Annotated in this window: 38 protein-coding genes and 1 other RNA gene; 8 read left to right on the forward strand and 31 right to left on the reverse strand. The window is 62.0% G+C overall.

Going from position 1 to position 41,358, the window contains the following annotated elements; translation table 11 throughout:
• From VGL22_RS17740 to VGL22_RS17790, 11 genes are all read right to left on the reverse strand, one after another.
• Positions 1 to 642, reverse strand: a 642-nt coding sequence (locus VGL22_RS17740) for a fimbrial assembly protein (RefSeq protein WP_465268283.1), incomplete at its 3' end; no start/stop codon positions are given.
• A gap of 4 nt (positions 643 to 646) precedes the next feature.
• The gene (gene pilM / locus VGL22_RS17745) at positions 647 to 1,546 is read right to left on the reverse strand and encodes a type IV pilus biogenesis protein PilM (protein ID WP_465268284.1); all 900 of its coding nucleotides are present in this window, start codon (positions 1,544 to 1,546) and stop codon (positions 647 to 649) included.
• Positions 1,547 to 1,720: 174 nt separating this feature from the next.
• Complete coding sequence (locus tag VGL22_RS17750) at positions 1,721 to 3,358, reverse strand: GspE/PulE family protein (protein ID WP_465268285.1); 1,638 nt, start codon at positions 3,356 to 3,358, stop codon at positions 1,721 to 1,723.
• Between the two features lie 36 nt (positions 3,359 to 3,394).
• Positions 3,395 to 4,600, reverse strand: a complete 1,206-nt coding sequence (locus tag VGL22_RS17755) for a type II secretion system F family protein (RefSeq protein WP_465268286.1) — start codon at positions 4,598 to 4,600, stop codon at positions 3,395 to 3,397.
• 125 nt (positions 4,601 to 4,725) lie between these two features.
• Positions 4,726 to 5,145: a type II toxin-antitoxin system VapC family toxin gene (locus VGL22_RS17760; protein ID WP_465268287.1), complete on the reverse strand. Its 420-nt coding sequence runs from the start codon at positions 5,143 to 5,145 to the stop codon at positions 4,726 to 4,728.
• A gap of 4 nt (positions 5,146 to 5,149) precedes the next feature.
• Positions 5,150 to 5,419 carry a type II toxin-antitoxin system Phd/YefM family antitoxin gene (locus VGL22_RS17765; protein ID WP_465268288.1) on the reverse strand — a complete coding sequence of 90 codons (270 nt, stop codon included), beginning with the start codon at positions 5,417 to 5,419 and terminating at the stop codon, positions 5,150 to 5,152.
• 49 nt (positions 5,420 to 5,468) lie between these two features.
• Complete coding sequence (locus tag VGL22_RS17770; protein ID WP_465268289.1) at positions 5,469 to 6,149, reverse strand: riboflavin synthase; 681 nt, start codon at positions 6,147 to 6,149, stop codon at positions 5,469 to 5,471.
• A 99-nt stretch (positions 6,150 to 6,248) separates the two neighbouring features.
• Positions 6,249 to 6,599, reverse strand: a complete 351-nt coding sequence (locus tag VGL22_RS17775; RefSeq protein WP_465268290.1) for an STAS domain-containing protein — start codon at positions 6,597 to 6,599, stop codon at positions 6,249 to 6,251.
• 94 nt (positions 6,600 to 6,693) lie between these two features.
• Positions 6,694 to 7,872, reverse strand: a complete 1,179-nt coding sequence (locus VGL22_RS17780) for a hypothetical protein (protein ID WP_465268291.1) — start codon at positions 7,870 to 7,872, stop codon at positions 6,694 to 6,696.
• A 124-nt stretch (positions 7,873 to 7,996) separates the two neighbouring features.
• Entirely contained in the window at positions 7,997 to 9,013 is a 1,017-nt protein-coding gene (locus tag VGL22_RS17785) for a site-2 protease family protein (protein ID WP_465268292.1), read from the reverse strand.
• Positions 9,014 to 9,093: 80 nt separating this feature from the next.
• A complete protein-coding gene (locus VGL22_RS17790; RefSeq protein WP_465268293.1) occupies positions 9,094 to 9,399 on the reverse strand; it encodes an HU family DNA-binding protein in 306 nt (101 codons plus the stop codon).
• 459 nt (positions 9,400 to 9,858) lie between these two features.
• Here VGL22_RS17790 and VGL22_RS17795 point away from each other — a divergent pair, with 459 nt between their 5' ends.
• The 4 genes from VGL22_RS17795 to VGL22_RS17810 all read left to right on the forward strand — a co-directional run bounded on the left by VGL22_RS17795 (position 9,859) and on the right by VGL22_RS17810 (position 12,627).
• Positions 9,859 to 10,548 carry a response regulator transcription factor gene (locus tag VGL22_RS17795; RefSeq protein ID WP_465268294.1) on the forward strand — a complete coding sequence of 230 codons (690 nt, stop codon included), beginning with the start codon at positions 9,859 to 9,861 and terminating at the stop codon, positions 10,546 to 10,548.
• Positions 10,549 to 10,985: 437 nt separating this feature from the next.
• Complete coding sequence (locus VGL22_RS17800) at positions 10,986 to 11,678, forward strand: lipid-binding SYLF domain-containing protein (RefSeq protein WP_465268295.1); 693 nt, start codon at positions 10,986 to 10,988, stop codon at positions 11,676 to 11,678.
• A gap of 77 nt (positions 11,679 to 11,755) precedes the next feature.
• Positions 11,756 to 11,905, forward strand: a complete 150-nt coding sequence (locus tag VGL22_RS17805) for a DUF2442 domain-containing protein (RefSeq protein WP_465268320.1) — start codon at positions 11,756 to 11,758, stop codon at positions 11,903 to 11,905.
• Entirely contained in the window at positions 11,869 to 12,627 is a 759-nt protein-coding gene (locus VGL22_RS17810) for a response regulator (RefSeq protein ID WP_465268296.1), read from the forward strand. Before VGL22_RS17805 ends, VGL22_RS17810 begins: the two co-directional genes overlap by 37 nt.
• A 164-nt stretch (positions 12,628 to 12,791) precedes the next feature.
• Here the strand turns inward: VGL22_RS17810 and uvrB are convergent, their stop codons facing one another.
• Positions 12,792 to 14,783, reverse strand: coding sequence for an excinuclease ABC subunit UvrB (gene uvrB, locus VGL22_RS17815; protein WP_465268297.1), 1,992 nt, complete (start codon positions 14,781 to 14,783; stop codon positions 12,792 to 12,794).
• Positions 14,784 to 15,267: 484 nt separating this feature from the next.
• Between uvrB and VGL22_RS17820 the strand changes: the two genes are divergently transcribed.
• Positions 15,268 to 16,398 carry a VWA domain-containing protein gene (locus tag VGL22_RS17820; protein ID WP_465268298.1) on the forward strand — a complete coding sequence of 377 codons (1,131 nt, stop codon included), beginning with the start codon at positions 15,268 to 15,270 and terminating at the stop codon, positions 16,396 to 16,398.
• 452 nt (positions 16,399 to 16,850) lie between these two features.
• Here VGL22_RS17820 and VGL22_RS17825 read toward each other — a convergent pair whose 3' ends face one another.
• The 12 genes from VGL22_RS17825 to VGL22_RS17880 form a co-directional block, all read right to left on the reverse strand.
• Positions 16,851 to 17,438: a hypothetical protein gene (locus VGL22_RS17825; protein ID WP_465268299.1), complete on the reverse strand. Its 588-nt coding sequence runs from the start codon at positions 17,436 to 17,438 to the stop codon at positions 16,851 to 16,853.
• 392 nt (positions 17,439 to 17,830) lie between these two features.
• Positions 17,831 to 20,578: a pyruvate, phosphate dikinase gene (ppdK, locus tag VGL22_RS17830; protein ID WP_465268300.1), complete on the reverse strand. Its 2,748-nt coding sequence runs from the start codon at positions 20,576 to 20,578 to the stop codon at positions 17,831 to 17,833.
• A 501-nt stretch (positions 20,579 to 21,079) separates the two neighbouring features.
• Positions 21,080 to 22,171 carry a hypothetical protein gene (locus VGL22_RS17835; RefSeq protein ID WP_465268301.1) on the reverse strand — a complete coding sequence of 364 codons (1,092 nt, stop codon included), beginning with the start codon at positions 22,169 to 22,171 and terminating at the stop codon, positions 21,080 to 21,082.
• Positions 22,172 to 22,318: 147 nt separating this feature from the next.
• Positions 22,319 to 24,163 (reverse strand): TIGR03435 family protein, encoded by a 1,845-nt coding sequence (locus tag VGL22_RS17840; RefSeq protein WP_465268302.1) that lies wholly within the window; start codon positions 24,161 to 24,163, stop codon positions 22,319 to 22,321.
• Positions 24,163 to 24,546, reverse strand: a complete 384-nt coding sequence (locus tag VGL22_RS17845; protein ID WP_465268303.1) for a BlaI/MecI/CopY family transcriptional regulator — start codon at positions 24,544 to 24,546, stop codon at positions 24,163 to 24,165. Before VGL22_RS17845 ends, VGL22_RS17840 begins: the two co-directional genes overlap by 1 nt.
• 129 nt (positions 24,547 to 24,675) lie before the next feature.
• A complete protein-coding gene (locus VGL22_RS17850; RefSeq protein ID WP_465268304.1) occupies positions 24,676 to 25,080 on the reverse strand; it encodes a DUF3224 domain-containing protein in 405 nt (134 codons plus the stop codon).
• 29 nt (positions 25,081 to 25,109) lie between these two features.
• Positions 25,110 to 26,435 (reverse strand): metal-dependent hydrolase family protein, encoded by a 1,326-nt coding sequence (locus VGL22_RS17855; protein ID WP_465268305.1) that lies wholly within the window; start codon positions 26,433 to 26,435, stop codon positions 25,110 to 25,112.
• A gap of 138 nt (positions 26,436 to 26,573) precedes the next feature.
• Positions 26,574 to 27,560, reverse strand: a complete 987-nt coding sequence (locus tag VGL22_RS17860) for a metallophosphoesterase (RefSeq protein ID WP_465268306.1) — start codon at positions 27,558 to 27,560, stop codon at positions 26,574 to 26,576.
• A gap of 737 nt (positions 27,561 to 28,297) precedes the next feature.
• Positions 28,298 to 29,935 (reverse strand): glycoside hydrolase family 9 protein, encoded by a 1,638-nt coding sequence (locus tag VGL22_RS17865; RefSeq protein WP_465268307.1) that lies wholly within the window; start codon positions 29,933 to 29,935, stop codon positions 28,298 to 28,300.
• Positions 29,936 to 30,165: 230 nt separating this feature from the next.
• Entirely contained in the window at positions 30,166 to 31,188 is a 1,023-nt protein-coding gene (locus VGL22_RS17870; protein WP_465268308.1) for an NAD(P)H-dependent glycerol-3-phosphate dehydrogenase, read from the reverse strand.
• Positions 31,185 to 31,817 carry a glycerol-3-phosphate 1-O-acyltransferase PlsY gene (plsY, locus tag VGL22_RS17875; RefSeq protein WP_465268309.1) on the reverse strand — a complete coding sequence of 211 codons (633 nt, stop codon included), beginning with the start codon at positions 31,815 to 31,817 and terminating at the stop codon, positions 31,185 to 31,187. Before plsY ends, VGL22_RS17870 begins: the two co-directional genes overlap by 4 nt.
• A 107-nt stretch (positions 31,818 to 31,924) precedes the next feature.
• Positions 31,925 to 32,605: a hypothetical protein gene (locus VGL22_RS17880; RefSeq protein ID WP_465268310.1), complete on the reverse strand. Its 681-nt coding sequence runs from the start codon at positions 32,603 to 32,605 to the stop codon at positions 31,925 to 31,927.
• 138 nt (positions 32,606 to 32,743) lie between these two features.
• Here VGL22_RS17880 and VGL22_RS17885 point away from each other — a divergent pair, with 138 nt between their 5' ends.
• A complete protein-coding gene (locus tag VGL22_RS17885) occupies positions 32,744 to 34,012 on the forward strand; it encodes an arsenic transporter (RefSeq protein ID WP_465268311.1) in 1,269 nt (422 codons plus the stop codon).
• A gap of 30 nt (positions 34,013 to 34,042) precedes the next feature.
• Here VGL22_RS17885 and VGL22_RS17890 read toward each other — a convergent pair whose 3' ends face one another.
• The 6 genes from VGL22_RS17890 to VGL22_RS17915 form a co-directional block, all read right to left on the reverse strand.
• Positions 34,043 to 35,287 carry a competence/damage-inducible protein A gene (locus VGL22_RS17890; RefSeq protein ID WP_465268312.1) on the reverse strand — a complete coding sequence of 415 codons (1,245 nt, stop codon included), beginning with the start codon at positions 35,285 to 35,287 and terminating at the stop codon, positions 34,043 to 34,045.
• Positions 35,288 to 35,403: 116 nt separating this feature from the next.
• A complete protein-coding gene (locus VGL22_RS17895; protein ID WP_465268313.1) occupies positions 35,404 to 36,450 on the reverse strand; it encodes an IPT/TIG domain-containing protein in 1,047 nt (348 codons plus the stop codon).
• A 14-nt stretch (positions 36,451 to 36,464) separates the two neighbouring features.
• On the reverse strand, positions 36,465 to 36,968 hold the full coding sequence (locus VGL22_RS17900) for a phosphatidylglycerophosphatase A family protein (protein WP_465268314.1): 504 nt from the start codon (positions 36,966 to 36,968) through the stop codon (positions 36,465 to 36,467).
• Positions 36,961 to 37,188, reverse strand: a complete 228-nt coding sequence (locus tag VGL22_RS17905; protein ID WP_465268315.1) for a DNA gyrase inhibitor YacG — start codon at positions 37,186 to 37,188, stop codon at positions 36,961 to 36,963. Before VGL22_RS17905 ends, VGL22_RS17900 begins: the two co-directional genes overlap by 8 nt.
• A 19-nt stretch (positions 37,189 to 37,207) precedes the next feature.
• Positions 37,208 to 38,737, reverse strand: a complete 1,530-nt coding sequence (gene rimO / locus VGL22_RS17910) for a 30S ribosomal protein S12 methylthiotransferase RimO (RefSeq protein WP_465268316.1) — start codon at positions 38,735 to 38,737, stop codon at positions 37,208 to 37,210.
• Positions 38,738 to 38,773: 36 nt separating this feature from the next.
• Positions 38,774 to 38,932: a hypothetical protein gene (locus VGL22_RS17915; protein WP_465268317.1), complete on the reverse strand. Its 159-nt coding sequence runs from the start codon at positions 38,930 to 38,932 to the stop codon at positions 38,774 to 38,776.
• 45 nt (positions 38,933 to 38,977) lie between these two features.
• Here VGL22_RS17915 and VGL22_RS17920 point away from each other — a divergent pair, with 45 nt between their 5' ends.
• A complete protein-coding gene (locus tag VGL22_RS17920; protein WP_465268318.1) occupies positions 38,978 to 39,292 on the forward strand; it encodes an antibiotic biosynthesis monooxygenase family protein in 315 nt (104 codons plus the stop codon).
• Positions 39,293 to 39,312: 20 nt separating this feature from the next.
• On the opposite strand, the gene VGL22_RS17925 is transcribed toward VGL22_RS17920, so the two are convergent.
• Positions 39,313 to 40,533 carry an MBL fold metallo-hydrolase gene (locus VGL22_RS17925; RefSeq protein ID WP_465268319.1) on the reverse strand — a complete coding sequence of 407 codons (1,221 nt, stop codon included), beginning with the start codon at positions 40,531 to 40,533 and terminating at the stop codon, positions 39,313 to 39,315.
• Positions 40,534 to 40,747: 214 nt separating this feature from the next.
• Between VGL22_RS17925 and ffs the strand changes: the two genes are divergently transcribed.
• Positions 40,748 to 40,845: signal recognition particle sRNA small type (gene ffs, locus VGL22_RS17930), an RNA gene on the forward strand.
• Positions 40,846 to 41,358: the final 513 nt, after the last annotated feature.

Below are 41,358 nucleotides of genomic sequence, written 5' to 3' on the forward strand. Positions count from 1 at the left end.
TTTCTTGGAATCTTCAGGCTTGGTGGTGGTGCGTTCCTCACCGAGGGTGGCGGGATTGTACTCGGCGGTCAGGTCGAAGTTGACCTTGTTGGAAGCGCTGACGGGCTCGAGGGGCTGGCCGGGGCCGCCGCTGTTTTCGGAGCTTTCGCCCACGATGGCGGGGCGGAGGAAGTGGCGCGAGTGCTCGAGGTTGCCGACCAGCAGGAGGTCCTTGTCATGGGGGCCGACGACGCGAAGCTTGAGGGTGATGCGACCGGTTTTTTCCTCGCGATTGGGCTCCAGGGCGGTGACCTGGACGCCCCCGGGGAGGACGGTCTCGAGGTCTTCCATGGCCAGGGTCCATGAGAATGTCTTCTGATCGAAGAGGGCGTTGAGGTTGTTGGCCTCGTCGAGGACCTGGGCGTTGTCGGGCTGGCGCATCATGGCGTGGTAGCCCTGGCGCTCCTGGTTAATGGTGGCGATCTGGCCGTCGAGGGTGCGTTCGCGGGCGCGGGCGAGTTCGGCTTTGGAGTGGAGCAGGTGAATGCCGACGCCGAGGCCGATGGAGACCACTGCAAACACGGCCATGGCGATCCGCAGGTGCTTGAGGGTGGGGCCGAGATCGGCGAAGGGGCGAGTGGCGAGATTGATTCTGACTTTCATGGTGTCACGCTCCCGCCAGGGCGCCGGTGATGCCGGCGGTGCTCAGGGGCCCGAGGGCGGTGGTGGCGCCCAGGCCCGAGGTTGGGACCATGTCGACAACGGCCAGATCGGGGTCGGCGACGAGGCGGGCGAAGTCGTCGGTTTTCTGAATGCCGGCATAGTGGAGCTGACGGGGCCGGGCCACGAGCTTGTCTTCGTAATAGGCGGCGGCGACGGCGATGCTGCGCTGGATTTCGGCGGTGCGGGCGTCCTGCTCCTGGGGCAAGTCGACGGTGCGGAACAGGTACAGGTCCTGTCCGCTGGTGATGGAGGTGGTGAGGGCCTGACTGCTGAGATTGGCGGCGAGGATGGGCTCGAGGGAATCGAGGGCGGCGAGCGAAGCCAGGCTGGAGGGCAGAACCACGCCGGGCTCGTAGCCGGCGGCGCGAACCGCGGATTCGTATTCAGCCAGGACCGGACCGGGCATGATGGTGGCGAGCACCTTGACGGTATCGTCGGTCTGCACCAGGATCTGGTAGCTGAGGGCGGCGTGTTCGACGTCGAAGGGAACCATTTTGCGGAGGCGGAAGCGGAGAACGGGAATGGCCTCGGCCGGCTTGGCGGGGAGCGTGTCGAAGTCGAGGACGAAGACGCGGACCGAGGTGTCGGGCAGGACAAGGGTGACGGCGCGGCTCTTGGGCGAGAGCTCGCCGAGCGCGGTGCGAATGGCGGCGACCACGGCGTCGTTATCGCGGAAGTTGGGCTCGGCGACACCGGGGACGAGGGCATCGGCGGCGAGAGGCGCGAAGGCGTAAGAGGGCGAGTCGGCTCCCTGAGGAATGGTCGCGGCCAATGCGCCTTCGGGGGCCAACTCGACCGCGGTGAGCGGACGGCCGGTGGTCGTTTTGGGTTTATCTTTGGCCACGTGGAAAACTCCGTTCAGAGGGTTGGTGGTTCAATGCATCCCTCAGGGGCTAAAGCCCTCAGCTTTTTTGGATCATTTGGCACGACTAAAGTCGTGCCCTTTCAAAACATCGCAATGAGCATTCGGCACGACTAAAGTCGTGCCCTTTCAAAACCTGCGTTTCCAGACAAAGGCCTATCGCGAGGCCTCGATGAAGGTGACCTTGTTGATTTCTTTCAAGGTTGTGAGGCCGCGGCGGACGCGGTCGATGGCGGATTCGCGGAGGAAGCTCATGCCTTCTTTCTGCGCCAGCTTGCGGATTTCCGAAGTGGGCTTCTTCTCGAGGATCAGTTCGCGAATGGGGTCGGTGAGGTCAAGCAACTCGTGAATGGCGGTACGGCCGCGAAAGCCGGTGCCGCCGCACTCGATGCAGCCGGCGCCTTCGCGGAAGCCGAAGGTGCGCCACTCCTCGGGATCGAGGCCCGCCTGATGAAGGGTCTCGTCGTCGTAGTTGACGGTGCGGATGCAGTACTCGCAGATGGTGCGGACCAGGCGCTGGGCGAGGATGCAGTTGAGCGCGGAGACGAAGTTGTAGGCTTCGACACCCATGTTGAGGAAGCGGCCCAGGACGTCGACCACGTTGTTGGCGTGGACGGTGGTGAAGACCAGGTGGCCGGTGAGCGCGGAGTTGATGGCGATCTGCGCGGTTTCCTGGTCGCGGATTTCGCCGACAAGAATCTTGTCGGGGTCGTGGCGCAGGATGGAACGCAGGCCGCGCGCGAAGGTGAGGCCTTTCTTCTCGTTCACCGGAATCTGCGTGATGCCGCGGATCTGGTATTCGACCGGGTCTTCAATGGTGATGATTTTGTCTTCGTCGCTCTTGATCTCGTTGAGTGCGGCATAGAGCGTGGTGGTTTTGCCGGAGCCGGTGGGGCCGGTAACCAGCACCATGCCGTAGGGCTCGCGGATGTAGCGGCGAAAGCGCTTCAGGTCGGATTCCGCAAAGCCGACGACCTCGAGTGTGAGGTTGCGGAATTTCTCACTCATCGACTCCTTATCGAGCACGCGGAGCACGGCGTTTTCGCCGTGCACGGTGGGCATGATGGAGACGCGGAAGTCAATGAGGCGGCCCTTGTAGCGTACGCGGAAACGGCCGTCCTGGGGCACGCGGCGCTCGGCGATGTCGAGCTCCGACATGATCTTGATGCGCGAAAGGATGGTGGTGTGGTGCTCGCGTGCAATCGGCGCCATGGCCATCTGCAGCACGCCGTCAATGCGGTACTTCACGATGACCGAATCATCGAGCGTCTCGATGTGAATGTCGGAGGCGCGCCGCTCCAGGGCCGTGAAGATGGTGGTGTCCACAAGCCGGATGATGGGGCTCATGTCTTCTTCGCGAGTGAGCTTCTCGATCGAGATGTTTTCGTCGGCGTTGTCATCGCCGGTGAGCACATCGAAAGTGAGGCCTTCGCTGGCTTCTTCAAGGACGCGCTGCGACTGCTCGGTTTTCTTCAGGACCTCGGTGATCTGCGAGAGCGTGGCGACCCGGGCGATGATGCGATGACCCAACAGGCCGGCAATCTCGTCGAGCACCATCAACTGCGACGGGTCAGAGACGGCGATCACGAGGACCTCGCCCTGCTGCTGCTCAATGGGCACGAAGTTGTAGCGGAACATCAGTTCCACCGGCACCGTGCGCAGCAGGTCGTGCTGGATTTTGAAGTTCTTAAGGTCGACGAACTCGGCACGATAGCGCTTGGCCAGTGCCTCGGCATGGGCGCGGTCGTCAAGGCCGGGGCTAAGAGGAACTGCCAGAACTGTGGAATCAGCCATATGGATTTACACCTGTTGCGTTAGAGCCTGATGCATTTACGCCCCGCCGCCCTGCGGAGCCTGTCCCATCGAGAAGATGGGTAGATAGAGCGAGATGAGAATGAAGACCACGATGATGCCCATGAGGATGAGGATGGCGGGCTCGATGAGCGCAAGAGCGGCAGTGAGCGCGGTGGCCACGTCCTCTTCAAAGAATTCGGCGACCGAGTTGAGCATCTGCGGAAGAGCGCCGGTCTGCTCGCCCACCTGAATCATTTCTGTAGCCAGGCCCGGGAAAACTGCGGTGCGTTGCAGCGACTCCGCCAATGACTTGCCTTCGCGCACCGTGGTGATGGAGTTCATCACCGCCTTCGAGACGCGGCGCGAGGAGATGGACTTGGCGGCGGTTTCAAGCGACGGCACCAGCGGCAGGCCGCCGGTGAGCAGTGTCGACAGCGTGCGGGCGAAGAGCGCCACCTGGTACTTGAGCCAGATCTTGCCCAGGACAGGGGTCTTGATGCGTATCACGTCTACAACATCGTGGCCGCGCTCCGTAAGCGCAAACCGCCAGGCGCCGATGGCCAGGGCGATCACGACCACAATGATGTAAACAATGCTGTGCTGCATCCACTTGCCGAAGGCCAGCAGGTCCGTGGTGATGGCCGGCAGCTTGCTCCCCATCTGGTCATACAAGGTGGCGAACTGCGGAATCACGACCGTGAACATGAAGGTCATCAGTCCGGTCACCAGCGTGAGCAGCACCACCGGATAAATGAGGGACGAAATGAGCTTCTTGCGGAACGTAAGGGTGACGCGTTGGAAGTTGACGTAGCGGTCAAGCACCTCCTGCAGGTTGCCGGAACGCTCGCCGGCCAGCAGGGTGGTGGTGTACATGACGGGGAAGCCACTCTGGGCCTCAAAGGCGCCAGAGAGAGATTCGCCCGTCTTGACCCGTTGGGAGACATCTTCCAACTGACCGGAGAAGTGGGCATTCTTCTGGATCTTGCCCAGCATCTGCAGCGATCCGAGGATGGGCAGGCCGGCGCGGATAAGAGTGAGGAACTGCTGATTGAAGATGAGGAAGGGCTCGAGCTTGACCTTGCGGCGCGACAGGAGCCCGCGGCCGCCCCGCGATTTGACCGAAAAGACGTGGTAGCCGGCATGGGAAAAGCGCTGGCGCAGTTCCTCCGCCGACGCAGCGGTCTGCACCTGTTCCGAGACTCGGCCGCGCTCATCGGCCAGCTTGATGACGAACTCTGCCATGCGGGTCCTGGGGGCCGGAAGCGGATGAAACCGCCCGGGCCCAATCTTTCTACAACTTCCTCAGTTTCAAGGGTAGCAGTGCTCTCAGACCTATAGACGTGTTTAGAGCAAAGAGCGTTCGGGGCTCAACTTCGGAGTCGGGGATCATCGAGAAGGAGAACGCCGAGCGATGCAGCAGCCTGCTGCAGACGCTTGTCAAGGGTAGCCAGTGGAGCATGTTCCCGCATGGCAAGTTCCAGATAAGAGCAGTCATACACCGTCAGGCCTGTCGAGCGCGCCAAAGTCAGAACGTGCGTGCTGTCGGGCTGATTGTCTCCGTCGATCTGAAAATCATGCAGGCGTTCCAAAAAGCGAGCCGAGTCGGCAATCGAGATCCGCTGCCGCCGCTCGTTCACGACCAATATGTTCCGAACCTCGTACCACCAGATGCCTGGAACAAGCGCGCTGCCCTCATCCAATTCGCTCCACGCCAGGTCCGCGACAGGATGGGATACGTGCTGCATCGCCCAGGTGATCGTGATGGAAGCATCCAGAACATAGCGCATGGGCTTAGCGGCGACCCTCGTCGCGAGCGGCGAGAATCTCTTCCACCGAGGCCGGCTTCGTCCGCTTGCGGATTTCGAGTATGGCTTCCTTTGCGTTTTGGATCCTGGCGCGCCTGTCCCGATCGGGCTCGGCCACGGGGACGATTTGCGCCACCGTTTTCCCATGGCGGGTGACCAGCACGCTCTCGCCCCGCTCTACATCGTCGAGGAGGCGAAGGAAGTGCGTCTTGGCTTCAGAGGCTTGCAGGGTGCGGATTGGCGCGGATTTTGCCATTGACTAGTCGGATTGACCAGTCATAGAGTAGCGCGTCCGGATGTTGGATTCAATACCCGTTAGCGACCAGCCACGATTCGGTCAGGTCGAATGAGGGTTTCTGCTGCTCCTGCGACTGCTGCCAAGCTAACTTGACCAGAACGTCGGCCTCAACGTTGGCCGGGGCGCCAATCGGAAGGCTGTGCAGATTGGTGCGCGAGTACGTGAGTGGCAGGATGGCGATGGAGATTTCGGCGCCGTCGTCGTCGACCTCGGCAATGGTAAGGCTGATGCCTTCAATCGCAACTGATCCTTTTGGAATCATCCATTTACGAGCAATTTCTGGAACTGAAACTTTAAGTGTCCAGTCGGTCGTTCGCTCGTCGAAGGCAGGATCGTCGCGCGCAATCACGGGATCAAGAGCGGAGATAGTGCCAGCGCCGTCCACGTGCCCCTGCACTACATGGCCGCCCAACGGGCTGCCGGCCGCAGTCGGCAGTTCCAGGTTTACCTTGGAGCCAGGCGCGAGCGCGCCGAGGGAGGTTTTGGCGAGGGTCTCGTGGGCCAGGTCGGCGTGGAAGTAGACAGGATCGACGTCCAACGCCGTCAGGCAGACGCCCGACACGGCCAGCGAGTCGCCTTCGCGCATGCGGTTGGCGATGCCGGGAGCTTCCACGGTGATGCGGCGGACGCCGCCGCGCGTCTCAAGGCTGACCAGTGTGCCTGTCTGCTCCACAATGCCGGTGAACATGGATTGATTCTAAGGGAACAGGCAACAGGGAACAGGGAACCGAAGCACAGGGACCAGAGAGTGAGACTTTGAACCCTGAAATCCCCCCCGAAATCCGTTTCAGAAGTGCGTGAAGCCCTTCTCGCCCATCTCGGCGAAGACGCCGAGGAGGTTGGTGAGCCCGAGCAGTTCCTTGACCCTGGGGCCAAGGTTTACAAGCTGCAGTTTCACGCCCGCCGATTTGCAGCCGACGTAGAGGCGAACCAGCGTGCCCAGGCCCATGCTGTCCACACACTCCACGTGTGTGAGGTCCAGCACGATGAGTTTGGTGTCGGGAATCAGGGCGTGGATCTTGTTGTAGAGGAAGCTGCAGACGCCGGAAACCACACGGCCGCGCAGGTGGACGAGTATGCAGTCGGGCTTACGTTCAATCTCGACCGTGAGCGAGATGGGAGGCGCTTGCGTGGCCATAATTTCCTCGATGGGGAATCCCAGATGCGGGGGTGGGTTCATTGTGCCGGAAATACCGGGACGAGGAAAGAGAAATTCGGGGCGCGAGGGTATGCTACTGTGCGGGCGCCGGGGTCACCGGTTCGGGCACGATCCTCAACTCTCCCCGGAAGACCTGGTAATGCTCGAACCGCATGTCGTTCACCGCCGTGACCGGGTACTTGTCGATCTGCTTGAGGACCTCATAGTCAGCCTGAACCCAGTTCGCCACATGGGTTGCGGTGCCCACGGTGGTGGAGATCGCCTTCAAGGGAAGAAAATAGCTCTTGCCGCCGATCAACGCCGGGCCGTATTCCACCACGATGCCGGCCCGCGTGAGGGGCGCGTCTTTATCGAGTTCGGCCATCACGCTGAGGCGCACAACCTTGCCCGACTCGGCCTCAATCGCGATCTCCCCGTAGTACGGGGGGACCGATTCGAACTCGCTCATGCCGCCGCCGGGCCGCTGGAAGCAGCACCACTTCACGTAGTAGGTGGAGTCGTTCTCGTCGATGGAGAAGCGCAGCACCGCGAGTTTGCCCGCCGCGCCTAGTTCCCAGCGGCTCCAGCCCACTTTCGATTCGACGATATCGTGCATCACGGCAAGGAGAAGAGGGCCGAAGATGCCACGCGTAGTCAGGCCCATGCGCGACGGCCTGAATGTTGCTTCGGATTCCGGATCTTCCGTCACCCAGTGCGGAGGACCGTGCGATCCTCCCCAGCGCTGTTCCTCCTCGGCCTCCACCCAGCCGATGTAGCGCACCTGCGCGGCGTTGCGGTCGAGGAAGTGGAAGACTCCTGGCGTGAAGTACTGAGGAATGTTCGCGTAGGGAACGTTCTTGGTGTCCTGGAAGCGAGTGGTCCTGCGGCTAGCGAGGAAGTTCGGCAGTCTCTCAGTCTCTTCGCCCACAAACTGGACAGCGCGCGTGAGGATCTCGCCTTGTATTTTGGGCTCGGGGGGCGGATCGGAGGCAATGTCTGCGGCGGGCGGTGCAAGGAAGGCGGATGCGTCGGCGATGGCCAGCAACGCCATGCGCGACTTGTCGCCGGGTAGGGTAGCGCTTATGCGGTCCAGGCTGGGGGTGCTCAGGCGCTCTGTAAGCGCAACGTCGGAAAGGAGAGCTGCGATTTGCTTATCGGAGCGCTTGTGTGCCGAGTCCAGGCGCGCCTGCAACTGCTGGAGGGTGACCTTCTCCAAAGCGATGGCGGGATAGGCCATCAGCAGAACGCCCAGCAGCACCAGAGCCCTTCGCACCGCCCACCTCCCCGCGAAACATCGTAATGCGCGCATGATAAACCGGACTGTCTGCATGGATTGTGACCAAGGATACACAACGGCATCGGAATGTGCTCCCAGTGCTTTCACGGAGCCCACCGGCTTAATCGGTCACGCGGAAGGGATCGAAGTGGAGCAAGTGCATGAGCGAGGCATCGTAAAAGGGCACGGGCGTAAATGTCAGCAGCAGGATTACCAGCCCTACCAGACCCAGCAGCATCCGCCCTCCGCTCAGCGGTTCGTCCATTGGAACTTTAGGGTGGCGCATGGCGGGCAGCATCATAAAGAAACCCCACAGCAGCCATCCTACCCAGAACAGCGTGCCCGCCAGGAAGAGCGCGAAGGGCAGCAGGCTGGTAGCCCAGCGGTTCAGGCGCGGAGAAATCGCGTAGAGGATATGCCCGCCGTCCAACTGGCCGCCGGGGATCAGGTTCAGCGATGTGATGAAGAGGCCGATCCACCCCGCCACCAGCACGGGATGGGGAGCAATGTTGTCAAAGGACGGGATGTTGGGGTCCCACTGCACCAGCACATCGTGCAGAATCCGGATTGCGAGCGGCTCGCCGCCGAAGCGGATCAACGCGTGCGTGGCGTTGCTGGGTGTGCTGTAACTCAACACAAAGCCCACCGCCACCGCCAATGCAGATGCTATGAACCCGGCCAAAGGGCCGTAGATGCCGACGTCCATCACCGCATTCCGCGAAGGCATGCGCGAGAAGATCCGAATCACCGCGCCCATGGTTCCGCTCAGCGTGGGAGCGGGCAGAACCCAGGGCAGGGAAGCACGAATTTTGTGCGCCTTGCAGGCGAAGTAGTGGCCGAATTCATGAATGAGCAGGATGCCCAGCAGGGCGCCGGAGAAGGCAAACCCGGCAGCAAAGCGGGCAGGATTCTCGATGAGCCACGGCCAGGGCCAGAGGTCGCCTTCCCTGACAACGGGCGGCATCCCTTCGAGGAAATTCTCCATGAACCGCGCGCCGTTAGCGGTGGTGGTGATGACGCTAACCACCAGCAGAAGCAGCGGGAGGCCATAACGGCGGAACCCCCTGCGCCACCCGGGCGGGGAAGCCTTCCGCTCCGGCGCAGCCTGCGACTGTACCGATTGCCTTGAAGCAGTCACTCGCGGTTCCAGCAATCCAGTCCCTCGCGCGTCCCGTCCTGCGGGGAGCGCCTCGGGAGCCGGCTGCAACCGCGCCTGGCTCACTCGCTGGTTGCTCCTTTCTCCGCTGCGCCGTTGTCCTCCAGCGCATGGAGTTCCTTTCCGGGCTTGAAGCGGACTGCCTTGCCCGGCGTAATGCTCACTTCAGTGCCCGTGCGCGGATTGCGCCCGATGCCCGTTTTACGCGCGCGCACGCTGAACACGCCGAATCCTCGCAACTCGATTCGCTCGCCCGCCGCCAGCGCCTGTTTCAGGCCCTCGAACACCGTATCCACGGCCGCCTCCGCCTTGGTCCGCGGCAGGCCAGTACGCTCAATCACGTGATGAACAATGTCCTGCTTAATCAAAGGGGAACCTCGCTAGTGCCGATTTGTACCGCAGACTCCAGCTGTCGCCTCGGGTGCTTCCGGCTTCCTTGCCAGGCACCGTCGATGCACAAATCCCGCCTGCCCGTTTCCGGCACAGGAAACCGGCTGTGCAACCGCTCAAGCCACCTACGCTAGTGATGCTACAGGTTTTGCGCGATTTGGGAAACTGGCGAATTGGCTCCAACCCGCTTTTATGCCGGTTTTGGGAAACCGCTTCAGGCGGTAAACAGGCGCGTTGTGTTTGGCAGTCGAGTTTCGTACCATGAAGCATCGGCGCTTCAAAAAAACTCCAGGAAGTCAGTGCCGGTTTGCGGGGTTCGTGAAAACAGGCGATCGACTTCTGGGCACCCGTGTGCAAGTGCGTGTTCTTGTTTCTCAGTTCCGGATAAGCCAGCCACAGCGGGCAGCGTTCAAGTCTGCCTCACATTGGAGTTGTGCGTGACCCTGAAGCGGAGTCCCGAGCCAATTCGTATCGGCGTGTTGGCCGGTGAACCCATTCGGCTGGAAGGCCTGAACATGATTTTCGAGCAGGCTCCTCCTTTGGATCAGCCGCAGCTCATCCCGGTGTTCGGCACGCTGGAGCAACTGCTCTCGGATCCCGCCGTCGAGTATCTTGTGGTGGATCTGAACAGCTCCTCCGGCGGACTGCAGACTTTGGACGTGGTTCGGCGCTCGCGTCCCGGCATGCGGCAGATCGTCATCGGTCCTGAGCATGACGACGATAAAGTGCTCGAGGCGATCGTTGCCGGCGCTCGCGCTTATCTTGATTCGTCGGCGTCGCCGGAGACGGTTCGCATGGCCCTGGATGTCGTCTTGAATGGTTCCATCTGGGCACCCCGGCGGCTTCTTTCCAAGCTGATTGACCGGCTTCTCGGCGTGCCCGACAGCCATGCGGCCGCTCCCAGCCTGCAACTCACGGCGCGTGAGCGCCAGGTGCTTGATTTGATTCTCCTGGCCCGCTCCAATCGTGAGATCGCCAATCAGCTGGGAATCGAAGAGCGCACCGTCAAGGCGCACGTGGGGCGCCTTATGCGCAAGACCGGGGCGGATAACCGCATTGAGCTCTCCATGCGTGCCTTGAACCATTCGATGCTACCCAACCCGGCAGCTCCATCCGGCGGCAAGTAACACCGGAAGCCGAGCCTGTTACCTTCGATACATAGGCGTAGTTACTAAAATCCAGTGTCCTTCCGTACTCTTGTACCAAATCGACCCAACCGCCAGACTAGCTCCAGAAACAACGCAGATCTGGGGAAGGAGTTCACCGGTTCGCCGGCGAACTCCTCTTTTTTTGCGGCCGATCCGTCTCCGTCACATCCCGCCCACCTCCACTCTGTTCCCGTCTGCTCTGCCTCTCTCCTGCCTAACCCGTACAACCTGCCTCTTCTTCTATCTGTTTAGTCCCTAGATACCACCCCCCGTCCCCCAGCCTGGATTGGGGTAGCCTGAATCAGAATGGGCCCACGGTACCGGAACCGGCTCTTCCAGCCGCCTGCGCAACTTCGCCCGGCCGGATGCGTCAGAAGCAACAACCGCCTCCCTGCGGATTGAAAGGATTTCCTGGAATGAAAAAACTGTTTGCTTCCGTCAGCCTTTGTCTGGCGATGTCATGCACCGCCTTTGCGGCTTCGTCCCGTGCAGACCTTCAAGGCCGGATCGACGAAGCAAAATCCGTCCTCGACGAGATCATGTCCGCCCAGGACAGCACCATTCCCTCGAACATCCTGCAGCATGCCACTTGCGTCGGCGTCGTTCCTGGTCTGAAAAAGGGGGCTTTTGTCTTTGGTGGGCAGTACGGCCAGGGGATCGTGACTTGCCGCACCGGCCATGGCTGGAGCGCTCCCGTGTTTATCCGCATGGCGGGCGGATCGTGGGGACTGCAGATCGGAGCCCAGTCCACTGACCTTATTTTGATCGCAGTCAACAAGCAGGGGTTCCAGGATCTGCTCAAGAGCAAGTTCAAGATCGGCGCCGATGCGGCGGCGGCCGCGGGGCCGGTGGGGCGCAACGGTCAGGCAGCTACGGATTGGAAGTTGAATGCCGAGCTGCTGACGTACTCGCGTAGCAAGGGCCTGTTTGCCGGCATCTCCCTTGACGGCACGGTGGTGAGCCAGAATACCGACGACACCCAGACCTACTACGGGCACGAGTACGACTTCAATCAGGTCCTGACGGGCACGGTGGACGTCCCGGTGGGCGCGGTGCCGTTCGTCAAGGACGTGGCGCACAATTTCGTGATGGCCAAGCGCGGCGAGTAAGCCAACCGGGTGCGTATCGAGAGTGCCCGGATGAGTTCTTCGGCTGTGCGACGACGGTGCGGTTCGACGCGGACTCGATGTGGGCCGATTTGAGCGACGGGCTAACGATAGGACTGCCGCTGGCTTGGTTTCCGCGCCTGCTGCGGGCCAGACCTGGGGAATGCGATCCGGTGCGGCTCAGGAGCAGGGGTTGCATTGGAATGCGCTCGACGAGGATGTGCCGGTAGGGGCGTTGCTGGTGGGTCTAGGCGATCTTCGGGCTGATTCGAGCTTACCCGGTGGCTACGAAGAAGCTCGGCGAACGGTGAGCGTGCTACCAGCCTGGCCGAGTTCACGCGAATGGTACCCTCAGGGTACATCCAGAAAGAAGCACTTGATGACGGGTACTCCGTTCAGCTACCGCATCCTTATCGTCGACGACGAACCCAATATGCTGAAAGTGGGCAAGATGCTTCTGGAGTCGGAAGGATACGAGGTCCATACCGGCGCTGATGGGTTTGAGGGATTAGCTGCCCTCAAGCAATCCATGCCCGACATCATCATCTCGGATCTGCGCATGCCGAACATGAGCGGCTTCGAGTTTCTGTCCGTTGTCCGGCGCCGGTTTCCTAACATCCCCGTCGTGGTCATCTCCGGCGAGTATTCCTCCGGCCCCGTGCCAGCGAACGTGCTAGCTGACGCGTTTTTCTCGAAAGGCGGGTATCGGGCGCAGGAACTCTTTCAGAAGATTCTGGACCTGATTCACGAATTGCCTATGCGTCCGCGCGAAGCCAACCCTCTACGCCCAGCGGTGTGGGTGCAGAAGGCCAAAGGCTCGGTGGTGGTGACCTGCACACAATGTCTGCGCACCTTCCCGGTTGGTCACGTCGCCGCCGGGCCGAATGAGGCTGAATGTGATTTCTGCGGCTGCAAAGTTCGCTTCGAACTGATCGATGCTAACATTGCCTGACTCGCACCAGGCCTCCGGAACCTGCGGTCCGTTCTTAGGGGCCTATTTCCCGTTCATCGCGGCTTTTGCGATGAGCGAGCGGTAGCAGAACCGCGCAGATTGCAGGGCCGCGTAATATTTCGCGGGGCGGAGATAAAGCCGCTTTAAATATTATTCGAGCACCGTTATCCAAACAGGAACTCCTTGTCGCGCAGTTCCTTGATCTGGTCCCGCAGCTTCGCAGCCTTCTCAAATTCAAATTTCTTAGCTGACTCGCGCATCTCGGTCTCCAGCCTGGCGATGAACTGATCCACATCCGCCTGCGAGGTGAACTCCGGCACGCCGGCGGCTTCTTCCACCGTGATGTCGCCATAGTCGGCCCTGAGGATCTGCGCGAGCCCCATCTCCATCGAGCTGATGATGGACTGTGGAATGATGCCGTTCTCCTCGTTATAGGCGCGCTGGACCTCGCGCCGGCGGTCGGTCTCGCCGATGGCCCGCTTCATTGAGTCGGTCATCTTGTCGGCGTAGAGGATGGCCCGGCCTTCCAGGTGACGGGCAGCGCGGCCCATTGTCTGGATCAGCGAACCGGACGAGCGCAGAAACCCTTCCTTGTCGGCATCGAGGATGGCGACCAGCGAGACCTCCGGCAGGTCCAGCCCTTCGCGCAGCAGGTTGATGCCGATCAGCACATCGAACTCGCCTTTGCGCAGCCCCTGCAGCAGCTTCACCCGCTCCAGGGTCTCAATCTCCGAATGCATGTAGCGGCAGCGCACACCAACTTCGGTGTAGTAGCCGGCCAGGTCCTCAGCCATGCGCTTGGTGAGGGTGGTGACGAGAACGCGCTCATTGCGTTTGGCGCGGTCGCGGATCTCGGCCAGCAGATCGTCGATCTGCCCTTTCACGGGGCGAATCTCGACCTCCGGATCGATGAGGCCGGTGGGCCGGATGACCTGTTCCACCACCACCCCGGCGGAGCGCGTCAGCTCATAGGGTCCCGGCGTGGCCGAGACATAAATGGTCTGGTGCACGCGGTTCTCGAACTCATCGAACTTGAGCGGCCGGTTGTCGGTGGCCGAAGGAAGCCGGAAGCCATAGTCGACCAGGTTCTGCTTGCGGCTGCGGTCGCCGTGCCACATGCCGTGCACCTGGGGAATGGTGGCGTGGCTCTCGTCCACGAACACCACGTAGTCGCGCGGAAAGTAGTCGAGCAACGTGGGCGGCGCCTCGCCGGGCAGGCGCCCGCTGAAGTGGCGCGAATAGTTCTCAATGCCGTGGCAAAAGCCCATGGATTTGATCATTTCGAGATCGAAGCGGGTGCGCTGGTTCACGCGCTGCGACTCGACCATGCGGCCCTGGGATTCGAGGACGGCAGTCCACTCGGTGAGCTCGTGGACGATGGATTCGATCGCGGCCGCCTTGCGTTCAGGCTGCACCACATAGTGGCTCTTGGGATAGATGGGCAGGCGCGAGTACTTCTGCTTTACGGTCCCGAAGAGCGGGTCAATCTGCGCCAGGGATTCGATCTCATCGCCGAACAGCTCGATGCGATAGGCGTTCTCATCGTAGGTGGGGAAGACCTCGATCACGTCGCCGCGCACCCGGAATGTCCCGCGGCGGAAGTCGGCGTCATTGCGCTCGTACAGGATCTCGACCAGGCGGCGCGTGATGTCCTTGCGGGCGATGCGCTGGCCCTTTTCGAGCAGCAGCAACATGCCGTAGTAGGCTTCCGGCGAACCCAGGCCGTAAATGCAGGAAACTGAGCTGATGATGATGGCGTCGCGGCGCTCGAAGAGGCTTCGCGTGGCGCTTAGGCGCAGCTTGTCGAGCTCTTCATTGATGGTGGCTTCCTTCTCGATGTAAAGGTCGCCGGCCGGTATGTAGGCTTCGGGCTGGTAGTAGTCGTAATAGCTGACGAAGTACTCGACGGCGTTGTTGGGGAAGAACTGTTTGAACTCGTGGTAGAGCTGGGCCGCCAGCGTCTTATTGTGGGCGAGGATCAGGGCCGGACGGTTGATCTGCTCAATCACCTTGGCCATGGTGAAGGTTTTGCCGGAGCCCGTAACTCCCAGCAAAACCTGGTGCTTTTCACCGGCGGCGAGGCCTGAGACAAGCTCTTCAATGGCGCGCGGCTGGTCGCCGCGGGGCTTGTACTGGGTGACGAGCTGAAAGTCCATTTTGGGATTATAGCTGCAGTGGGGGCGAAGATCTAGCGAAGCAGCTTCGGTGGGATCTAACTGCCTGCATCAAGCCTTGCCGCGCCTTGCCGATGAATCGTTGGTGCCAACAGAGACTCCCGTGCCGACGGAGGTCCATGGGCTGTTCATTGAAAGGCGCCTGCCTGTCATCCGGTGGCGGCAGCACTGCCTGTCCCACGCCCGGACTGGCTTCCGTGGACAATTTCCGGGACGTTGCCGTATCCGCACAATGCGACGGTGTACAGGACGCCGCAACCCAGGACAGCCTGCGCTCGATGCTGCTCTCGTAAGTTACCGACCGGCCCGCCGTCCACGGCTGAACGTGAAGGCGTAAATTGGACCACCTTGCGGGCAGCTGCGGAGGCGCGCGGAGTTTTGCTGGTGGCAATCTGGCGCGCAAGTACCCCTGACGCTTGCACTCTGCGTCTAAATTAACGAAGCTATGTCTTTACGGAAGAGTCGCGTGAGACCAACATACTTTTTGCTTGCCGCCGCTGCCCTCGTCTCCTCAGTTGTGTGTCCCGGAGCGCCTGCCCAGCAGACGTCCGATGCGCCCGTGAAGACCAAGAGCTCACAGGTTACGGTTCCGGTTGTGGTACGGGACAAGAAGGGGGCACTGGTTTCAAGCCTGCAGAAGGGCGATCTCTCGCTGACGCAGGATGGGCGAGCCCAGAACATCGACAGCCTCGCTGCGGCCCCTCAGCCGTTGCGGCTGGGGCTGCTGATCGATACGAGCCGGTCCATGAGCGGGGCGATGGAAGCGGAGCGCAAAGCCGCCACTGGCTTTGTGGACCAGGCCTTGCCCGCGGATGCGAACAGCCAGGACCAGATGTTCCTGATGCACTTCGACCGCGAGGTGGAACTGCTGGAGGACTTCACCGGTTCCCGCGACAAAATGCACCAGGACCTTGAAGATATGGGATCGACCTCGAAGCAGCACGACGATCGCGGCGGCCCGGAGACCACCGGGGATGACCGCACGCCCTCCTCGAACCGAAGGGCCACCGACCAACTCTACGACGCCATCTACCTGGCTGCCGACGAGCTGATGAAGGATAAAAACGGTCGCAAGGTACTGGTGATCTTCTCGACAGGGGCGGATCACGGCAGCAAGGAAACCTTGAACGACGCTGTGGATGCGGCGGATCGCGCCGGCCTTGTGGTTTACACAGTCTTCTTCAAGGGCGAGCAGGAGCGCTCTTCTTATACGGAGTCCCCGGGCAGCGGGCGTCGCGGCGGCGGGTATCCAGGGGGCGGCGGGGGCTATCCCGGCGGCGGAGGCGGTTACCCCGGTGGCGGCGGAGGCTATCCGGGTGGTGGCAGTGGCCGCCGTCAACCGGAACCCACCAGCGCCGCGGGCGTAGACGGGAAGAAAATCATGCAGCAGATCGCGACCCGGACGGGCGGTCATGCGTACGAGGCCAAACACACCGGGGACCTGGAGCCGATCTACAAGCTCATCAGCGACGAGCTTCACGCGCAGTATCTGCTGACCTACACGCCGGACAAGCCGGACACCGAGGGCGGGTTCCACAAAGTGGTGGTGACCGCGAACAACAAGGACTGGACGGTGTCGGCTCCGGAGGGGTATTAGGTGCCGGAGAAGTGAGAGAGGCAGCGACAGGCAGGGACAGAGGGAAAAAGGGAACAGGTTGGGACAGAGTTACAAAATTACGGAGTAGCAACGTGGTGGAGGGATAGAGTGGGGGGCGTTCCCGCCCAGGCAGAGCTTGGACGGGGCACCCCGCAGCCTGAGGTGAATCACGCGAAAGGCTGCACAGATTGAGGGATTGGTCTCAGACGGGTGAGACAGTTTTGGGGCGAGTGTCCACGCGAATGACAACTCAGGGGCAATGAACGGAATAGCAACGGCCGAACCTCTTCCGGCAGAAAAACGACAGCGCCGGATGACTCCAGCGCTGTCGTTTTCTTGTCGGACCAGGAACTTATGGCTTACTTGCAGCAGTCACTGTGTCCCTTTGTAACTGTGTCCCTTTGTAACTTTGTCTTTGTAACTAGGTCTCTCTGTCCCTCTTTTCCCTGCTCTTACGCTGCTTCGGCGCGGCGCATTTCGATAGTCTTGCTTTGGGCCAGTTCTTCAAAGAGAGCACGGAACAGGATCATGGCGGTGCGCAGTTCTTCCGTCGAGGCTTCATTCTTTCCGGCGCGGGCGACTACCGCGTTGGCGCGGCGATAGGGATCGATCATGCGCGGGTAGTGCACCGACATGTCGGACGAGCGCTGCTCGAAGGTTCCTCCGGGGTAACCGCGGGCGACGAGAATCGCGTTGATCAGCTCGTCTGCTTCGGTGACGGCTCCGCGGGGATGATCCACGAAGCGTGCCTGGACGGCGTCCCACTCGGATATGAAGCGGGCGCGCTCGGTGGCCGAGAGCTGCCGGATGTTGAAGTGCTCCGCGCGCTGCACGCGAGACTCGAGAGCAGCTTCCGCCCGGCTTCGCGATCCGTAACGGACCACCGCATCGTCATACTCGGGGCCGAAACGGCGGCGCAGATCTTCTGTTCGACGGCGGCTGCGCTGGCGATGAATGGCCCACGCGATCAAACACATAACGATGAGGACTATGACGCAGGCGCCGATGATGATTTGGGGGCTGTATGCATTTATGTTCATAAGCTATCTCCCTTTATAGTTCCGGTAGGTGTGGCTTAGGTTGCCCGTTTGGCCGGTCCGCGTGCCGCCCCCCGAAGCTACACACGATCCTTCCGTATATGGGATGGGATGTGAGGCTTGTCTGGGCTGTTGCTTGGCGATTGATTGCGGGGAGTTTGTAACCAGGCTGTAACGGTCACCAATGGAGCGGATTGGGGATTTGGGTAGCGCGAAAACGAATTGGATCCGGAAGGACAGCCGGGAGCGTTGGTGTTTGCGACATAGCTGAGAAACAGGTCCTTCGCTTCGCGCAGGACTACAAATTAAAAGAAAACGGGGAGCTGATCAGACAAAGCCAAAGAAAGGGAGGGCGCGGCCTGGCGACCGCGCCCCCGCTTTACTACCGGTTGTGATCAGCAGGTGCCGGAGTGCACGTCTGGCCCCGTTTGCTTCTCCTGGAGTGCCGCCTGCGCTGCGGCAAGCCTGGCGGTCAGCAACCGGAAGGGCGAGCAGGATACATAGTTAAGCCCGATCTTATGGCAGAACTTGACGGACTCAGGATCGCCGCCATGTTCGCCGCAGATGCCCACCTTGAGGGTGGGGCGCGTGTTGCGTCCCTTGGCTACGGCGGTCTTTACCAGCGATCCCACGCCAGCCTGGTCGAGGGTGGCGAAAGGATCCTGCTTGAAGATGCCGGCCTTGAGATACGCGGGCAGGAAGTGGTTGATGTCGTCGCGCGAGATACCGTAGGTGGTCTGCGTCAGGTCGTTGGTGCCGAAGGAGAAGAACTCAGCTTCTTCGGCGATCTGATCGGCGGTGAGGGCAGCGCGCGGCAACTCAATCATGGTGCCTACCATGTAGTCGACGGTGACGCCCTTCTCCTTAAAGACCTGCGCGGCAATGCGCTTGACGACGGTGGACTGGTTGCGCATCTCTTCGATGCCGCCGATGAGCGGAATCATGATTTCGAGGTGCGGATCGCCGCCGTGATTCTTCACGTTGACGGCGGCTTCAAGAATGGCGCGGGCCTGCATTTCAGTGATCTCAGGGAACGCGATGCCGAGGCGGCAGCCACGCAGTCCGAGCATGGGGTTGACTTCATGCAGCTCCTGCACGCGAGCCAGAAGGACGCGAAGCTCCTTCAGCTTGGGCGAGCGGGGCTTGGTGTCTTCAAGGTGCTGGATTTCGACCAGCAGCTCTTCGCGCTGGGGCAGGAACTCATGCAGCGGCGGGTCGAGCAGGCGGATGGTGACGGGCAGGGATTCCATGGCCTTGAAGAGGCCGATGAAGTCCTGGCGTTGCATGGGGAGGAGGTGCTTGAGGGCGGCGCGGCGCTCTTCCTCGGAATGGGCGAGGATCATGCCGCGCACGTGCTCAATGCGTCCTTCCGCGAAGAACATGTGCTCGGTGCGGCACAATCCGATACCTTCGGCGCCGAACAGGCGGGCCTGCTTGGCGTCCCTCGGCACGTCGGCGTTGGCGCGGATGCGCAGCCTGCGGACCGGGTCAACCCAGCTCATAAAGCGAACCAGGTCGGCATCGTCCGGGCGAGCCGGGATGGTTTTCAGCTTGCCTTCAAGGACGCGGCCCGTGGTGCCGTCAAGCGACAGCCAGTCGCCCTGGTGGAAGGTTTTGCCGTGGACGCGGAGTTCCTTGCGGTTCTCGTCGACCGTGCACTCGCCGGCGCCGGCCACGCAGCACTTGCCCATGCCGCGGGTAACGACGGCCGCGTGCGAGGTCATGCCGCCACGCGAGGTGAGAATGCCGGAGGCAACTTCCATGCCGCCGATGTCCTCGGGCGTGGTCTCGCCGCGGACCAGGATGATGGAGGTGTAGTCGCCCTTCTGATGATGCTTGACCGCATCCTCAGCGGTGAAGACGATCTGGCCCACGGCCGCGCCTGGCGATGCCGGAAGCCCGGTTGCGAGCAATTCGATATGCGCGCCCTTCTCATCCAGGCGGGGCACGAGGAAGTCATAGAGCTGGTTGGGCTCGACGCGGAAGATGGCCTCTTCCTGCGTGATGAGGCCTTCACGCACCATGTCAATGGCGACGCGGACAGCGGCGAGGCCGGTGCGCTTGCCATTGCGGGTCTGCAGCATATAGAGCTTGCCATCCTGGATGGTGAACTCAAAATCCTGCATGTCGCGATAGTGCTTTTCCATCTTCCAGGTGATGGTGCGGAGCTGGTCGTAGACCTTGGGCATGGCCTTCTCGAGCTCGCTGATGGGCATGGGCGTGCGTACGCCGCTGACGACGTCTTCGCCCTGAGCGTTCATCAGGTATTCGCCGAAGAAGATGCGCTCGCCGGTGGCGGGATTGCGGGTGAAGCCGACGCCAGTGCCGGAGTTCTCGCCCAGGTTGCCGAAGACCATGCACTGCACGTTGACCGCGGTGCCCAGCCAGTCATCGATGTGGTTGATGCGGCGGTAGGTCTTGGCACGCTCATTCTGCCAGCTGCGGAACACGGCGTCCCGCGCGGCGACGAGCTGATCGAGCGGATTCTGCGGAAACTCCTTGCCGGTCTCTTTCTTCACCAGCTTCTTGTACTCGATGATGATGTCTTTGAGAGCGGCGGGCTGCAGCTCGTAATCGAAGTGGGCCTTCTCGCGCTCCTTGATGGAGTCAAAGATGTGCTCGAACTTCTTTTTGGGGATGTCGAGGACGACGTCGCCGAACATCTGGATCAAGCGGCGATAGGAGTCATAAGCGAAGCGTGGATTGTTGCTGCGCTTGGCCAGCGCTTCGACAGCCTGATCATTGAGGCCGAGGTTGAGGATGGTGTCCATCATGCCGGGCATGGAGAACTTGGCGCCCGAGCGGACGGAGACGAGGAGCGGGTTCTCGCCCGCGCCGAGCTTCTGGCCCTGCATGCGCTCCAGGCGCTCCAGGGCAGCGTGCATCTCGGTGTCCATCTGCGGATTGAGCTGACCGCGCATGTATTCGCGGCAGGACTCGGTCTGAATGGTGAATCCGGGAGGAACGGGAAGGCCGGCGTTGGTCATCTCCGCGAGGCCGGCGCCTTTGCCGCCCAGCGTGTCTTTCATGCGGCCGTTGCCATCGGCCTGGCCGCCGCCGAAGAAGTAAACGTATTTGACTGTTGCTGAAGTGGACGACGTGTTCGCCGCGGCGAACTGCTGTTCCATCACGCCCTGCGTCATGGCTATGATGCCTCCGTGCTTGAGATGCCCGGACTCATGAACGATCGTTCGCGCCTGGATCCGGGTGCCGTGAAGCGTTGCGCATGAGGGATGAATGGACGTTGGCTCAGCCGGCAGCGGGGTGAACAGGTTTCCGGTTGAGGGCGTGCGACTCACCCGTCATTACGGGACACGCTTCGCGGGTACTGCGAATGCGCAAATACAAATAAGCTTTGGCACGAAGGCTTGAATGTGTTGAGCGTCACAGACGATCGAGTTGCAAAGGGAGTCTCGTGTGTAGCTTGGGTGGGAATATTTCGCATTTCAAGACGGAACCCACACTGTACTTCGAGATGTGGGATGAGTTGGGGTGTTTCGCGCAATGCGAGACAGAATACGCGGGCCGGATGATGAACTGCGCACCGCATTGTGACATCCTGCCGAAGGCAATTCACCCACACATGAAGAATCGTAAGCGCCGGTCCAGTTCGGAGGCGGGTGTGTCGCCGCGAGGCGAACCGCTCAGGGCTGTGTCTTTTTGGGGGCCAGGAGGCCGCCGGTTTTCTCCGCGCTTCTTCTGAGAGCTTTCCACACATTCGAAGAGGATTGATCGAGAGCCTTCGCGGCGTGTTGCTTGGCGCTGCCGAGCGCGCTGGAGGTGTCGGTCTGCGCGGTGGCGAGGGCGGTGTCGGCAGCCTCGGCTCCGGTGGCGGTGCCACCGAGGCCGGCGTTGACCCCCAGAATGGCTGCCTGCGCCGGCCGCTTGGATGGATTGGCCCAGACGATATCGGTTTTTGGCGAGCGGTCAGCGCGGGCGAGGCGGGGGTCCGTGAAGTCGGAACGCCGCAGTTTTTGCTGCAACGGCCATTCGGGGGAGAGCAGCCACGCGATGCCCTGCATGGGCGCAGCGGGCTCGCCTACATTCACGATCTCGCTGACGATGAGTGGCTGCATCTGCTGGCAGCGATCACCTCCGCAGCCGGTTGCGCACAGATCGCGGGAGAAGAACGAGCCGTGCTTCCCATTGGAGATCCAGACGGCAGGACCGCGGTCTTCCGCCGCCAGGGTTTCAGCTTGCGCCACCTGGCTGGCGTCGCAGATTGTGTCCTCGTGTGCCGCGGCGTACCAGTAGAGGGCTTTCGCTGCGTTTGCGTCGCCGTGCAACTGGATGAGGGCCGCGACATGCTCGGCATCGAGAGCGTGGCCAAGCTGGCCGCAGTCGCTGCGCCACAGGTGGTAGTAGTGCAGCTCAACCTGGTCGGGGTGGTCTTTACGGGGGAACGCCTGACCGTAGACGGTGCCGTCGTCGGCGCGCACGGTAGGCTTACTCATCTCCGCCACGAACTGCGCGGGCATGATGGAGCAATCCGTGCTGCTGATCATGAATGCAGGGGAGAAGCGGGCCAGGAGCGACGATTCGAGCGCGTCGGAAAGGCCGTCGTGGTCGCTGTCCTGCACGGACCGGGCCGGAGTTTTCTCGGTTGCAAGCAACGGACTGCCAGCGAAGATTGCAAGGATGCAGGTGGAAAGAGCGATCAGACGCAGAGCCGAGGGCGCGCCGAAGCGGGCACTCGACCGGCGTCCTTGTGTTGCTGCTGGAGTGTGGGCTTCCACCGCGCCATCCCTTCTGGTTCTTTGCCAGTGTCGCAGAAGTTGATGGATTGCGGCGAGGAGCGAGCCTGCTCAATCTGGGCATACAGGGAGAACAGCCCGGCTCCGTAATACGCGTGCTCGCGTTCAGAACCGGGCTGGACGGATGGATCAGTTGGTTTGCGGCAAATTTACGCTGTCGACCGCGTACACCCTGGTTGGCTGCTGGGTCGATTGCAGATCGAGGCCGAACTGATCGCGCAGAATCGTGGCGAGCTGGTCGGCATCGGCGTGCGCCGGGAATGCGAGTTCGAAGTCGTAGCGGCCGGTGAGGCCGGTTTTGTCGATGACCTGGTGGCCGAGTTGGTTAGTCAGGTTTTCACAGAGGATGTGGGGATCTCCGTTGGTGATGGAGTAGGACTGATTGCCATTGATGTTGCGGGCTTCCACGCGGGTCTTCATTCTGACGCCGGTCACGCCGGGCGATTCCTGCGGCTCGTGTGTGGGCGTCAGCTTTGAGCCTCCGTTGGCCACCACAAGCTCATAGACCGGCAGGACTGCGGAGTCGTCGCGGACCTTGAGTGCGACGTGCTCGACCAGGAAGTTGCGCAGCATGGCCTGTAATGCGCCCGAGGCCGGAATGTGCGGAAACTCCGGCACGTGGCCCGCTGCTCCGATGGCTGCGGTATCGACAGCGACTTGCGTTTCTGTGCGAGGCGCGTCGGGGACGGGGATCTTTGAGGTGGTCTCCGGAGTGGGCGTCCAACGCGCTTCAAATTTGAAGTGCTGGGTGTTGATCCAGTCGGGACCGCCAAGGATTCGATCCGGCTTCACGCCATAGGCCATCGCGATCAGTTCTTTCATCGTGATGTTGAGATCGGTGAATTGGCCGTCATGCTGGAGGATGAAGAAAGTCTGGTCGGCCGACTGGATCGGGGTGAGCGAGACCGAATCGAACCTGAGGTTTGCGAACTGCTGGGCTTCATCGGCTTGCACCACGGGCGGATGGAGCACACCCACAGCGATGGGGCCGGCGATAGCGGCCATGGCAACGGCGGCGAGGAGCAGTTTGCGGCTCCGGCTGAGGGGAACTGTAGCAGCGTTCATAATGCGCACCATCCTTTGTTTGAGATCGGATCCGGATACCCCCGAGATACAAGCCAGGGGCGACTCGACGCAGAAGCGGCAGGCCTTGAGAATCGCATCGGCATAACGCGCCGGCTCATTGCCCAGGCGGAGCACGGCTTCATCGCAGGCGCGTTCGCGCTCTTCCATCAGCCGCGCGCCCATCCACCAAACCAGGGGGTGGAACCAGAAGACGGCTTCAACGCACATATGCAGGAAGGCGAGCAGGTTGTCGCGGCGCAGTACGTGCCAGACTTCATGCGCAAAAATAGCGGCAAGCTGTTCGTCCTCGAGGTGCGCGGAGATGCCTGCGGGCCAAAGCAGCGCGGGGCGAATGATTCCGCACACGCCCGGCTCCATGCTGTCATGGGAGAGGAGCAACGGGATGGGCCGGCGGATGCTTGCCGCACGCTGCGCTGTACGCAGGGTTTCCGCCTCACGACCGCTGTGTTGCGGTACTCCGTTACGGACCACGGCGCGTACACGTCGCCAGCGGATCATCCAGACGATGAGCACGGTGAGGGCTCCGGCTGCCCAGAACAATGCCAGAAGAAGGATCCATGGAACGTGCGCCTGCGCAGCCTGGGCCTGGGCCGCGGGATGGGTGCCGTTGAGTTGCGCAAAGGGCTGCCCAATGGCAAGGACAGTGGCCAGCAGAGGTTCGGCTGCATCATGTGCAATGTGCGGCGTGGCCACCCGCCGGCCCAGTTCCACCAGCAGCGCAAACGGCACGAAAAACTTCAGCGAAGCTGCCATCCAGATTCCGTGGCGCAGACGTGCTTCACCTTTGCGCAGGAGCGCGGCAAGCGCGAGGGCAGCGCCGGCTGTCAAAGTGGATTGCCACAGATGATTGCCCGCAAAGCGGGCGGCTGTGTCCAGATTGGGGATCATCAGGGCTTCTCCCTTTTCTCCATTTCCTTGAGGGCGCGCTCGGCTTCGCGGACATCGTCGAGAGTGAGCTTGCCGGATTCAATAAGGTGCGCCATCACCGGCTGCGTACGGCCGCCGAACAGCGCCAGAAGATCGTCAATCACGCGGCGTTGCGCCGAGGCGCGGGACACGGTGGCGGCAAACATGTGGAAGTTGCCCACCTTGCGCATCCGCTTCACCACGTTCTTGGCTTCCATGCGGTACACGGTGGTCTGAACCGTGGTGTACGCGGGCTGCTTGCGGGAAGGGAAGGCCTCCTGAATATCGCGAATGGAGCACTCGCCGCGCTCCCAGAGAATATTCATGATGGTGAATTCAAGTTTGGAGAGTCGAGGCTCCGTCACGGTTCCTCCTACATGTGTATGCGAAAGTACTACACATGTAGTAGACGAGTCAACACGAAATTTGTGAGGGATTGTGAGGGGCAATGCATACAAAGAAAAAAAGCCCTGAGACGGGCCGCCCGACGCCGCTTAGGGCTCGTCGGGCAGGGTGTAGTCCATCGAGTAGCCGTGCTTGCCGGATTCGTTGCTAAACGTGACGCTGCCGGAGATGCCGGCAAGCCCCGCAGTGCCGGAGCCGGGCACGACCAGGAGCTTGAGCTCGAAGTTGCCGCCGTCCATGGTGCCGAAGTGCTGGATGGCGAACGAGCCGCTGCGGCCGCGCAGGGTGCCGGTGACCTGCTCGATGGCGACATAGCCGGCGGCGCCCTCGGCGGGGTTGCCGAAGCCGAGCATCAGCCCTTTGGCGCTGGCCTCGACATCGCCGTGATACTGCTTGTCGAGAGCGAAGCGCCCAATCGCGGTGCCGGTGGTTACGTCGTCTGCGGCGAGCGGTGTGTTCTTGACGTCAAAATCGCCTTCGGCATGGAAGTCCATGGGGGAAGTTCCTTTCCTCTGTGCTCTCCTCAGTGGAGGTGCGGTACGGGATTGCGGTCAGGGTGCGCAGGGTCCTTGAGAATCTTGCCGCCCTGCATGACGAAGTCGACGTGCTCCATGACGGTGATGTCGCTGAGCGGGTCGCCTTTGACGGCGATGACGTCGGCGTAGCGGCCCGGCTCGAGGGAGCCCACATCCTGGTCCTTGCCGAGCATCGTTGCGGCGTTGATCGTTGCCGCCTGCAGAGCGCCCAGGGTGGGAAGGCCTCCGCGGACCAGCGCTCCGAACTCCTTCGAGACCGATTCATCCACGTCATCATCGTCAACGCCATAGACAATGCGGATATGGTGCTGGAGAGCGAGCTTGAATGCCGGGCCCTGCGCGGAGAGGATCTCCTGGCCCTTCTTGAACGAGTCAGGATCGCGGCCTTTGCTGAGGCCGGTCTCCATGTCGTGCTGAAAACAATAGAGCGTGGGCACAAGCCAGGTGTGGTGCTCTTCCATGAGCCGCGCGCCTTCTTCGTCGAGCATCGTCCCGTGCTCGATGGAGTCGACGCCGGCGCGGACCGCAGCCTTGATGCCAACGGCTCCTTCCGCGTGCGCCATCACTTTTTTGCCGGCGCGGTGGGCGGTTTCGACTGCTGCGGCCATCTGCGCCTCACTGAGTTCCTGCACGTGAAAGTCGGAGATGGGGTCCATCACGCCGCCTGTCGCCATGAGCTTGATCCAGTCGGCGCCGTACTTGATGTCGCGGCGGACCACGTGCTGGATATCGTCGACCGTGTCCGCCACGTTCCGCCCGCGGGGAAGATCGATATCCGCCGAGAAGGGTGCGCCGTCTCCGTGGCCGCCGGTGAGCGAGACGCAACTGCCGGCGGAGGTGATGCGCGGTCCCTGGATGATGCCGCGTTTTTGCGATTCGCGTAGCGCGAACTGCGGATAGTCGGGCGGCCCTTCGCAGGCATCGCGCAAAGACGTGAAGCCGTGATCGAGCCACAAGCGCAGGTTGTAAACGCCCCATAGCGTCGACTGCGGGATGGAGGTCTTCAACGCGTCGGCAATGCTCTGCGACGTGGGATTGGAGAGGATGTGCGCGTGCGCGTCGATCAGGCCCGGAAGCACGGTGTAAGCGGAGAGGTCGGTTACGGGAACACCGGCGGGAGCGGCATCCGCGATGGACTGTACCCGGTCGCCCGCGATGAGGATGTAAGCGAGGGAGCGGACGTTGCCGGTGCGCACGTCAATGAGCTTGCCGGCCAGCACAGCCTGTGTAGGCGAGCCAGCTGACTGTGCGTTCGCGGCGTGCAGGCAAACGGCAAGTGCAAGGGCAGGGAAGAGAGCCAGACAACGAGTCATGTTGGTTTGAAACTAACACCCACGATGAGGTGCGGCAAAGCTGGAGGGGAGAAGGCGGGTCTTGAGACTGCGACGGCTGGTAGGCCGCCGCAGTCGATGGGTTGGTGTCGTCCGGCTGGTTGTGCCGGGAGTGGGTGTCTAAACGTGGCTGTAGGGAATCTGCGGCTTTTCCGCACGCAGGCGGAAGCGCGTGATTTCAGGCCGGCAGTTGAAGCGGAACGGAACGCCGACTGCGCCGATGCCGCGATTGACATAGAGCTGCATGCCGCCCACCTCGAAGAGGCCTTCGACATACTTGCGGCCTCCGGGGGGCAGATGCATGGCGCCCAGCAGCGGAATGCGTACCTGGCCGCCATGGGTGTGGCCGCTCAGAACCAGCGCAATGGACTTGCTGGCGGGATGATTCGCCAGCGGATCAATGAAGTCCGGCGCATGGCACATCAGAATGATCGGCTCCTGTGCCTGGTTGCGGATGGCGACGGGCATGGTGTGGTCGGGATCCGGCTTGCCCAGAACAGGATCGTCAATCCCGGCGAGCCAGATGCGGCTGCCGCCGCGCTCGATAGGCATGAAGGCATTGCGCAGGACAGGAATGTTGGCGGATGCGATGGCTTCTGTAATCTCCTCGGCGCCGGCGATGATGTCGTGATTGCCGAGAATGGCGTACTTCTGCGGGCAGGCGATTTTGCTGAGCAGCTTGGAGCATTGCCAGGCGGCGCTCATGGTCATCTTTTTGGAGAGGACCTCGGCGGTGACGTAGTCGCCCGTGAGCAGCACCATATCCGGCTGCATTCGGTTGATGTGGTCAATGGCTTCGCGCAGCAGAAAGGGTTCGGTGTACTCGTCGAGGTGAATGTCACTGAGCTGTGCGATGGTCAAGCCGTCAAAGGCGTGGGGAAGGCCGGCGATGTGGACGTCGCGATGCACCACGTCGATCCAGTGGCGTTCTATTTCACCGGCGTAAAGCGCCATGCCACCGGCGCCGTAGAACAAACTCTTGAGAACGCGCCGGCGGGAAATCGATTCGCTCGGCGCGATCAGTGCGGCAGTGGAGAGGTCTTCGAGATCCGCTATAGATGCAGGACTACTGAGCGCATCGGCGGGCAGTTCAACCGGCGAATCCATAGTGTATGGGTATCGACTTTCATGTATTCGGGACTACGGGCCTGCTCTTTGTATGTTGTTGTGGCGATCAGGCGACTTCCCCCGTCCATGTCCCTACTTCAATGGATGCACATTTTGGGGGCCCGGCTTTGCGATTCCGCAATACGACCTGAAGATGACACAAGTTTCATCAGGATTCCCAACGCGGAGGATGGGATTGCAGGGTGACGTGAATCAGGCAACCATTGGGTTTAAAGATATAGCTTGCGGTGGAAACTGCCCTGGCTTCAAAAAACAATCGCCGCCCGATCCCTTGGGCGGCGAAAGGCAGATCAGCTGAAAGGGCCCGAAAATTGCGTAAAAGCCTCTCTGCAAGTGAGTGGCCCGGCTCGGACGTGATTGAGGGAAGTGCAGCCCCGCCAGCACCGCTGGATTCGCTTCGCTGCCCACCCTGTCCGTCAGAGCGTATATGCGCGCCACACGGGCGCGATCTCTGCATTGTTCTGACCTTTTGCCACTAAGACCGGCTCAACGATTCAGCCAGAACGCTTCGTAAGATGAAACATATATTACGGGCAAATGAACCAACTGTTTGTGACCATCGTCACAGCAATATGGTTACGCGCAATCGGCGCTAAGTAGAAGCTGCATAACGACTTCCGGAAACTCGCTTCAAAGCGCGATGCAGCGGGGTCACCTCCGTGTGGAAAACGTAAGGGAGCTTCCAGAAAGGTTCCGAAATCGACAAATGCCTTCGCCTAAGCTGACTCGCTGTTGGCGGCGGCCAGCAGAAACACCAGGGGAGCGTTCCAGTTAATGGCAATCTCGTTCATCGAGTAGGCCCGCTCATCATCTACCCACATCTTCATGGGCGGTTGCTTGGGCATCTTGTTGGCCACCGCATCGCCGCCGCCTGCGTTGGGGCCCCCCGACAACAGCCCGGGCCACGGCGCCGCAATGTTATCTGCCCCGCTGGGCCGGTGGTGCGGGCGCTGGAACGGCTTCTGCCCCAACTGCGTTACCCACGACACGCCATGACAATTGCAGCCGATCAGATAGTGCAGATTTCCGAGCGCCGCATTCATTGCCTTTGCGTTTGGCTGCAGGTGATGCGCCATCAGCAGCAGCAGCGCATCATTGCCCACCGCGCCGTTCGAGCCCCACACGTAATCCGTCATGCGCAGCGTGTTGCCGTACCCATTCTGACTGGCGCGCATGATCCGCATGGCCGCAGCTTCTTCAGTGGCAGCGGCGATGTGCCCGCGCATGAAGCGATTGGTCTTCTCCGCCATGGCATAGGTCCAGTAGGCCATGGGCGCAACGCTGCCCCAGGTTGCGGTGTCGAAGGCCAACGTATCCGGCATGCTGGCCGCGAACGCCTTCGCATACTGATCCTCGCCCGTGGTGCGATACAACTCCGCAGTCGCCCAGAGAATTTCATCGTCGCAGTTGCGGTCGCCGTACTCGCCCGTGCTCACGCCTTTGGGATTCCGAAACAGCACATTGGGATTGGCCTTGGCCCACTGCCATGCTTTGCGCGCCGCAGCCAGGCAGCGATCAGCATAAGCTGCGTCGAAAGGCCGGAAGCATCGCGCCGCGATGGCCGCTACCGCGGCCAGGTCCGCCGTGGCGCCCGTGCTCTTGAACGGCTCCGTACCCGTGCCGATCACATAGCTGGTCAGCTTGTCCTGCTCCGGCATGATGAACGCGCAGAACGCCTCGCTGGTCTGCTTGTGCCACACGCCGCCATCGGTCGGGTCCTGCATGGACAACATCCAGTTCAGATTCCAGCGGATCTCGGCGAGATAGTCGGGCAGCGTGCCGCCTGACTCTGGAATGTCCAGCTTCAGGTTCCGCAACGCCTCTGGATACAGTTCCCAAGCCCACAACAGCGTGCCGGTGGAGAGGCCCGAATTCACCACGTAGCGCCCGTAATCGCCGGCATCGTGCCACCCGCCGCTATTGGTCATCTTGCCTTCCCGCCCTGCGCTATGGTGGTACGCGCCGTCCATGTGACACTCATCGTGCTTGTACCCATTGCCGAGGTCGACTTTGCATCCGCAGCGCTGCCCATAGAAGGAGCGCATGGTCAGGCGCAGAGCGGCTGCATAGGCATCCTCTGCCACGGCGAACGGATCGCTCTGCTTACCGCACACTTCAAGCCGATAGGTGCCGGGCGCCGAGAGCGAAGAGAAGTCGGCCCACGCGACGGCATCGCCGGACGCGGCGTCCTGCCCCGCCTCACTGAGCTTGCCCTGGTGCCGCACCGCCCCGCTGCCCGCATCCACCACGCGGAAGGCAGTGCCTGCGGGCGTGCTCGCGGAGTCAAGCACGATGGCCGCTCTCTTTGGATGTTTGGGCCTGAATCCAAGCTGGTTCAACGCGATCAGGTGCACGCCGCATCCGGCGCCGGTCGCGGCGGCGTTCTCCCCCTCTAGGTGCGTGGTCCCGAAAAAAGAAAAACCTCTTGCCCTTTCGGCAAGAGGCGCAGCGAGAACACCGGCAGCAAGAGAGCGCAAAAGATGACGTCGATTCATGCCAACAGCATAAAGCCCCGGCGCACCGTTCTGGTTCTGCTGACCCGCTGACACGCCAACCGCGAAGCGGCGCTAACCCGCTGCCAATATCAGTGCTCGTGCTTGCCGGGACGCATCATCAGATCGCGCAGAGCCTCGCGCGGGTCTTTGCCTTGCTCCAGGATCAGCTCCATCTGCTCGGCGATGGGCATCTCCACGCGATGCTGTCGCGCCAGGCCCAGCGCGGCGCGCGTGGTGAGGACGCCTTCGGCAACTTTGCCGCCCAGAGAGCTAAGCACGTCAGGCAGCTTTCGACCCTTGCCCAGTTCCATGCCCACCGTGCGGTTGCGGCTCAGCGAACCCGTGCAGGTGAGCACCAGGTCGCCCACGCCCGACAGGCCGGCCAGTGTCTCGCGCCGTCCGCCGCATGCCACAGCCAGGCGGGTGATTTCTGCAATGCCGCGCGTGATCAGTCCGGCCGTCGAGTTGTAGCCTAGCCCGATCCCCGCCGCTACTCCGGCCGCGATCGCAATCACATTCTTGAGCGCTCCGCCCAGTTCCACCCCGATGACGTCCGAAGACGTATAGAGCCGCATGGTCTCCGACGACGCCTCGCGCTGCACCAGCGCCGCAATCGAGCGATCCTCAAATGCCACGGTGATCGCGGTCGGCTGGCCCTCTGCCACCTCTTTAGCGAAGCTGGGCCCGCTGAACGCTCCCACCGGCAACGTCAACTCGACTTCAGCCAGAGACGATGCGATCACCTGGGTCATGCGCAGAAACGTGTTGTTTTCGACGCCCTTGGTGGCGCTCACAATGATCTGCTCGGCATGCATCTTGCCGCGCAGCCTTCCGATGGTGGCGCGCAGAAACTCCGAGGGAATCACCGAAAAGATCAGATCGCAGTGCGCAACCGCATCGTCCTCGCCTGTGACCACGATGTTTTCCGGCAACGCAAACCCGGGCAGGAAGCGCACGTTCTCGCGCGCGTCGTTGATCTCCTTCGCCAGCTCCGGCGTATGCGCCCACAACGTTACTGTGCGTCCGGCGCGGGCCAGGGAGAGAGCGATGGAGGTGCCCCACGCACCTTCCCCGAGCACGACAATCCTGGGAGCAATGGGCAAAACAGTCATGCGGCCTTCGGTGCTCCAAAACGATGTTCGGTGCCGGACAGCAGCCGGCGGATATTGGGATGATGCTTGAGGATTATCAGCAGCGCCACCGTAAACTGCACGGCGATGAAGAACGCAGGTCGCGGACCACGCACGGTGAACCACGCAAATACCGGAAAGCTGGCGGCACCCAGAATCGACGCCAGCGAGACGTAGCGTGTCAGCGTCAGCACCAGGGCAAACAGCGTTATGGCCGCCAGGGCAGCCAGCGGAGCGGCCACCAGAAACACGCCGAATCCCGTCGCCACGCCCTTGCCGCCGCGAAACCGAAGCCAGACCGGGAACATATGGCCCAGCACCGCGCACAGCGCCGCCAGCGATTCCACGTTGCGCACCGGCCATGTGGGAAGCATGGGCGCCAACAGCCATCCGGCCAGCCAGACCGCCGCCGAGCCCTTGACCACATCAAGCACGAAGGTTGCAGCGCCCAGTCCCTTGCCACCTGAACGCATCACGTTGGTGGCTCCGATGTTGCCGCTGCCCACCGTGCGAATATCCTGCTTGCGGAAGAAGCGCACCAGCAGATAACCCGTCGGGATCGAACCGAAAAGGTAAGCGAGAGCCGCGATCCAGAGGCTTGCGAGGGGCATCACTCAAGAGTTTAGCAGGCAGCGGCGTGCAAAGTTGAGATGCGGAGCCGAGTGAGTCAACCCGGCATTCGCCGCGCCACCCGCGACGCCCGGAGAGTTTGGCCGCGTCAGTCCACCATCAACTCCCCAGGCAGAATCGGCCGGGTGCGCGGCAGCTTCCCACCCCATGCAGCCATACCCATCGTCGCCAGCGCGCCGGCATACACAATGAGCTTGATGGCGCTGCCTGTGCGCGTCGTCGCGAGCGCCGGCGGCATTGTCTTCCATAGCACAAGCAGCAGCGTCTGCCCGGTCACCACCGCCCACACCGATCCATAGAAGTAGCGGCGCTCCGTACCTTCGCGCTTGGTCGACTTGCCGACGCGCGGCAGTTGCCCCAGCACTCCCAGCAGCAGGATCAACAGGCACAGCGGCAGATACACATACTGATACAACTGCTTCATCGTCCACACGCCGGTGATGGTGGCGATCACCAGTCCTGCCAGATTCAGCAGCGCGAAGTTCAGGATGGCGTTCCACGCGAACGTGTAGCACACCTTGCGATAGAGGGGATTGGGCCGGTCTTCGTCGAACCGCAGAATGTAGGGCGCTCGCTCCACGCCCGGCAACTGCGCGAACACGCCCGCCACGCCGGTACCCACGAGCACCAGCGCCAGCCAGATGGAGTTGGCCACGCTGAAGCCCTTGGCAAACAGGCTGAAGGTCAGCGGCCCCGGCGCGAGAAAGAACACCCAGATCCAGATGGGCCAGTGCAGAATACGGTAGTAGGTTTTGTTACGGGTGCGCATTTTGCGGGCGTCCGCATATTCAACTCTGCCGCTGTATCGCATGGCCCGAGTCTTGCAGAGCCGCACCGCGCGCGTCAACGCCGGCAATAGGAGAGAATAGAACCGGTAAGGGCCGCATATTCAAGACTGACCGACTTCATGCTTCCACCGCTCGCCGCGCACATCCTGCTCATCGTCATAGTCGCATGCAGCATCCTGGCCATGCTGATCCGCCCGCGCCGCATCGCCGAGGTGTACTGGATCGGCGCCGGCGCACTGTTGCTGATCGTCCTGCGGCTCATCCCGCTGGCCCTGGCCGGCCGCGCCATTGCCGAGGGCACGGACGTTTACCTCTTCCTTGCTGGCATGATGCTGCTCTCCGAACTGGCTCGCGTCTTCGGTGTCTTCGACTGGGTTGCCTCTGTGGCTGTGGAGCACGCGCGCGGCTCCTGCATGCGCCTCTTCACGCTCATCTACCTGGCGGGAACGGTCGTGACCATTCTTATGTCCAACGACGCCACCGCCGTTGTTCTCACGCCTGCCGTGTTCAGCGCCGTGCGCCGCTCGCGCGCCAACCCACTGCCCAACCTCTTCGCCTGCGCATTCATCGCTAACGCGGCTTCCTTCGTTCTGCCCATTTCAAATCCGGCAAACCTCGTCGTGTTCCGCACCCAGATGCCTCCGTTGCTGCGGTGGATAACGGCCTTCGGCCTGCCGTCGATTCTCTCCATCGTGTCGACGTACGTCGTGCTCCGCTGGTATTTCCGGCGCGACTTGCGATGCGATCTTCCGCGCGATCAGCAACCCACCCGTCTCACCGGCAACGGCCGCCTGGTGCTGGTGGGGATTGTGCTCACTGCGCTGGTTCTGCTGGCGGCTTCGGCCATCAACAGAGACCTCGGCCTGCCCACCTGCCTCGCGGCCATCGCCGTCGCATGCCTTGTTCTGGCGCGCTCTCGCACCCACCCGATGCGCGTTGTGCGACATATCAGCTGGGGCGTGCTGCCGCTGGTCGCCGGCCTCTTCATCCTTGTTGAGGCCATCGATTCGATCGGCGCCATGCGCCTCAGTGCGGCCGCTCTGGAATGGGCTGAGAAGCTACCGGCCAGCGCCGGCGCACTGCTCACGGCGGCCGCGGTCGGCATCGGCAACAACCTGGTCAACAACCTGCCCCTCGGCCTCATCGCGGGCAGCACGCTCAAGCTCACCAACGCGCACGGCCTGATCGCCAACGCCGTCTTGATCGCAGTCGACCTCGGCCCCAACCTTTCGGTTACCGGATCGCTCGCAACCATCCTGTGGCTCATCGCGCTGCGCCGCGAAGGCGTGCACGTCGATTTTCGAGACTTCCTGAAGGTGGGCGCGATTGCCATGCCGATCGCACTGGCGCTCGCCATTGCCGGTGCGGTAGCGGTCACTGCGCTCTGATCCGGCACGAGCCCAGGCGGCCCGAAGCGGCTACATCAGCTTTCGCCGTACTAAATCGAGCGCCTGCTGCGCGGTCCACTCGCGTACCCTCTGCCGCGGTCCGCGAAACGTCCGCTCCAGCACATCGGTGCGCTGCGCGTCGCTTACTGCAATATAGACAAGCCCCACCGGCTTGGCTTCCGTGCCGCCGCCAGGGCCGGCAATGCCGGTGACTCCCAATCCGATCGTGGCGCCGGTACGCTGCCGGATCCCTGAAGCCAGCGCGCTCGCTACTTCCTCGCTGACGGCGCCGTGCTGCTCGATCAGCTCCGCAGCCACGCCTGCAAACGCCGTCTTCAACTCATTCGAATAGACCACCACCCCGCCCAGAAACGAACGCGAGCTTCCCGGAATGGCAGTGATGCGCTGCGCCACGAGTCCGCCTGTGCAGCTCTCCGCCGTGGCAAGCGTGGCTTGCCGCAGGCCGAGGTAATACAGCACAATCTGCTCCAGTGACTCGCCCTCCGTGGAGTAGAGCCAGTCGTCCAGCGCCTCCTCCATTTTGGTGGCGAGTTCTTCCACCCGCTGCTCGGCCGTTTCCATATCGCGCTTCGCACACAGCAGCGAAAGCTGAATATCGCCGTTGTGCGCCAGGATCGTTGTCTCCACGTCCGTATACGGGGTGTAGATCGGCGCCAGCAGCTTGTCGCATTGCGATTCCGGAATCATCGCGGCCTTCAGCGTGCGTTTGGCAATGAACCGTGGCGGCACCACGTCGCGCAAGCGTGGCAGGCATTCCGTTTCGAACAGCGGCTTGCACTCGCTGGGCGGCCCCGGAACCAGCATTACCAGCTTGCGAAATCCTTCAAACGTCACATCCAGCCATTGCCCCGGCGCGCTGCCGTTGGCATTGGGCAGCACCGTAGCGCCTTCAATCACGTCTGCCTGTTTGAGATTGTTCTCCGGCATGGGAATGCGCCACGTGGCTGCGCGCGCGTGCAGCGCTGCCACCAGCGGAGCTTCGCGGCGCATCGGCACCCCCAGCGCTTCCGCGGTGGCCTCGCGCGTCAGGTCGTCCTCGGTCGGACCCAGGCCGCCCATGAGGATCACAATGTCGGTGCGTCCCAGGGCCGTGCGGATGGCGCTCACAAGATCTTTGCGGCGGTCGCCCACAATGGATTTGAACGCCACCGTTACACCGATTTCGTTCAGCTTTTCAGTCAGAAAAAGGGAATTGGTATCCTGCCGGAACGGCGTCAGCATCTCGGAGCCGATGGCCACAATCTCGCATTTCATAAAAGCAGCTACTAGCTCCTGGCTTTCAGCTTCCAGCTTGATCTTGTACCACCGAGGCGCCCGGCTTTCCGATGTTGCTTCGGATGTAAGGACTGCTAGCAGCTGGCATCCAGCAGCTAATACAACACCAGCCCCTCGACTCCCAAATCCACATCATAAATGGCTTGGTTGGTCGACAGAACCGCCGTGCCCAGCGGACTAAACGCGACACCCACCAGGTTGTTCCCCGCCAGCACCAATTGCGCCGAACCGTCGCCGCTCACGCGCACAATGCCGCGCCGTCCCTGCAATGCCGCCGCCACGTAGATACTGTCGTCAATCGCAATCGCCAGCCCCTGCGGCCGTCCCAGCCCGCGAAACCAGACGCGCGTATCGCCGTTGGGCTCGATCGCCCAGATGGCTTCGTGCGATGACAGCGTCGGCGCCGTGACAAACAGCGTGCCTTCCGAATTCACCGCCATGTGATAGGCCGAAACGCTCGGCTCCAGCGTGGCGTGCACAAAAATCTTGCGGTCGGTGTCGATCTTGAAGATGGTGCCGCTGCGGTCGCCCACGTAGAGGTTTCCATCGCGATCAAACGCCGCGCCGGTCGCCACGCCCATGCCCTCGGCATACTGGGTGAACTCGCCTGCCGCATCCACGCGGTAGACCGTGCCCTCGGCGCGCGACGTCACAAACAGATCGCCCTCCGGATTGAACGCCAGCCCCGTCGCGTTCAGAATGCCCTCCACGAAGGGAGTGCCGCGCCCATCCGTGCTGATGCGCACCACGGACACCGGCGTGGCCTTGCCGCGCGGCCCTGAAATGGTGGCGTAAATCATCCCCGAGCGGCTCACCGCCGGGCTGGTCACTGGATGCAGCCCTGAATTCAGTTCGCGCGCGATCCGCAACGGCACCGCGTTACTGGTGGCTTGCTGCGTGCGCACTTCGACGTTCCCCGTGGAGGCAAGCGACGGCACATGAAACATGATGCGCGACGGCCGGCTCATCAGGATGTGCGCCTCCGCTCCATCCACCGTCACCGCCGGCGCCACCGAACCAACCGGGCCCAGGTGGCTTCCGATCAGTTCGACTTCGCCGCCCGGCAGTGCCGCCGCGGGAGTAATGTCGTCAATGCGCGGGTCGGGATCGCTCTCAGCGGCTTGGGGACGGAAACGCGGCATGTGAAAAGGAGCCATTAAATCCAGATGCGCAAGATCGCGGCTACTCCCCAAGCATACAGCCCGGCAGCAACGTCGTCGAAGACAATGCCCCAGCCTTCAGGAAGCGCCTCAAGCTGTCGCGCAGGCCACGGCTTGGTGATGTCGAAAAGGCGGAATAGCACCAGCGCAATCAAGCCGTGCTTCCAGTCGCCAGGGCTGCCGAGCAGCGCGATCCACTGGCCTGTCACCTCGTCCACCACCACAAAGCCTGGATCCTCGCGCCCGCTCTCCCGCGCCGCAATGGTCGCCGCCGGCACCCCTGTCGCAATCGACAGAACGATGCCGGCAATCAGGGCAAACAAGAGCGTTGACGCGGGCGCGTGAGCACCAATGGCGAGCGCGGCCCACAGCAGCAACGCCGCTACGGAACCCCATGTCCCCGGCCCCGGCTTTCCCAGCCCCGCGCCAAAGAACGTCGCCACCGCCCAGGCCCACAGCGTCTTGCGGGTTGGCGGAGCCACGGCACGCGGGTCACTCACCTTCGAAATCTTTCTGTTGCCCCGTCAGCCCGCCCAGATCCTCCAGCACTTCGGGATCGAGCACCGGCGAGCTGATCTTGTACACACCCATTGCCCACTTGCCCAGATCGATCTTGCGGCACCGGTCACTGCAGAAAGGGAAGTCCTCATCCCTGGCCTGCACCAGCATCCCGCATGTGGGGCAGCGCAAAACATTAGCAGATTTCTTCTTGGTAGCCATGGCTTATTTCCGTTTTAGTCTATAGCGGCCCGGCGACGACCCGCGCCACCACGTCGTACTCATGCGCCTCGGTGATCTCCGCGCGATAAAACCGCCCCGCCTGCAATTGATCCAGATCGCCAAAATCATTGATATACACCTTGCCATCAATCTCCGGCGCATGGAACTGCGTGCGCCCTTCCCACAGCAGCGGCGTCTCTTCGCTTTCGCCTTCGGCCAGCACCACCAACTCGCGGCCTACCCACTGCTGCTTGGCGCCTTTCGAGATGCCCTGCTGCAGCTTCAGCAGCTTGCGCTTGCGCGCTTCGATGGTCCGCTTCGCCACCTTGCCCTCGTAGCTGAACGCCCCCGAGCCCTCTTCGTCCGAATAAGTAAACACACCCAGCCAGTCGAACTTCGCCGCCTGGATGAAATCCTCCAGCACCTTCACGTCCTCAACTGTTTCGCCCGGAAAACCCACAATGAACGACGTCCGCAGCGCAATTCCCGGCACCGCCGCCCGCACCTTGTCGAGCGTCTTGAGAAAAATCTCCGCCCCCGCCCCGCGCTTCATCGTCTTCAGGACAGACGAAGACGCATGCTGCAGCGGCACATCCAGGTACTTGCAGATGTTGTCGTGCTTCGCAATCGTCTCCAGCAACTTGCCCGTGATGCGATTGGGATACGCATACAGGAACCGCAGCCAGCGCACTCCCTCAATCTTCGCCAGCTCATCCAGCAGCAGCGCCAGCCCGTCCTTCAGGCCCAGGTCTTCGCCGTAGCAGGTCGTGTCCTGCCCAATCAGCGTGATCTCCTCTACCCCGCGTGCGACCAGGCTGCGCGCCTCCGCCACCACGCTCTCGAACCGCCGCGAGCGGAACTTGCCGCGCAGGTTGGGAATCACGCAGAACGTGCAGGGATGATCGCAACCTTCCGCGATCTTGATATACGCCGAAGTTTTGCCGGTCGCCAGCAGCCGCGGCGTGGTCTCGTCGTAGAGATAGGTGGGCAGCATGTGTTTTGCCCCATCCCAGCTCTCCCGCGTAAACCGCCCCTGTCGCTCGCGCAGATCACCTTCGGCCCTGAAGGCCGGCTCATGCTTGTGGTGATGCGTTCCCGCCAGCGACTCCTGTCCCGAATGCACCTCAACCTGCGCGCCGGTCAGAATATTGAACGGCGAAGCCGCCTTCGGCGCCTGCTGCACGCCCGCGGCTTCCAGAATCGACTCCAGCTCGCCCGTGCCGACGACCGCATCCACCTCGGGGATGTTCTTGCGGATCTCGTCGCGATAACGCTCCACCAGGCATCCGGCCACAATCAGCTTGGTCGCGCGGCCCTCGGTCTTCAGCCGCGCCATCTCCAGGATCGTGTCGACGGATTCCTGCTTGGCCGAATCGATAAAGCTGCACGTATTCACAACCAGGATCTCAGCCTCTTCAGGCTTCCCGGTCAGCCGCGCGCCCGCGCGGTCCAGCAGCCCCATCATGACCTCGGAATCGACCAGGTTTTTAGGGCAGCCTAACGAAATAAAGCCCACGGTAGGCGCCGTGGGTAGGGAAACTTTGCTCACTCCTCTATTGTACCGGGAAATGAGATTTCGTCCCAATCAGCGCGCTCCCGCCTTGGCCGCGACGATCAACTCGAAGGTACTTGGGCGAAATTCCTGGGCAACCAGGCCTACATGAACGTGGCGAATGTCGCTGTAGCCATAAGCTTCTTCCTGGGCGTACACGGGCTTCTGAGGGCGTGCAGCGTAGAAAGTCATCTCGTGGAACCTCACAGATTCTATCTATCTGAGAAAATCCTAGTCATGATCGCACGTCACTGGCGAGGCTGGACTCGCCCCGAAAACGCCGACGCCTACGAGAAGCTCCTGCGCGAATCCGTGCTGCCCGGCATCCACAATATCGAAGGACACAGCGGCTTCCTTCTGCTGCGCAACGACTCGCCCCAGGAATCGCAGTTCATCGTCATCAACTTCTTTGATTCACTCGAGGCCGTGAAGCGCTTTGCCGGCAAGGACTACCGGATTCCCGTCTTCGAGCCCGAAGCAAGGCAGTTGCTGTCGCGCGTGGACCCGTTCGCGAATCACTTCGACGTCCGGGTCGCCGAATTGCCGAAATAGCCGCTGCCCTCCAGCCCGGTCTACGCCCGGTCCAGGTTCCTCAGCACATCCCGGATGCACCCATCCACGTCCTTCTGCAAAGGCGGCGGCGCGGATCCGAAATGCGTGTTCTCCGCCCACTGCGTCCGCTGCAGCAGCTCCCCGTATCCATTCGACTCGAGCGACTTTAATGACCTTACCGTGATCCGTTTCTGCATCTCCTCGAGCGGCTGCCCCCCGGTCTTGCCCTCCGCCACCCTCTGCGTCAGTTCCTCAATAAAGTTCCGCTGGCTGGTCATCACGCCGCGGTTGTGCTGCATGGGCCCATGGCCGCCCAGCACGTGCTCAAAGTCCGCCTTCATCACCTCGTCAATCGTCCCCGGCCACTGCTGCGGATAACCATCCCCGATGTTCGGCACCCATCCATGGCTTGCATCGCCGGTCGCAACCGCCTTCCGCTGCGGGCAAAACACAAACACATCGCCTGAGGTATGCGATCGCCCATGCCACTCCAGGTGCAGATCGAACGCCCCATCCTGCAGCACATGGGTCTTGTCGAACGTGATCGTCGGCAGTTCCAGTGCGTAATTCTTCATCTCCGCCCGGTATGACTCAATGTGGCTGATCTCGCTTTCGCAAAACCGCTTCTCCTGCGCGCCGGCCTTCGCAGATCTCGCCTTCAGCGTCTCCACCTGCCTGGCCATCTCCTCCAGCGATTCCTTCAGCCTCTGGCCAGATAACTCCGTCATCAGCCGCTTTGTTTCATTGGTGGCGAGAATGTCCACCGCCGCGCCTGCCTGCTTATACGCAGGATTGCCCTGCATGTGGTCCCAGTGGAAGTGCGTGTTGATCACGTACCGCACCGGCTTGTCCGTCACTTCGCTGCGGATCTGCCGGATCAGCGCCGCCGCGGCCGACGGCTTGGAGTGGGCATCCACCACCACCACATCCCTGGCGCGCACAAACACCGCCGCATTGCAGTTGATCACCGTCTGCGGCCTGGCATGCGCAAAGTACACTCCATCGGCGGCCTTCTGCAAGTCGAACAGCTCGTCCGCACGGCCGTTGCCGGCACTGCGCGCCCACGCGGCGCGATGCCACGCCAGCTCCATCACCGAGGCCCCGGCCAGCGTCGTCCCCATCAGCGTGCGCAGAAAATCCCGGCGCGAACGCATCCGCTCCGGAACAGTATGGTTCTGCGCATGCGCGTGGCTGTGAACCTCACCCAATCCCTGCGCCTTCCGGTCATGTGACTGGCACATCGCCGCACCTCCACGTGCTGCTCTCGCAGCCCGGCACCCTCGCTGCGCACGAGCCCTTTTTCATGCTGCCCGCAGCCGCAAGCGCCCGCCGAGCACGGCCCCGTTCGGTTCTTCCGCAGTGGCGGAAGTATAACGCGGCCACAACGTGAGACAAACAAGAACCGCCTCCCTTGCTCCCATCTGGCTTCCGGCCGCAAGTGCTAAAATCCATAAGTGCCGGGTCCTACGCGACGTAATCCCGCCAACCCCGCCAGGTCCGGAAGGAAGCAACGGTAACGGGCTAGTACGGGCGCAGTAGGTTACCCGGTACTTTTTTGCCGAGTCTCCGGATCGGATCGTAAGAACGCAAGCGTCGTCCGGCCGGCGATCAGCCCTGAGGTGATTCGGGGTGACCGCCTGATAGAGGACCTGGGTATTGGGTCAGGGCACGACTTCAGTCGTGCCGCTCGCCGACCAGAAACAGCGGGCTGTAGCCCCTGAGGGAAGTCTTGCTCCACCCGGATCATCAGCCTCGGCCCAGTTCGTCAACCTGCGCAACCACCGCCGGAACACATCCACATTCCATCTCCGTTGAAGGCCCTCTCGCGGCTCATTCTGGGCAGTCGTTCCCAAGGCCCGCAATCGCCTTTTATCATTACGCGATAAGCCCTGCGCTTCGTGTAAAGACTTTGTATTTGTAATCGCTAAGGAGAACTGCTTTGAGCCTTTCTGTGCGCCCCGTGGTGGGCCGCCGCGCCAAGATCACGGCGCTCGGCACCTACGTCCCTCCCCAGGTACTGACCAATCAAGACTTCGAAAAAATGGTGGACACCACCGACCAGTGGA

It is taken from the genome of Occallatibacter sp. (assembly GCF_036502485.1).
GTDB lineage: Bacteria > Acidobacteriota > Terriglobia > Terriglobales > Acidobacteriaceae > Telmatobacter.

What these genes read in the sequence shown, in the direction of transcription:
- VGL22_RS17765 (WP_465268288.1), bottom strand. Translation starts at nt 5,419, where the DNA reads ATGGCAAAATCCGCGCCAATCCGCACCCTGCAAGCCTCTGAAGCCAAG.
- VGL22_RS17770 (WP_465268289.1), bottom strand. Translation starts at nt 6,149, where the DNA reads ATGTTCACCGGCATTGTGGAGCAGACAGGCACACTGGTCAGCCTTGAG.
- VGL22_RS17885 (WP_465268311.1), top strand. Translation starts at nt 32,744, where the DNA reads ATGCTTCCACCGCTCGCCGCGCACATCCTGCTCATCGTCATAGTCGCA.
- VGL22_RS17825 (WP_465268299.1), bottom strand. Translation starts at nt 17,438, where the DNA reads ATGAACATAAATGCATACAGCCCCCAAATCATCATCGGCGCCTGCGTC.
- VGL22_RS17895 (WP_465268313.1), bottom strand. Translation starts at nt 36,450, where the DNA reads ATGCCGCGTTTCCGTCCCCAAGCCGCTGAGAGCGATCCCGACCCGCGC.
- VGL22_RS17915 (WP_465268317.1), bottom strand. Translation starts at nt 38,932, where the DNA reads ATGACTTTCTACGCTGCACGCCCTCAGAAGCCCGTGTACGCCCAGGAA.
- VGL22_RS17775 (WP_465268290.1), bottom strand. Translation starts at nt 6,599, where the DNA reads ATGGCCACGCAAGCGCCTCCCATCTCGCTCACGGTCGAGATTGAACGT.
- VGL22_RS17925 (WP_465268319.1), bottom strand. Translation starts at nt 40,533, where the DNA reads ATGTGCCAGTCACATGACCGGAAGGCGCAGGGATTGGGTGAGGTTCAC.
- uvrB (WP_465268297.1), bottom strand. Translation starts at nt 14,783, where the DNA reads ATGGACTTTCAGCTCGTCACCCAGTACAAGCCCCGCGGCGACCAGCCG.
- VGL22_RS17855 (WP_465268305.1), bottom strand. Translation starts at nt 26,435, where the DNA reads ATGACTCGTTGTCTGGCTCTCTTCCCTGCCCTTGCACTTGCCGTTTGC.
- VGL22_RS17905 (WP_465268315.1), bottom strand. Translation starts at nt 37,188, where the DNA reads ATGGCTACCAAGAAGAAATCTGCTAATGTTTTGCGCTGCCCCACATGC.
- VGL22_RS17880 (WP_465268310.1), bottom strand. Translation starts at nt 32,605, where the DNA reads ATGCGCACCCGTAACAAAACCTACTACCGTATTCTGCACTGGCCCATC.
- VGL22_RS17760 (WP_465268287.1), bottom strand. Translation starts at nt 5,145, where the DNA reads ATGCGCTATGTTCTGGATGCTTCCATCACGATCACCTGGGCGATGCAG.
- VGL22_RS17870 (WP_465268308.1), bottom strand. Translation starts at nt 31,188, where the DNA reads ATGACTGTTTTGCCCATTGCTCCCAGGATTGTCGTGCTCGGGGAAGGT.
- VGL22_RS17840 (WP_465268302.1), bottom strand. Translation starts at nt 24,163, where the DNA reads ATGATCCCCAATCTGGACACAGCCGCCCGCTTTGCGGGCAATCATCTG.
- VGL22_RS17755 (WP_465268286.1), bottom strand. Translation starts at nt 4,600, where the DNA reads ATGGCAGAGTTCGTCATCAAGCTGGCCGATGAGCGCGGCCGAGTCTCG.
- VGL22_RS17890 (WP_465268312.1), bottom strand. Translation starts at nt 35,287, where the DNA reads ATGAAATGCGAGATTGTGGCCATCGGCTCCGAGATGCTGACGCCGTTC.
- VGL22_RS17805 (WP_465268320.1), top strand. Translation starts at nt 11,756, where the DNA reads ATGTGGGCCGATTTGAGCGACGGGCTAACGATAGGACTGCCGCTGGCT.
- ppdK (WP_465268300.1), bottom strand. Translation starts at nt 20,578, where the DNA reads ATGACGCAGGGCGTGATGGAACAGCAGTTCGCCGCGGCGAACACGTCG.
- VGL22_RS17860 (WP_465268306.1), bottom strand. Translation starts at nt 27,560, where the DNA reads ATGGATTCGCCGGTTGAACTGCCCGCCGATGCGCTCAGTAGTCCTGCA.
- VGL22_RS17850 (WP_465268304.1), bottom strand. Translation starts at nt 25,080, where the DNA reads ATGGACTTCCATGCCGAAGGCGATTTTGACGTCAAGAACACACCGCTC.
- VGL22_RS17800 (WP_465268295.1), top strand. Translation starts at nt 10,986, where the DNA reads ATGAAAAAACTGTTTGCTTCCGTCAGCCTTTGTCTGGCGATGTCATGC.
- VGL22_RS17920 (WP_465268318.1), top strand. Translation starts at nt 38,978, where the DNA reads ATGATCGCACGTCACTGGCGAGGCTGGACTCGCCCCGAAAACGCCGAC.
- VGL22_RS17750 (WP_465268285.1), bottom strand. Translation starts at nt 3,358, where the DNA reads ATGGCTGATTCCACAGTTCTGGCAGTTCCTCTTAGCCCCGGCCTTGAC.
- plsY (WP_465268309.1), bottom strand. Translation starts at nt 31,817, where the DNA reads ATGCCCCTCGCAAGCCTCTGGATCGCGGCTCTCGCTTACCTTTTCGGT.